Genomic DNA, 57,553 nt, shown 5'->3' with positions numbered 1-57,553 from the left:
TGGTCCGGCTGGCGCAAGGTCTCGCTGGTGCACTCGGCGCCGGTCGGCTGCCTCTACGACTCCTCCGGCGTCAGCAGGTTCGCCTTCGCGGCCGACTGCACCGTGCGGGAGACACCCCTGCGCTTCGGCGTCTCCGAGGAACTGGCCCGGTTCGGCGTCTGGCTCTCGCTCGACCTGGGCCCGTCCGCCCCGGTCCGGCTCAGGATCAGCACCGAGCCGCAGAGCGTCGCCGCCGCGCTGCGCGCGATGCGCGACTGGTACGCCGTCCGCCCCGGCTACCAGCCGCTTCCGGTACCGGAGTTCGGCCGCGAGCCGGTCTACTCGACCTGGTACTCCTTCACCCAGGACGTCACCGCCGTCGAGGTGGAGGCGGAGGCGGCGGTCGCCGCCGAACTCGGATGCGGGCAGCTGTTCCTGGACGACGGCTGGCAGCAGTTCGGCACCGGCCGGGGCTACGCGGGCTGCGGGGACTGGATCCCCGACCCCGCCAAGTTCCCCGACTTCGCCGCGCATGTCGCCCGGGTACGGGCGCTCGGGCTGCGCTACACCGCCTGGGTATCCCCGCTGCTGCTCGGCGAACGCAGCGCCGCCTACCGCGAGTTGAGGCCGTACGCGGAGCACTGCGCGACCCGGCTGCAGTGCCAGGTGCTCGACCCCCGCCACCGGGCGGTCCGCGAGCACGTGGTGGCCACCTGCGTGCGCGTAGTCCGGGACTACGGACTCGACGGCCTGAAGGTCGACTTCCTGGACGAGGCCATGGTCTACGCCGACGGCACGGACACCCCGGATGCGACGGGCGAGGGCTGGATCGCGGATGTCGGAACGGCGATGGCCGCGCTGCTCGGTGCACTGCGCGAGGCTCTGCACCGGCTGCGCGGCGACGAGTTCACCATCGAGCTGCGGCAGACCTACATCGGCCCGGCCATGACCCAGTACGGCAATCTGCTGCGGGCCGGGGACTGTCCCTCCGACGCGGTCGCCAACCGTATCCGCACCCTGGACGTCGCCCTGCTCAGCCCGGGCGGCGCAGTTCACTCCGACATGCTGCTGTGGGACCCGGACGCCGCGCCCGAGGCGCTGGCCCGCCAGTTCCACGGCGCGCTGCACAGCGTCCCGCAGATCTCGATGCGGCTGACCCGGCTGCCGGCGGAGCACCGCGAGACGCTCGCCTTCTGGCTGGCCCGCTGGCGCGAGCTGCGCCCCGCGCTGACCGGCGGACGACTGGAGCCGGGGCGTCCGGACGAGCTGTATCCGACGGTGGTCGCCTCGGCCGACGGCGAGCAGGTGGTGACCTGCTACGCCGAGCGCGTCGTCCGGCTCTCGGAGCTGCCGGGCGCGCGGCTGACACTGATCAACTCCACCTCCGCCGACCGGGTGGTGCTGGACGTGACCGCCCCGGCCCCGGCACAGGTCCCGCTCGCCCTGGAGGTCCGCGACGCCCGGGGCCGGGTGGTGCACCGGGGAGGGCTGCAACTGACCGAGGGGCTGAACGCGGTGCCCGTCCCGCCGTTCGGCCTCGGTAGCCTGAGCCGCACGGACGCGCCGTAGTCGGTGCCGGTCACGGCGCCGGTGCCGGTCATAGCGCCGGTGCCGGTCGCGGCGGGACGGGTGCGGGACCGAGTTGGAGGAGGACGGGGACACGGTGGGTGACGAGGAGAAGGTCGGCCTCGGGGAGGTCGCCCGGCTGGCGGGCGTGAGCATGGCCACGGTCAGCCGGGTGGTGAACCGCAAGGCGGGGGTCTCCCCCCGGGCCCGGGAGGCGGTCGAGCGGGCGATCCGGGAGACCGGCTTCGAGCGCCCGGCCAGCGACGGGATCGTCGCGGTCATCACGCCCAGCCTGTCCGGTGCGGTCTTCGCCGCGCTGGCCGAGCGGATCAGCGAGGCGCTGGCCCCGCACGGGCTCCGCGCGGTGACCTGCGCGGCACTGCCCGGCGGCGTGCAGGAGCGGGACTTCGTGCGCTCGCTGCTCCGGCTCGGCATCTCCGGCCTGGTGTTCCTGTCCGCCAGCAACACCCTGGAGGCCGCCGACCAGGAGACCTACCAGCTGCTGGCCAGCCACCACGTCCCCTTCGTCTGCGTCAACGGCCGCTACGACGGCCGACCGTCACCCGCGTACTCCACCGATGACGCCGTCGCCGCCGAGATCTCGGTCCAGCACCTGTACGAGCTGGGGCACCGGCGGATCGGACTGGCCGCCGGGCCGCTCGGCAACAAGCCCGCCGACCGCAGGGTCGACGGCTTCCTCCGGGCACTGGAGCGGCGCGGGATCGACGACCCGGGCGGATGGGTGCGCCGCCAGGGCTACTCCGTCGAGGGCGGCCGCTCCGCCGCCGAGTACCTGCTGGACCGGGGCGCCACCGCGGTGGTCGCGGCCAGCGACACCATGGCGCTGGGGGTGGTCCGCGCGGCGCGCGAACGGCAGTGGCCGGTCCCGGCCCGAGTCTCGGTGGTCGGGTACGACGACTCCTCGCTGATGGAGTTCACCGACCCGCCGCTGACCACGGTGCGGCAGCCGGTCGACCGGCTCGCCGCCGAGGCCGCGCGCGGGCTGGTCGCGCTGATCGCGGGCGGCGAGGTGCCGGCCGAGGAGCTGATGTTCCGCCCGGAACTGGTGGTCCGCTCGACCACCGCCCCCTGCCCGGCCGACGACCCTCTCGACTCGCGATATATGACGCGATAGAGTGCGTCTCATGTCCAACGACCTGGCACCCGCCCTGATCCGCGCCTCGCACGAGGACCGCGACCGGACCGTGGAGGCGCTTCGCGTCGCCGCCGGTGACGGCCGCCTCGACGCCGAGGAACTGGACCAACGTCTGGAGAGCGCGCTGACCGCGCGCACCTGCGGCGAACTGGACCTCCTGGTCCGGGATCTGCCCGCGCCCGGCCCGTCGGCCGCGGGCCCCGACAAGGACCTGGCCCGGCTGCGGGCGCACCGCAGCAGCATCGAACGCACCGGGCCCTGGAGCGTTCCGCGCCGCCTGGAACTGGAGGCCCGGTCCGGCACCGCCGTGCTCGACTTCACCGAGGCGGTGCTCGGCGGACCGGCCCTGGATCTGGCACTCGACCTGCGCAGCAGCACGCTGACCGTGATCGTTCCGCCCGGCGTCGCCGTCGCGGTGGACGAGGTCGCGGTGAACGCCGGCGTGGTCACGCAGCGGGTCCGGCGCGGGGCCGACGCCCCCGTCGCCCTGCTGGTGACCCTGAGCGGCACGGTGACCAGCAGCGTGGTCACCGTCCGGCGCCCCCGCCGCCACCTCTTCCGGTGGCGGCGGGCACGCGGCTGACGATGCCTCAGGCTGTGACGATGCCTCAGGCCGTGGCGATGGCCGGGTCACTGATGCTGGGACGACCGGTCTCGACATGGCCGGCCAGCCGGCGGCGGAAGCTGCCGTCCTGGTCCGAGGTCACGGTCAGGTCGTACCAGCCGTGGGTGTTGTCGAGGTGCGCCACGTGGGTGGCGGTCGCGCCAGGACGAACCGTGTAGGTGGTCGGCCGCCTGCCGTCGTAGGCGTTGCCGACGGTGATCCGCGCGGTGCTCCGGCCGTGGTTGGTCAGCGCCAGGCGCAGCTCGCAGCTGTTGCGGTCGTCGCGTGCGCTGATCTCCGTGCCGGCGGTGCCGACCCGACCGGCGTACCGGCGCAGGAATCCGTTGGGCCCGTGCACGGTGAAGTCGTAGCCGCCGTTGGCGTCGCCGCCCACGGTCCAGCTGCCGGACAGCTTCCTGCCGCCCTCGACGGTGTAGGTCCAGGGGCCGCCCGGGTGGGTGGCCGAGGTGACGTGGAAGTTGGCGCCGACCGGGCCGTGGCTCATGAAGTCGACCGTCAGCACGCCGCCGTGGACGTCGGTACGGGCGTCCGCCGACAGGTCGTACGGCAGCGGCCGGGTCGGCCGGAAGCCGCACTCCTGCTTGGGCAGCATCGGGTTGGCCGGCGGGGTCGGCACGTAGTCGGCGTGGCGCAGCCGGTCCGGCGGGAAGTAGCCGTCGGTGGACGGCAGCGCCGGCGCCTTGGCGTCCTTGCGGCCGAAGTCGAAGGCGGCGGTCAGGTCGCCGCAGACCGCGCGGCGCCACGGCGAGATGTTGGGCTCGTGCACGCCGAAGCGCTTCTCGATGAACTGCACGATCGAGGTGTGGTCGAACACCTGCGAGCAGGAGTAGCCGCCCTTGCTCCAGGGCGAGACCACCAGCATCGGCACGCGCGGCCCCAGACCGTACGGTCCGGCGGCGGCGCCGCTGCCGGCCGGCGGGTTGAGCACCTCCAGCGAGATGTCGGCGGTGGACGCGCCCTGCTGCGGCGAGGTCGGCGCGGTCGCCGGGACCACGTGGTCGAAGAAGCCGTCGTTCTCGTCGTAGGTGATGAACAGCGCCGTCCTACTCCACACCTCGGGGTTCGAGGTGAGCGCGTCCAGGACCTGGGCGATGTACCAGGCGCCGTAGTTGACCGGCCAGTTGGGGTGCTCGGTGAAGGCCTCGGGCGCGACGATCCAGGAGACCTGGGGCAGCGTGCCGGCCTTGACGTCGGCCTTCAGGATGTCGAAGTAGTCCTGGCCGGCGCTGTTGTTCGTGCCGGTGCGGGCCTTGTCGTAGAGCGGGTCGCCGGGCTTGGCGTTGCGGTAGTTGTCGAAGTACAGCAGCGAGTTGTCACCGTAGTTGCCGATGTACGCGTCGCTGGTCCAGCCCCAGGAGCCGTTGGCGTCCAGGCCGGTGCCGATGTCCTGGTAGATCTTCCAGGAGACCTTGGCCTGCTCCAGCCGCTCCGGGTAGGTGGTCCAGTTGTAGCCGGCCTCGGCGTTGCTGATGACCGGTCCGCCGCCGGTGCCGTCGTTGCCGACGTAACCGGTCCACATGTAGTAGCGGTTGGGGTCGGTGGGACCCTGCAGCGAGCAGTGGTACGCGTCGCAGACCGTGAAGGTGTCGGCGAGGGCGTAGTGGAAGGGGATGTCCTCGCGGGTGAGGTAGGCCATGGTGCCGGCGCTCTTGCTGGGCACCCAGTTGTCGTACTTGCCGTCGTTCCAGGCGTGGTGGGTGCTGTTCCAGTCGTGGGCGAGGTCCTCCAGGAACTGCAGGCCCATGTTCTTGGCGTCCGGGTGGAACGGCAGCACGTCCTTGGTACCGTCCGACTGGTACCAGACCGGCTTGCCGTTGGGCAGGGAGACCGGGCGGGGGTCGCCGAAGCCGCGCACGCCGCGCAGGGTGCCGAAGTAGTGGTCGAACGACCGGTTCTCCTGCATCAGCACCACGATGTGCTCGACGTCCCGCAGGCTGCCGGTGCGGCGGTTGGCCGGGATCTCCGCGGCCCGCGCGATGCTGGTCGACAGCGCGGACGCGGCGGCGGTACCGCCGGTCAACTGGATGAACCTGCGGCGGTTGATGCTGCTCATGTCTCTCCTTGCCCGGGAGTCCCCGCCGTCGGACGTTGCGTCTGCGGGGCCTGGGCAGCAGTGTCACGGGTGGGGCGAGAACAGCGCGGGGCCCGCAGGCGAACCTTCGGCATCGACCCGGACAACCACTGGTGTTCGAACCGGACGGAACCTGGACGAAAGAACGCTGAACGGACGTCAGCCCGGGCCCGCGTCGCCCGGGCGGTGGTTCGTGCTGGCCCCACCTCTGAAGACGGGTGGCAGCGCCCTCGTTGGGACCGTGCCCGGATCGGCAGGCTTGTGGGCATGACATCGCAGACAGCGGTACCCGCGATCGAGGCGTGCGGCCTCACCCGTAGCTACGGCGGCAGGACGGTCGTCGACCACGTCAGCTTCGCCGTCGAGCCCGGCAGGGTCACCGGATTCCTGGGGCCCAACGGGGCCGGGAAGTCCACCACCATGCGCCTGCTGCTCGGGCTGGAGCGGCCCGACAGCGGGACCGCGCTGATCAACGGCAGGCCGTACGCGGAGCTGCGGGCCCCGTTGGCGCAGGTCGGGGCGATGCTGGAGGCCAAGGCGTTCCACAAGGGCCGGTCCGCGCGCAAGCACCTGCTGTGCCTGGCGCAGTCGCAGGCGCTGCCCGCACGCCGGGTGGACGAGGTGCTCGCCATGGTCGGGCTCACGGACGTGGCCGGGCGCCGGGCCGGCGGGTTCTCGCTGGGGATGGCGCAGCGGCTCGGGATCGCCGCGGCGCTGCTCGGCGACCCCCGGATCGTGCTGCTCGACGAGCCGGTGAACGGCCTCGACCCGGAGGGGATCGTGTGGATCCGGACCCTGATGAAGCGGCTCGCGGCCGAGGGCCGGGCCGTGCTGGTCTCCTCGCACCTGATGAACGAGATGGCGGTCACCGCCGACCACCTGCTGGTGATCGGCGCCGGCCGGCTCCTCGCCGACTGCAGCACCACCGAGTTCATCCGGCGCCACACCGACCCCGAGGTGTACGCGACCACCCCTGCCGTCGCCCGCCCCGCACTGCTTGAGGAAGCGTTCATGCGCCTCACCGCCCACTCCGCGCAGTTCACCGCCGCCTGATCCACCATCACTTCGACAGCAGAAACGGACCCGCCACCAATGACGACCGCCGTGCTCGACTCCAGGACCGACGCCCGCCGGCAGGACCCCGAGCCGGGCTTCCCCGACCTGCTGCGCAGCGAGTGGACCAAGCTGACCAGTCTGCGCTCCACCTGGTGGGCGACCGGCACGATGATCGTGCTGGCACTCGGCCTCAACGTGCTCATCACCGCGCTGCTCACCTCCCACTGGAGTTCGCTCAACCCCGGCACCATCGCCGACTACCGGAACAACACCGTCGGCCTGGTGCTCACGGCCGGTGCCAGCTGGGGGCAGATCGCCGCATGCGTTCTCGGGGTGCTGCTGATGGCGTCCGAGTTCTCCACCGGAATGATCCACTCCACCGTGCTGGCCACTCCGCGCCGCACTCCGGTGCTCGCCGCCAAGGCGATCGTGTTCGGCGGACTGCTGTTCGTACTGGGCGAGTTGATCGCCGTGCCGTCGGTGCTGATCGGCTCATCGATCACCAGCGCGCACGCCCACCTCGCGCTCACCGACGCGTCCACCCTGCGCGCGGTGCTCTGCTTCGGGCTCTACCTGGCACTGCTCGGGGTGATCGCGCTCGGCCTCGGCACGGTCATCCGTCACCCTGCGGCGGCCATCAGCGCCGTCGTCGCGCTGCAGTTCGTGCTGCCGTCCGTGTTCACCATGCTGCCCGGCAGCGTCGGCCGGCACATCTCCGGGGCCATGCCCGCCTCGCTCTACCCGATGATGGGCAGCGGCCACGCTTCCAACGAGGTCTACAGCCCGCTGCAGAGCGCGCTGATCCTGGTCGGCTGGGCGGCCGCCAGCTACCTGGTGGCGCGGCTGACACTGGCGAAGCGGGACGTCTGACCGGCTCATGAGGAAGAATCATCCGGTGAGGATCATCCGACGCGCGCTGCGGGAGCCCTTCGCGGCGCGCGCCTGGAGCGAGCTCGCCTACTCCCTGCTGAGCCTCCCGCTGGCACTGATCGGTATCGTCGCCGCGCTGCTGGTGACCGTCTTCAGTCTGCTCTCCACCGGGGTGGTGGCGATCCCGCTGCTGTTCCTGTTCCTCGGCCTGGCGCGGGGCCTCGGCACTCTCTACCGGGGCCTGGCCCGGGTACTGCTGCACCTGGACATCCCCGCACCGGAGCGGTTGCGGCGCGCACCGGGCGTGCTGGGGTGGCTCCTGTACCAGGTCGCCGACCCGGTCAGCTGGCGCGTCGCCGGCTATCTGACCGTGCGCTTCCCGCTCGGGCTGCTCCAGTTCGTGCTCGGCTTCGCCTGGTGGACCTACGGCGCAATATTCGCCCTCTACCCGACGATCTGGCGGTTCGAGGCGGCCGGGACCGGCAACGGGCACTCCGGGCGGCACATCGGCCTGCAACTCGGCGACCAGTACGCCGACACCTGGCCGCGCGCGCTCGGCGTCACCGCCTTCGGCCTGCTGATCCTGCTCGCCTGGCCCTGGGTGCAGCGCCTGCCGCTGGCACTCGACCGATGGCTGATGCCGCGTCTGCTCGGCCCCAGCGAGACGTCGGTGCGCCTGGCACGCGTGACCGAGACCCGGGAGCTCGCGGTGAACGAGGCCGCCGCCGCGCTGCGCAGGATCGAACGCGATCTGCACGACGGCGCGCAGGCTCGGCTGATCGCCCTGGGGATGCGTCTCAGCCGCGCCGAGGCCCGGCTCGGCACGGGGGACACGGAGTTGGCGCTGGCGCTGGTGCGGGAGTCCCGCCGGGAGACCAGGGAGATCGTCCAGGAGCTGCGCGAGCTGGTCCGGGGCATCCACCCGCCGGCCCTGGACTCCGGTCTGGGACCCGCGCTGGCGACCCTCGCCGCCCGCTGCCCCCTGCCGACCAGCCTGCGGGTCGAGCTGCCCGAGCGGCCCGCCCCGGCGGTGGAGACCATGCTGTACTTCGCCGTCGCCGAACTGCTCACCAACGCCGCGAAGCACAGCGGCGCCGGACGGATCGCGGTCACCGTGCTGTCCGCCGGCGACAGCCTGCGGCTGCTGGTCACCGACGACGGTGTCGGCGGCGCGAGGCTGGACGGCGCCGGCAGCGGGCTGCGCGGACTGTCGGAACGGGTGGCCATCGCGGACGGGGAGCTGCGGGTGGACAGCCCGCCCGGGGGACCCACCACCATCGGCGTCGAGATCCGGCGCTGAGAGCGAAGAGAGAAGGCGGGTGATCGGCATGCGTGTCGTGGTAGCGGAGGACACGGCCATCCTGCGGGCCGGGCTGGTCCAGCTGCTGGAGGACGAGGGGCACCAGGTCGTCGCCGCCGTACCGGACGCCGCGCGGTTGCTGAGCGCCGTCGCGGAACACCGTCCCGATGTCGTGGTCGCCGACATCCGGATGCCGCCCACCCACACCGACGAGGGGCTGCGCGCCGCGATCGAGCTGCGGGCGGCGCAGCCCGGCCTGCCGGTGCTGATCTTCTCCCAGTACGTCGAGACCCAGTACGCCCGCCGCCTGCTCGCGGGCAACTCGGCGGGGGTGGGCTATCTGCTCAAGGAGCGGGTGATGGACACCCGGGACTTCGTCGACGCCCTGGAACGGGTCGCGGCCGGCGGCACCGCGCTGGACCCGGAGGTGGTCACCCAGCTGGTCGGGGCCAGCCCGAGCCGCAGCACCGTGGACGCGCTGAGCCCGCGCGAGCGCGAGGTGCTGGGCCTGATGGCCGAGGGGCGCTCCAACGGGGCGATCGCGCAGGCCCTGGTCGTGACCGAGCGGGCGGTGGAGAAGCACGTGGCCAACATCTTCGTGAAGCTGCAGCTCCCGGTCTCCGCCGCGGACCACCGCCGGGTGCTCGCGGTGCTGCGCCATCTCGGCGCGTAGCGGGGCGACTGTCCCGGGGCCCGCGGGGGGGTGTGACCGGGTCCTGCCGGGCCGTCGGCAGGACCTCTAAGCTGGGCCGATGGAGATCTGGATCAACCCGCAGTGCAGCAAGTGCCGGACCGCCGTGGGGGCCCTGGACGAGGCGGGCGCCGAGTACACGGTGCGCCGCTACCTGGAGGACCCGCCGTCGGCGCCCGAGCTGGAGGCCGTGCTGGCGCGGCTGGTGCTGGAGCCGTGGGACATCACCAGGCTGGACGAGCCGGTGGCCCGCGAGCTGGGCATGAAGGACCGCGAGGCCTGGCCCCGGGAGCCCGGGGCCAGGGCCCGCTGGATCGCGGCGCTGTCCGAGCATCCGGTGCTCATCCAGCGCCCGATCATCACCGCCGACGACGGCCACGCGGTGGTGGCCCGGACCGACGAAGCACTGCGCAGCGTGCTGTCGGAGCAGCGCGCGGAGTAGTAGCGCGCGGGGTGCGCGCGCCCCGCAACCGAGCCGACGCCTGCAACGGGGACGGCGCTACGGCTGGGCCGGCCCCTGCAGCTGGGCCAGCGCCTCGCGGTGGGCCCGGTCGAGGGCGTCGACCGCCGGCACCTCCAGGTCCGGGACGACGCCGACGCCCTCCCAGTTGGTGCCGCTGACCGGGTTGATCGCGCGGGCGACCGGGATCGTCGCCTCCAGGTGCGGGTGCACGGTCCAGCTCTCACGCGGGTGCGCGCCGCCACCGGTGCGCTCGCCGACCACCGTGGCGCGTCCCAACTGCTGCAGGTCGTAGGCGAGTTCCTCGGCGCCGGAGAAGCTGGTGCCGCTGGTGAGCACGTACACCGGCTTGCTGCCGCCGAAACGGCGGCCCGGGACGTAGGGCAGCGTCCAGGACTGCGTGTAGGTGTCGCCCTCACGCAGGTAGAGGGTGTTCAGGTGCGTCGGCTCGTCCAGCAGGTAGCTGCAGATGAAGGCGACGGTGTCCGGGCTGCCGCCACGGTTGGCACGCAGGTCCAGGATCAGCGCCTCGGCCGGGGCCACCATCGTGAGCGCCGCCTGCAGTGCCTCGCCGGAGAGCGACAGCGGGAAGAGCATCGGGCTCAGCTCCAGCAGCGCCACCCCGCCCTCCAGCAGCTGCACCAGCGGCACCCCGGACAGGGTCTGGGTCGCGAGCCGACGGAAGTCCGCCTCGTCGGCGCCCAGGTCCTCGGCGATCGCCAGCTCGTGGAACTTCAGCCGCAGGTGCAGGTCGTTGTTGACCGACTGCAGGTCCTCCGTCACCAGCGCGCCGAGTTCCTCGGCCGTGGCTGCGGCGTCATAGCGGCCGGCCGCCAGCTGCTTGTCCAGCAGCGCGGCGATCTGCTCCGCCATGTCCGGGAACACATAGTTCTCGGCGGTCAGTCTGCTGGTCTCCGCGACGATCCGGGCGGTGTCGAGCGTCATCAGGGTTCCCCTCCGTGGTGTCGCAACTTTGCGATCAAGAAGGAGTAGTACCAGGAAGGGGAACGCCCGATCAACGTCGGTCAGGTCGTGGCCAGGACGCCGACGTAGGAGATTCCGGCGATCATCGCCCAGGAGGCCAGTCCGAGCAGCAGCGCCCTGCGGCCGGTGCGCAGCAGCGCCCGCACGTCGACGGCACTGCCCAGGGCGAAGAGGGCGGCGGCCATCAGCAGGTCGTCGACCTGTCCGGCGCCGTCCACCACCGGCGCGGACAGCAGGCCGGTGCTGCGCAGGGCGACGCAGGCGAGGAAGCCGGCCAGGAACATCGGCAGCGGTGCGGGGCGCTTGCCCGCCGGTCCGGCACCACTCGCCCCGGGACCGTCGCTGCGCCTGCGGCCGCGACGGCGACTGCGGGCCAGTGCCACGCCGGTGACGATCGGGGCGAGCAGGGCGACCCGCATCAGCTTGACGACGACCGCCTGCGCCAGCGCCGCCGGGCCCGCGGTCTGCGCGACGGCCACCACCTGGCCCACGTCGTGCACGCTCGCCCCGGCCCACCGTCCGAACTGGTCGCCGCTGAGGCCCAGCGGGTGGTGCAGCAGCGGCAGTACCGCGATGGCCAGGCTGCCGCACAGGGTGACCAGGGCGACCGCGGTGACCACGTCCTCCTCCTCGCTGTCGGTGACCCCGTTCATCGCGGCGACCGCCGAGGCGCCGCAGATGGAGAAGCCGGTCGCGATCAGCAGCGGCTGGTCCCCCGGCAGGCCGAGGCGGCGTCCCAGCCACTGGGTGCCGAAGAAGGTCGCGCCGACCACGGCGACGACCACCACCAGCGTCTGCCAGCCGAGGGCGACGACGTCACCGAGGGCCAGCTTGAGCCCCAGCAGCGCGACGGCCAGCCGCATCAGCCGCTTCGCGACCAGGCCGAGGCCGGGCCTGGTCGCGGCGGGCAGCACGCCGGCGTTCCGGACCAGCACGCCCAGCACCACGGCCGCGGTCAGCGGGGCCACCGCCGGGACCGTCCGGTGCACGCACCAGGCCACCACGACCGCGCCCCCGGCCGCCGCCAGCCCGGGCGCCATCAGCCGCGTCCGCCCCGCCACCGTCCGGGGTACCAGCCCCGGCGCCGGCCCCGGCCCCGGCCCCGCTCCCGCTCCCGCTCCCGCTCCCGGTATCGGCGGTGGGAATCCTGCTGCTCGCGGCGGGGAGAGGGTCATGGTGTCCACCCTGGGCCGGAGCCGGGCGACCCGGTAGCCGCGACTTCCGTCCCACGCCATAGGGTTTCCCTATGAGCAATGTCCCCGATGCCACCCAGCCGGTCCCCGCCTCCCGCCGTCTGCCCGACCTGCACACGCTGGAGCTGCTGGTGGCGATCGCCGAGACCGGGAGCATCGGGCGGGCCGCCGCGCGCCTGTCGATCACCCAGCCGTCCGCCAGCGCCCGGATGCGCACCCTTGAGCGGCGGCTGCGGCTGGACCTGCTGGACCGCTCGACCCGCGGGTCCCGGCTGACCCCTGCCGGGCTGCTGCTCACCGACTGGGCCCGGGAGGTCCTCGCGCAGGCGCACCGGCTCGCCGAGAGCCTGGCCGTGCTGCAGTCCCAGCAGCAGGGTCAGCTCAGGATCGCCGCCAGCCTGACCCTGGCCGAACACCTGCTGCCAGCATGGCTGATGACGCTGCGTCGGCAGATCCCGGGGGTGCACGCGGTGATGCGGGTGAGCAACAGCCAGCAGGTCATCGCGGCGGTCCGGCACGGCGAGGCCGACCTGGGCTTCATCGAGGGCCCCTACGTCCCGCAGGACGTCCGCGCGCTGCCGGTCGGACACGACCGGCTGATCGTGGTCACCGCCCCGCACCACGGCTGGACCCGCCGGTCCGTCCCGCTCTCCGGGGCCGAGCTCGCGGACACTCCGCTGCTGCTGCGGGAGGCCGGATCCGGCACCCGGGAGACCCTGGAACACGCGCTGCGCCCGTGGGACGGCCCCTCCGTACCGGTGCTGGAGCTGGGCTCCACCGCGCCGCTGCGGAGCGCGGCGGCTCAGGGCGCGGCCCCCGCGGTGCTGTCGCGCCTCGCGGTGGCGGAGGACCTGGCCGCCGGCCGGCTGGTGGAGATCCCGGTCGCCGAGGACGTCCGGCTGGCCCGCACTCTGCACGCCGTCTGGCCGCACGACACCGAACTGCCGGAATCGGCCAGGACGCTGCTCCAGCTCGCCCGCGCCCAGGGGGCCGGCTCCGAACGGTGATCCCGGTGAACCCGCTCCGACAGTGGCGCGTACTGAGAACCAGGCCCCGCAGCCAGCGGGTACGGGGGTTCCAGCGGAAGAAGACGGTCATGAAGCGGGTCATCGTCATTGCCCTCGGTGCGGCCTCGGTCGCCGCCCTCGCCGCCGGTTGCAGCAGCTCCGGCACCACCGCCTCGTCCCCGCCGGCCAGCAGCAGCGCGCCGGCGCCCGCGAGCAGCGCCCCGGCATCCTCACCCGCCACCAGCGGTGGAGGCGGTGCGAGCGCAGCGGGAGCGACGGTGAAGGCGCAGAACTCCAGCCTCGGCCAGATCCTGGTCGACGGATCCGGCCGGACGCTCTACCTGTTCACCGCGGACACCGGGAGCACCTCGAACTGCAACGGCACCTGCGCACTGGCCTGGCCGCCGGACACCACCACCGGGCAGCCGACCGCGAACGGGCTGACGGCCTCCATGGTCGGCACCACCATGCGCACCGACCACCGGACCGAGGTCACCTACAACGGCCACCCGCTGTACTACTTCGAGCACGACTCCAGGCCCGGTGACGTCAACGGCGAGGGCGTGAACGCGTTCGGCGGCTCCTGGTACGCGGTCTCCCCCAGCGGTACGGCCGTCACCGGCTCCGCACCCGCCGCGCCGGCCCCCGCGCCGAGCACGCCCACGCCGTCGCCCAGCAGCGGCGGCGGCTACGGAGGCTACTGAGCGGCTGGTGCGGGCGGTGGGGCTCCGCCGGTCGGCAGAGCCCCACGCCCCGCGAGGTGTCGCGGATCAGTGCAGCAGGTCCAGCTGGTTGGTCACGTCGTCGACGAACCAGACGGCGTGCTGACCCGGCCGGACCGCCAGGCCGAACAGGGCACCGGCGCCCGGAAGCGTCGTGGTGGGGGAGGTGTCCAGCGCCCGCACCGCGACCTGGTCGCCGCCCGGGGTGGTCTCCACCAGGTTCCCGTCCAGCCCGTTCACCGTGAGGATGTCGCCGCCCGGCGCGACAACCAGGCCGAGCGGGCCGTTCAGGCTGCCGCACTCGCTGACGGTACGGCCGGTGCCGCCGGAGGTCTCCCGGAACGGCGCGTCGGGGATGGCCGCGATCCGGCTGTTGACGGTGTCCGCGACGTAGAGGGTGCCGTCCCTGGAAAGGCCGACGCCGGTCGGGCCGACGACCAGCGCGTTGGGGTCGGTGCGCTCGGCGAAGCCGGAGCCGACCACCTTGGTCGCCACCAGCCGCGGCGGGTCACCGTGCGTCCCGCCGACCAGGGTGAGCCGCAGTACGGTGCCCCGGTGCACGATCGCGCCGTTGGCCGCCACGGTCCCGTTCAGGACGTTGGTGACGAAGAGCTCGCTGACCCCGCCCCTGCTCACCGCGGCCATGTCCCACGGGCCGTTGATCCCGTGGCCGGAGAACGTCTCGCGGACCGTGCCGCCGCTGTCCAGTACCAGCAGGCAGCCGGCCTTCGCGGTGGCCGCGGTACCGTCCGAGGTCGGCAGGCTGCCCACGACCACCCAGCCGCCGGGCAGGATCGACAGCGCGGTGGTCAGCCCCACCCCGCCCGGACAGGCGCCCGGCAGCCCGGCCGGGTCGATCACGGCGAACTGGGTGACGGTGCCGCCGGGCGACACCTCGACCAGCGTGGTGCCGGTGCCCTGCAGATTGCCGCTGTTGTTGAAGTTGCTGACCAGGACGTCGCCCCGGTGCAGCTTCCCGTGGTCGGCCGGGACGACGGCGACGCCGTACGGGTTCATGTCGCCGTTGGCGGGAACCGTGGACGCGACGGTGGTGACGGTGTGTGCGGGGCCGACGAAGGGTTCGTCGGCGACGGCGCCGCCCACCGGGGCCGCGAACGCCGCGCCCCCCAGTGCGAGCGCCGTCAGTACGGCCAGGACCGTGCCGGCACGTGATCTCATGTGCCCCCTCCTTGAGGTCGGGTGTGCACCCCGTCCCTACGCGGCGGGGGCCCAGCGGGGTTCATGCCGCCGATCAGTAACCCCGAAAGCCGGGACCGAAACCCCAGTGCTCCGAACGGCCCACCCGCTCCCCGTCACTGAACAACCCTCACCCGAGCATCCGTCAGCTCACTTCCCGCGCCGACGCCCTGCCCCGCAGCGGGACGCGGCGCCGCCCACGCCCACGCCCACCACCAGGCCGGGGGACGGCGCCACGTCACCGCATCGAGCGTCACCACATCACGGGCAGGCGCTCCGGCACTCGCTTGATGAAACCGGTGCGCCAGACCAGGCGCTCCTGCGGAACCGCCAGCCGCAGCGCGGGCAGCCGCTCCAGCAGGGCCGACAGTGCCACCTCCGCGTGCAGCCGTCCCAGCGCGGTCGCCGGGCAGTAGTGGCGGCCGGCCCCGAAGGACAGGTGCGGGCCGGGCTCACGGTCCAGGTCGATCCGCTCCGGGTCGGCGAAGACCGCCGGGTCGTAGTTGGCGCCCTCGACGCAGACCAGCACCAGCTCCCCGGACCGCACCGCGACACCGCCCAGCTCCACGTCCGTGGTGGCCAGCCGGGGCAGCCCGTCGCCGATGGAGAGGTTCACCCGGAGCAGTTCCTCGACCGCGCGTCCGATCTTCTCCGGGTGCTCGCGCAACTGCTCCGCCAGCTCGGGGCGGGTCAGCAGCGCCAGCACGGCGTGCACCAGGAACGCGGAGGTGCTGACCGCGCCGGCACCGAAGAGCGAGACCGCGACCGTGGCCAGGTTCTCGTCGGTCAGCCCCTCCCCCGGATCCGCGCCGGCGCGCACCGCGGCGAAGCGCCCCAGCAGCCCGGGGTCGTCCGGCGTCGCGGCCTTCACCCGCTCGATCAGGTAGGAGTGCGCCTTGTTCCAGTTCGCGGTGAAGCCGTCGTGCGGCACCGGGCTCTGGATGAAGGCGATGTCGAGGCCGGACATCAGCTCGCGCCAGTCGTCCGCCGGGATGCCGATGATCCTGCAGTGCAGCTCCGCCGAGTACGGATCGGCGAAGCCGGCCCGCAGGTCGACCGGGGCGCCCTCGGCCAGCAGCGCGTCGATCAGCGTGTGGGCACGGCCGCGCAGCCACTCGGCGAGGTCCCGTCCGGCCTTGGGCGAGAGCGACTTCATCACGGCGTCGCGCAGGCCGGCGCTGTTGATGTTGCCCATGTTGTTGACGATCTCCGGCGGGATCGTCAGCGCGTACTGGCGCGGCACGCCGGGCGAGGCGGTGGCGGGCAGGCTGAAGCGGTCGTCCTCCAGCACCTGCTGGGCCAGCGCGTGCGACGTGACCAGCCAGGCCACGTCCCCGGTCATGGTGCGGACCCGGGCCACCGGCGACTGCTCGCGCAACGCGGTCAGCTCGGCGGGCAGGCGGTCCCCGAAGGGGCAGAGCGGGACGGTCAACTGCGGTGTGGCGGCGCTGCTCTGATCAATAGCCATGATCATGCCAATCGGTACGAGTGGGTCGGACAGTGAGGTCGGGACGGTGGGGTCGGACAGTGATGTCAGGACACGGCGGGGGTCCGTGGATCAGGCGGCGGAGAGCGCCTCGACCGCGCGCGGGCGGACCACGGCGTAGGCCTGGCCGTCGGCGGCCCGCAGGCCCTCCTGCCGGGTGTAGAGGACGTTCACCAGCGGCAGCGTCTTGTGGTAGCAGCCGACCGAGGTCGGCACGCCCAGGATGGCCGGGGTGTCCAGGAAGAACGGCAGCTCGGCGGCCAGGTAGTCCAGGCCGGCCTGACGCTGGGCCGCGCTCATGGCCTCGTCGTCCGGGGTCCGGCCGCCCACGACCTGGCGCACCATGTCCTCCGCGGCCAGCTGGAACTCCCGGTCCACGGCGAGCGCGTGCAGCACCTCGGCGTGCAGTTCCCGGTACTCGGCGGAGCCGGCGAACTCCGACAGGGCGTGCACGCGCACCCGCTCGGACGGTGCCTCGGCCTCGTCCAGGCCCTTGGCGATCCTCCGCCGGACCGCCTTGACCTCCTTGGCCGCCCGCTTGGCGGCGTGTTCGGCGGTGTAGCCGGTGGCCTCGAACATCGCGTCCACATGCAGGTCGGCGTAGACGAAGTCGACGGCCTCGAAGTGCCCGAGCGACCAGCGGGCCAGCTCGGCGAGCCGGTCGCTGGTGAAGTAGCTGTTGCCGGGACTCACGCCGATGAGCACATGGTCGGCCCTGGCGTAGATCCTGGCGCAGTCACCGGTGTGCGGGACGACCTCGAACGAGTGCTCCTGGAGGCTGTTCTGATGGCGCGTCGGAAACAGAAGTGTGGGTATCACCGTGTCGATTCTCCGAACTGCGGGCATGGCGGAGCCATCTGCCCGGAAACCGAGGGAAAGGGGACGAGCGCGGTTATGACGCAGTGTCATGAATAGGAGTGAGTGCGCACACTGGCGCACGACCCCGCCCGGGTCCCGAAGGGGACGACGGGGTCGGTGTGAACGGGGTGATCACCCCGCGGCTGTCCTGGGCTCAGCGCGTCCGGGCTGAGTGCGGGGTCCGCTCGGGGCTCGGACAGTCGCCCGGAAGCCCCGCCGAAGGGATGGCAGCAGCGACCGCAGGGAAGCCGGTACGCACGGTGGTGCCCCCTTGCGCCGCGAGTCCCTGGGAACCGTGTGCTCCTGGTGTGGCGGCAGCACGGTCACGCTACCTTCTGTTGAAGGTCAGCGACTCACCGTGCAAAGCTGTTGGCGTGAACTGTTCGTTTGCCGACCGGATCTGATCGTCATTCGCCGCGTCGGCCCGCTGTGATCCCCTGGCTCAGGGGCCGGTGAAGGCGGTCGGTGGGGTGTTGGCCAGGGCGCCTTCGATGGCGTCGCGCCAGATGGGGCCGGCCAGGGTGCCGCCGAAGGCGAGGCCGACGACGGTGCCGCCGATGCTCTGGCCGTCCAGGTCCTGCGGGGTCCTGGTGTCGCTGACCACGGTCGCCCCGGACAGCTGGGGCGTGTAGCCGACGAACCACACCTGCTTGCTGCCGTCGGTGGTGCCGGTCTTGCCGGCGCTCGCGCGGTCGGTCAGCCCGGCGGGCCGGCCGGTGCCGTCCTCGACCACGCCCTTCAGCATCGTGGTGATCTCGTCGGCGGTCGTGGTCGACATCACCCGGTTGCACTGCGGCTTCGGCTCCGCGAGCGGGGTTCCGGCCAGATCGGTGACCGAGGTGACCGCCAGCGGCAGGCAGTAGCTGCCGTGCGCGGCGAAGGTGGCGTACACGTTCGCCATCTGCAGCGGGGTCAGGTCGTTGGTGCCCAGCGTCATCGACGGCACCACGCTGATCGGTTCGCCGCCGGCCTGGGTGGTGACGCCCAGACGAGCCGCCATCGTCGCCGCGTTGCACAGCCCGGCGTCCGCCTCCAGTTGCGCGAAGTAGGTGTTCACCGACAGCGCCATCGCGTCCGGCATCGCGAACGGGCCCACCAGCGAGTGGCTGTCATTGTGCACGTTCCCGCCCAGCCCCTGGCCGAAGTAGTTCCCGTTGCAGTCCACCATCGCCGGCCAGGGCATGCTGTACGGGGCGGGGTACTGCTGCGTGGGCAGGATCCCGTTCTCCAGGGCGGCCGCGGCCACGATCGGCTTGAAGGTCGAGCCGGTGGGGAAGCCCAGGCCGCCACCCATCCGCACGCCGACGCTCAGGTTGATCTCGGTCTCGTCCGGCCGGGTGCCGTACAGCCGGCTCTGACCCATCGCCAGGATCCGGCCGGTGCCCGGCTGGACCAGGGTCATCGCGGTGGCCGCCTGGTCGGAGCTGTAGACATGACCGGTGACCGACTGCTGCAGGGCCCGCTGCGCGGTGGGGTCCAGGGTGGTGTGGATCTGCAGCCCGCCACGCAGCCACAGCTTCTGCCGGTCGGCCACCGACCGTCCGAAGGCGGGGTCGCTGAGGATCACCTGGTGCACGTAGTCGCAGAAGAAGCCCTCGCCCTCCCGGGCGGTGATGCAGCCCTCGTGCGGCGTGCTCGGCTTCAGCCCCAGCGGCGACGCCGTCGCCTGCACCGACTGAGCCTCGGTCACCGTGCCGTACTCGGCCATCTTGGCCAGCACGGTGTCTCTCCGCTGCCTGGCCTCCACCGGATGCAGGATCGGATCGTAGCCGGACGGCGACTGCACCAGCCCGGCCAGCAACGCGGCCTGGGGCAGCGTCAGATCGGCGGCGTGGACGCTGAAGTAGCGCTCCGAGGCGGACTCGACGCCGTAGGCCTGCTCGCCGAAGTAGACGATGTTGAGGTAGTCGGTGAGGATCTGGTCCTTGGTCAGGGTGTGTTCCAGGGTGATCGCGTAACGGATGTCCTGGACCTTGCGGGCGAGGGTCTGCTGCTGCGCCTGAAGAACCGCCGACAGATTGTCACCGGCCTCCTCCACCATCACGTTCTTGACGTACTGCTGGGTCAGCGTGGAGGCGCCCTGGGAGATGCTGCCGCTGGAGGTGTTCTTGGCGAGGGCGCGCAGCACGCCCTTGGGATCGACCGCGCCGTGCTGGTAGAAGCGGTAGTCCTCGATGTCCACCACGGCCTGCCGGACCAGCGGCGCCATCCGGCTCTGCGGGACCACGGTCCGGTTCCGGTCGAACACGGTGGCGATCAACCCGCCGTCGGCGTCGTAGATCTGCGAACCATGCGACAGCGGGGGCGCGGTGAAGTCGCTCGGGACGCTGCCGAAATCCACCGCCACCTGCCGCGCGCCGAGGCCCAGCGCGGCGACGCCCGGCAGGGCCAGTCCCGCCACCAGGCTCCCGGCCGCGACGGCGAGTATCAACAGCCGCAGGGTCAGGCCGAGTCGGTGGAACCGGGAGCGGGGGCGCGCTGCTGCCATCCCTCGAATCTAGACCCAGCCGGCAGCTGCCGTCCCCTGGCATGTCCAGATCGGTTATGGCAATCTCGCATCCGGCTGAGCGTCACTCCTTGTCTATACAAGTGGGGCAGCATTCTCCGGGCTGGCTCGCCCGGGCCGCCACCTACGGAAAGGGCACCCACCATGCACCCACATCCCCAACTCCGGTTGCACCTGCGCAAACGGTCCTACGCGGCGGCAGTGTCGCTGATCTGTCTGATCAGCCTGCTGTACGCGTTCTCGACGGCCCCGTCGTACGCAGCAGCCACCGCCGCCACCACTGCCACCGGTGAGATCACCGGCCTGGCCGGCAAGTGCCTGGACGACTCGGGCGCCGGAACCGCCGACGGCAACCCCGTCATCCTGTGGCACTGCACCGGCAGCGGCAACCAGACCTGGACCCTTCCGGGTGACGGCACCGTGCGCACCCTGGGCAAGTGCCTGGACCTGAGCAACGGCGGGACCACCGCGGGCACCTACGCCGACCTGGACACCTGCGACGGCCTGGCCCGGCAGCAGTGGACGGCCGACGCCAACGGCACCCTGGTCAACCCCGGCTCCGGCCTGTGCCTGGACGTCTGGGGCGGCAACTCCGCCGACGGCACCAGGACCGACGGCTGGACCTGCGGCAACCAGCAGGCCAACCAGCTGTGGACGGTGCCCGGCACGCCGGCCGGCAGCAGCGGCAACCTGCTGGTCGACCCGGACGCGGAGTCCGCGGCGATCTGCTCGCCCACCGGCGAGGACGGCATGACCGTCCCCGGCTGGACCATCACCAGCGGTGAGCCGAACGTGGTCTGCTACGGCGCGGCCGGCGGCTTCCCGACCGACAGCACCCCCGGCCCGGCCAACCGCGGCACCGGCTTCTTCACCGGCGGCGCCACCGGCAACTCCGGCCTGAGCCAGAACGTCGACGTCTCGGCGGCGGCCACCGCGATCGACGGCGGCGGCGTCGGCTACGACCTGTCCGGCTGGCTCGGCGGCTACGCCGCACAGGACGACCGGGTCAGCATGACCGCGACCTTCCAGAACGCCTCGGGCGCCTCGCTGGGCAGCACCACGATCGGCCCGGTCACCAGCACCGACCGCGGGCTCACCACCGAGCTGCTGCAGCGCACCAGCACCGGCAAGCTGCCGGCCGGCACCCGCACGATCAAGGTCGACCTGGCCTTCACCTGGACCGCGGGCAACACCACCGACGGCTACGCCGACAACCTGTCGCTGACCCTGACCACGCCGCTGCCGACGCCGGTGCTCACCGCCCCGGCCTCCTCGGTGCCCGGCTACGACCACGTGTTCGTGGTCTACATGGAGAACCAGGACTACTCCGGCATCATCGGCAACACCTCGCAGGCCCCGTACATCAACAGCCTGGCGAAGGCCAACACGGTGCTGTCGCAGTCCTACGCCACCACCCACCCGAGCGACCCCAACTACGTCGCCCTGGCGGCCGGCGGCCTCTACGGCCTGACCGGCAACAGCGTCAGCACCACCACCATCGACGCCCCGCACATCGGCAACCGGGTCGAGGACGCCGGCAAGACCTGGAAGTCCTACGCCCAGAACGCCAACGGCAACTGCGACACCACCACGCACGGCAACTACTACCCCGACGACGTGCCCTTCTACTACTTCAAGGACATGAAGACGGACGCGGCCTACTGCCAGGCCCACTGGCAGCCGCTCACCCAGATGACCACCGACCTGCAGTCCACCGCCACCACGCCGAACTTCGTCTGGTTCGCCGCGGACGACTGCTACGACATGGAGGGCTGCGGCGTCGCCTCCGGTGACACCTGGCTGAGCCAGACCCTGCCCACCCTCTTCAACTCCCCGGCCTGGACCCAGCAGCGCTCGCTGCTGATCCTGACCTGGGACGAGGGCGCGGTGAAGGCCTTCGGCCCCGGCTACCCCAACCGCGTGCCGACCATCCTGATCGGCTCGCAGAACTCGGTGAAGACCGGCTACACCAGCAGCCAGCGCACCGACCAGTACGGCCTGCTGCGCACCGTCGACCAGGCCCTGGGCCTGCAGCCGCTGACCAACAACGACCGCTACGCGGCCACGGTCAACGACGTCTGGCAGTAGCCCGCAGGAGCGGTGACCCCTGGCACGACCGTGGGCGGGCCCCAGGAGGGGCCCGCCCACGGCGTACTGTCACACGGCGTCGGTCAGTTCAGCTGTGGTCAGCCGGACATCGCGCAGCCGCCCGCGTTGTTGCTCCAGGTGGGCTGCATGGCGAAGGAGCCGGTCGGCAGGTTGATGGTGCCCAGGTTCTGCCAGGCGCACAGGTCGCCGTTCTCCGAGCCGTCCGAGGCCACCCAGCCGCTGGACGGCTGCGGGTCGGTCGCCGACTCGGCGTACTCGTGGCCACCCACGATGCTGAACCCGTCGAGCTGGTTCTGCACCGAGCCCGCGCCGCAGCCGGAGCCGGCGTCGAGGACGTAGGGCATGTTGGTGTAGGAGACATTGCCGTCGTAGTCGTGCCAGGCGCAGAAGCCCGAGTTGGGGAAGCCGTCGGGCTGGGTGCCGCTGGGGCTCATGACCACGATCTGGACGTCCGGCCCGGAGACGCCGAAGTGCGCGGCGGCCGCGTCGGCCTCGGCGGCGATGTCGGCCTGGGCCGCGGCGGCCGGGGCGGGCGAGCTGTCGTCCACCCAACTGCCGCCGAGCACCGAGCCGTTGAAGGTCGGTCCCTGGCCGCTGCTGTCGGTGTACTGGGAAGTGACGGTGGACCAGCTGTCCTGCGAGGTGCCCAGGCCGCTGAAGAGGTTCTGCTGGTACTGCTCGACGCCGTTGCTGTCGCTGTCCCACTGGTTGCCCCAGAAGACCAGGTAGACCTGGACGTTGTGCTGCACCGGGCCGCCGTTGTACTGCAGCGTGCCGCTCGCGGCGGCCGGGCGGACGTGGCCGGCCTGGGTGGTGAAGGCGCCGGCCTTGCCGCGCATGGGTATCACGCCGTGACGGCCGTGGGTCTCCACCCGCACGACCTTGCCGTGCGAGCGGACGTAGTGGACTCCGTCGGACTGCGCCGCCGAGGCCGTGCCGGACGCGGTGGCGCCCAGGACGGCGGTGAGGGCGACGCCGCAGACGGCGACGGTGGAACGAAGGCGCCGCCAGTGGTGACCGGAGGACGAGGTACCGCGCGGGGTTCGGGTGAACATTCCCGGGCTCCTTCTGCCGTGGGGGACAAGGGAACTGCGGAACTGCGGTCGCGCCATAGCATCCGAACGGGGCAGCGACCGGCGGCACGCGGCATCAGGGGTATGCGGCGCCGAGGGGGTCAGTCACTGCTTGACAGTGCGCCATCAAACACCACGATCGAGGGTGGCAACAAGGAGTACGTACAGAATTCTCACAGGAACCGCCCGCCTGCTTCACCGGGGACGGGCGGTTCCCATGAGTCTCCTGATGTGCCGTCAGCCCGCGTAGGCGGCGAACATCTTGGAGAACTCGTACGGGGTCTGCGGGATGTTGGTGCACTGCGAGAGCCCGCCCTGGCAGGCGTTGCCGTCCCGGGTGACCTCCCAGAAGGCCAGCTCACCGAGGTGGTTCCGGCCGGCGAAGGTGATCAGCTGCTGGGCGTCGGCCAGGCCGAACACCTCGTCCGACTGGTCGTTCTGGCCCAGCATCGGGGTGACCCCGACCATGGCCCAGGCCTGGGCGGCGCTCAGCCCGGTCCACACCTGACTGATCTGCGCCTCGGTCGAGGTCGCCGACTGGATCGCGTAGGTGCCCATCTTCCCGGCCGGACTGGGGGCCTCGGAGTCGCCGAAGTCCATGGTCATCACATTGACCCCGGAGATCGCCGCGCCCGCGTTCTTCGCCGACTGCAGCACGTGGACGCCGTCCGCGGTCAGCCCGCTGGGCAGCACCGGCAGGGTCAGCGACACCGACAGCGCCCGGCCCTTGGCCCGTTGGGTGGCCTCCACCTGGGCGATGGCCGCCGAACGGCGGTCGACCGAGGCGTGGTCGGCGACCGCCGCGCCCTCGATGTCGAAGTCGATCCGGTCCAGACCGTAGGTGTCGACGACCTTCTGGTACTGCGCCGCGAGCGCGGACACGGAGGTGCAGGACTGCGCCAGCTCGGTGCCGTTGGCCCCGCCGAAGGAGGGCCGGATGTCGCCGCCGGCGGCCCGGATCGCGTCGAAGTCCGCCTTGTCCCAGCCGGTGGCCGGGTCGTAGGCGCCGAACCAGCTCGCGGTGCAGGGGCTGGCGCCGTTGATGATGAAGGCCGGCGAGAACTGCTTGAGCCCGGTCGCGGCCGCGATCTGCGGCAGGCTGGGGGTGGGCCAGGCCCCGAGATCGACGTACGGGGCGGCGGTTCCGGCCGTCGTGCCGCTGCCCGCGGTGGCCGTCACCGTACCGGAGACGGGGGACTCGTTTCCGGCCGCGTCGAAGGCGCTGACGCCGAAGGTGTGACTGCTTCCGGCCAGCAGCCCGGTGAGGGTCGCCGTGGTCCCGGTGACCGTCGCCACCACCGCCGAGCCCTCGTGCACGTGGTAGCCGGCCACCGCGACGTTGTCGGTGGACGCGGTCCAGCTCAGCACGATGCTGCCGGGCCCGGTACCGCTGACGGCCAGGCCGGTCGGCGTGGTCGGCGGGGTGGTGTCGGGCGGAACACCCAGGCAGGACTGGCCGTTGATCAGGCAGTTCGCGGGCTGGGTCCGGGTGGCGCCGGTGGAGATGTCCATCCCGACCACGTCGGCGCTCGCCCCCGGCGCCAGCGGTCCGGCCCAGCTGGGCTGGGTCAGCGTGTAGTGCGTGCCGCTGTGCGTGAGCACGGTGTTCCAGGAGCTGGTGACCGCCTCGCCGGCCGGCAGGTCGAAGCTCAGCGACCAGGAGTTGACGGTGGCGTTGGTGTCGTTGGTGATCGTGTAGTCGCCCTCGAAGCCGCTGGACCAACTCTGGGTGACCGCGAAGTCGGCGATCAGGCCGGTGAGTCCACCGGCCGCGTGGGCACTGGCGACCGTGCCCAGCAGGGGTGCCGCGACCAGCGCCGCGGCAGCGGTGACGTGCGAGATGACGCGCCTCATGGGCGGGTCCTCCATGACGTGGGGGCAGCACGGAGCGCGCGCTGCTGGAGGATGTGGGGGTGTCGGCCGCGGCTCCCCCACAGTGGTCCAGACCAATACCGGGCGTCAAGAGCTGCGCATGCCAACAAGGCGGTGCACACCGGCCATAGTTGCCGGGTTCCGCTTCGCCACCGGGACTACCGGGTACGGGCACGCCATGTTCACCATCGGCGTCGAGGAGGAGTACCTGCTGCTGGACTTGGGCAGCGGACTCCCGGTAGCACGCAGTGAGCAGCTGCTCGACATCCTGCGCCTACGGTCCGCGGTGGCCGAGGAGCAGGTGCACCCGGAGCTGCTGCAGGCACAGGTGGAGGTGTCGACCCCGGTCTGCGAGAGCCTGGACCAGGTCCGCAGCAGCCTGGCAGGGCTCAGATCGGCCGTCAGCACCGCTGCCGCGCAGGTCGGTTGCGGAGTCGCCGCGAGCGGGGCGGCACCGGTGCGGGGCCAGGTGCCGATACCGGTCACCGCGCAGGCGCGGTATCTGGCGATCTTCGCCGACGCCCCCAGGCTGGTCGACGAACAGCTGATCAACGGCATGCACGTGCACGTCGCGGTGCCCGACCGGGACAGCGGGGTGGCGGTGCTGAACCGGATCCGGCCCTGGTTACCGGTGCTGGTGGCGATGGGCGCCAACTCACCGCTGTGGGACGGCCATGACACCGGCTTCGCCAGCTGGCGGACGGTGGTCTTCGGCCGCTGGCCGGTCAGCGGCGCACCCCCGGCCTTCGCCGACGCGGCCGACTACGGCCGGCGCACCCAGGCGCTGCTGGACACCGACGCCATCCGGGACCGGGGCCAGGTGCACTGGCAGGCCCGGCTGTCCGAGCGGTTCCCCACCGTCGAGGTCCGCGCGCTGGACGTACAGCTGCGGGTGGAGGACGCGGTGCTCTTCACCGGCCTGATCCGGGCCCTGGTGGTGCGCGCACTGGAGCTGGAGCGGTCCGGCGCGCCGGCCGCCGACGGCCATCCGGAGCTGATCGCCGCCGCCAACTGGAAGGCGGCCCGGCACGGCCTCGACGCCGATCTCGCCGACCCGGGGAGCCCGCCGGGCCGGCCCAACCGGCACCGCCCGGCCGCGGAGGTGGTCGGCGCGCTGCTGGACGAGCTCGGACCGAGCCTGGAGCAGTCCGGCGACTACCAGGAGGTGGCGGCGGGTGTGCACCGGCTGCTGCGCGACGGCACCGGCGCGACCCGGCAGCGCCGGGCCTTCGCCGACGGCGGCCTGGACGCCCTGATCGACGAGCTGCTGCTGGTCCCGGGGCCGGTTAGCACGCTTGGCCGTATCTGAGGAACGCCCGGCGGGCCTGACGGAACGTCCGTGGATATGGTCCCCCTATGTCCTTGAAACGGCCGGGCGCAGTCTTGAAACGGCCGCGCACGACATCGGCACGGCCCGGCACGGCACCGACGCGGCCGGGCCGCCGGCTTCGCCGGAAGGCCGTCCTCGGGGTGCGGCTGCTGGGCGCCAGCGTGCTGGGCGGCGTCCTGGCGGCGGCGCTGGCGCTGCCCGCCGTGAGCGTGCTGGGGCTGGGCGCGAAGAGCGCCGTGGGCAGCTACAACAGCATCCCCGACGACTTCACCACCCCGGTCCTGGCCCAGTCCTCGACCGTCTACGACTCCGCCGGCGGCGTGCTCGCCCGGGTCTACACCCGTGACCGCACGGTGGTGCCGCTGGCGCAGATCGCCCCGGCGATGCGCAGCGCCCTGATCGACATCGAGGACAACCGCTTCTACCAGCACGGCGCCATCGACCTGAAGGGCGCGTTGCGGGCGCTGACCAAGAACGCCGGCTCCGGTGCGGTCTCCCAGGGCGGCTCCACGCTGACCCAGCAGTACGTCAAGAACGTGTTCGTCGAGGAGGCCGGGGACGACCAGACCAAGGTGCTGCAGGCGCAGCGGCAGACCGTCGGCCGCAAGATCCAGGAGATGAAGTACGCGATCAAGCTGGAGGAGACGCTGTCCAAGGACCAGATCCTGGCGGACTACCTCAACATCACCTTCTTCGGCGAGCAGGCCTACGGGGTCGAGGCGGCGGCCCAGCGGTACTTCGGCGTGCACGCCTCCGAGCTGACGCTGGCGCAGGCGGCGGTGCTGGCCGGCCTGGTCCAGTCACCCTCCCAGTACGACCCGATCGCCTACCCGGGCAACGCCAAGGACCGCCGCGACGAGGTGCTGGACGCGATGGCCCGCTACGGCTCGATCACCGTCGCGCAGGCGGCGGCCGCCAAGGCCGCGCCGCTCGGCCTGCGGGTGAGCCGTCCCCAGCAGGGCTGCATCACCGCCGGCACCGGCGCGGCCTTCTTCTGCGACTACGTCGAGCACGTGTTCCTGGCCAGCCCCGCCTTCGGGGCCACCCGGCAGGACCGGCAGGACCTGTGGGACCGCGGCGGCCTGCAGATCCACACCACCCTGGACCCGGCCGCGCAGGCCGCCGCCCAGAACGCGGTGACCCGGCGGGTCTACGCCACCGACCAGGCCGCCGGGGCGATCACCCTGGTCCAGCCGGGCACCGGCAGGATCATGGCGATGGCGCAGAGCCGCCCGTACGGTCCGGGCGACAACCAGACCGAGCTGAACTACAACGTGGACCGGCTGATGGGCGGCGGCAACGGCTTCCAGACCGGGTCGACCTTCAAGCCGATCACCGCCGCGGCGGCGCTGGAGCGGAAGATCGGGATGGACACCGTCTTCCCGGCCCCCTACAAGGACGACTACCCCGCGATGACCCGCTGCGACGGGCAGGTGCTGCCGCAGACCCCGGGCGACCAGAACGACTCGCCCACCCTGGTCGGCCCGTTCACCATGCCCACCGCCATGGCCCAGTCGGTGAACACCTACTTCGTCCCGCTGGAGGCGAAGGCCGGGCTGTGCCCGGTGGTGCAGATGGCGCAGAAGCTCGGGCTGGGCTCGCAGGCGCTGACCGACAACCCCGGCCACCTCAAGCCGATCGACCAGGTGCAGTCGCTCACCCTGGGCACCAACAACTTCACGCCGCTGCAGATGGCGAACGTCTACGCCACCTTCGCGGCCCGGGGCCAGTACTGCGTCCCGGTCGCGATCGTCTCGGTCACCACCGCGGACCAGCAGAACCTGCCGGTCCCCGCAGGCGGCTGCAGCCAGGTGATGCAGCCGTCGACCTCGGACGCGGTCACCACGATGCTGCACGGCGTGGTCGCCGACGGCACCGGCGCCCCGGCCGGCCTGGACAACCGCGACGACGCCGGCAAGACCGGCACCACCGACAAGCACTGGCAGGTCTGGTTCAGCGGCTTCACCGCCCAGCTGGCCGGCGCGGCCGTGGTCAGCGACACCAGGGCGCCGCTGCAGAGCCTGAACGACCGCTCCTACGGCGGCGTCTTCGTCGGCAACGCCTTCGGTGGCACGCTGGCGGGACCGATCTGGAAGGACGCGATGACCGGAGCGCTGGCCGGACAGCCGAACATCGGACTGCCCTCGGTCAAGCTGCCCGATCCCGCCGCGACCGATCCGAACGCGGACCCCAACGCGAGCCCCACGGCCGACCCCAACGCGACCCCGTCCGACCCGAACGCGACCCCCACCGACCCCAACGCGGTCCCGTCCGACACCACGGCCGCGGCGGCGGACCGGCAGCACCGTCCCAAGGTCGCCAAGCTGCCCAAGCACAAGCAGCACTGACGGCGTCGCCGGGCAGCGCGATCCGGCCGCCGATCCTCACCGTGTCCCGGAGCGGTTCCCGCGCGGGCCGGCCCATCGACGCGTGAGCCTCGGCGACCAGCCTCGGCTGACCGGGCACGTCACCGACACCGCACCGACGCGGGTGTGTGGCCCAGGCGGCCGGTACGGCATTCGCCTGTCGGCCGCCTCCTCGCGGGTGAACCTCGGCGCCATGCCGTGCCGGTGGCGGCCACTTTCGGCGAGCGGTGCTCAGAATTACCCGGGTCACCCACCCTCTTTCGACCGCCGAACGCAAGGACGTGGCCCATGGGCAGAGGTATCACGCCGTCAGAACGCATCCGCAGGCCCCGCCCCGGGCGGGCGATGGCGGCGGCACTGGTGCTGCTCGGCTCCGTCGCCGCCGCGGCCTCGCTGGCCACCGCGACGCCGGTGCGGGCCGACGTCTCCACCGTCTCGGTGACCATCGGCAGGACCGGCTGGGACTCGCACGAGCCGGGCCTCGCCCCGGCCACGGTGTCCGGGTCCTCCTTCGGCCAGCTCTACTCGACCCCGGTGAACGGCCAGGTCTTCGCGCAGCCGCTGGTCGCCGGACCGACGGTGGTCGTGGCGACCGAGACCAACCACGTCTACGGCATCAACGCCGCCACCGGCGCGATCATCTGGACCCGGGCGCTGGGCACCCCCTGGCCCTCGTCCGCCGACAACTGCCCGAACCCCGGTCCGAACATCGGCACCACCTCGACCCCGGTCTACGACAGCACCACCGGCACCGTCTACCTCACCTCCAAGGTCAACGACGGGGCGGACGTCCAGCACCCGCACTACTACCTGCACGCGCTGAACGCGAGCAGCGGCGCCGAGCGCACCGGCTGGCCGGTCACCCTGCAGGGGACGCCGACCAACAGCCCCGGCCACCCCTTCAACGCCTTCACCTCGCTGCAACGGCCCGGCCTGCTGCTGATGGGCGGCTCGGTCTACTTCGGCTTCGCCTCGCTCTGCGACAACGGCCCCTACGTCGGCACGGTCATGGGGGTGAACACCACCAGCCGGAAGCTGACCATGTGGTCCTCCGAGGCGGGGTCCAGCACCGGCGAGGCCGGGATCTGGATGAGCGGCGGCGGACTGGTCTCCGACGGCGCCGGGCGGATCTTCGTCGCCACCGGCAACGGCGCCGGCACCGGCGCCTCCCCGGTCAAGGGCCCCGGCTCGCGCCCGCCGGCCGGGCTGGGCGAGTCGGTGGTGCGGCTGGGAGTGAACACCGACGGCAGCCTCTCGGCGAAGGACTTCTTCAGCCCCACCAACAACACCACGATGGACGTCAACGACACCGACCTCGGCTCCGGCGGCCCGGCGTCACTCCCCTCCTCCCTGTTCGGCACCCCGGCGCACCCGCACCTGATGGTCGAGGTGGGCAAGGACGGCCGGATCCTCATGCTGAACCGGGACAACCTCGGCGGCCAGGGGCAGGGCCCCGGCGGCACCGACAACGTGCTCAGCGTGGCCGGGCCGTTCAAGGGCGTCTGGGGCCACCCCGGGGTCTGGGGCGGTAACGGCGGCTACGTCTACACGGTCGAGACCTACGGCCAGCTGCGGGCCCTGAAGTACTCGGTGACCAGCAGCGGGGTGCCGACGCTGACCAGCGTGGCCACCAGTGCCGAGGGCTTCGGCTACGGCTCCGGCTCACCGGTGGTCACCTCCAACAACAACTCGGGATCGGCCCTGGTCTGGTCGATCTGGTCCGGCAGCGGGGCCGACGGCCAGGGCGCCGAGCTCCGGGTCTACAACGCGGTGCCGGTCAACGGCAGCATGCAGCTGCTGCGCTCCTTCCCGATCGTCACCGCGACCAGGTTCTCCGTTCCGGCCACCGACAGCGGCCGCGTCTACGTCGGCACCAAGGACGGCCACCTGATCGCCTTCGGCGTCCAGGCCACGACCGGCGCCACCGTCCCCAACCCGGCGCCGGCTGCTCCGGTCGCCACGAGTCCGAGCCCGTCCGCCCCGGCCGGTACCGACCCGTGTCCCCCGACCGTGCGCCTGCCCGGCTTCCGCAGGTAACCGGGCCGCCTCACTCCTCCGGCCCGGCGACGGTCCCGCCCCACGGCGGGCCCGTCGCCGGGCCGACGCACGTCACATCCGGCCCCAGCGCCGCTGCTCCAGCTCGCGGCGGCGGATGACGACCAGGTCGACCGCCGCGACCAGCACGAAGCCCGCGCAGATCCCGGCGTAGACGACGAAGAATGTCCGGCCCGGGGAGCTGTGCGGTTCGGCCATCGCGGCCAGCAGCGAGAACCCGGCCGTGGCCAGCAGGAATGCCGCCCCGAAGAGCCGGGCGAGCAGTCTGCGGGCCGGCAGGTCGCTGCGGGCGGTGACCGGTTCGGACCCGGTGTGGGCGAAGCGGCGGCGCTCGCCACGGGTGACCGGCAGCGGGATCGAACGGAGCACAGGAAGGCCCGGCCTGATGACCCGGCCCTCCAGCGGGCGGGGGTCTCGGGAGCGACGGTGCATGGGCACCTCCCGGGTTCGTACCGGCGTCGGCCCTCCACAGGGCGATGCGCTGCACCCAGCATGGCCCTCCAACCGGGCCTGCATACCCGCCTCCAAGCGAGCAAAACCGACATATGCGCCAGCTAAAGGTGACGGTCGCCACACGCCTTTCCGAGACAACGACCGTCGATAGTTGATCGTCCGAGCCGCCCGGCCGGCCGGATCGCACTCCGCCGCCGTGGCCGGGGACCGTTGCGGGGGCCGCGCGAGCACGGCGGATCCAAGATCCGCCACGGGCCGGGGCGCGGGCGTTACAGCCGCCGTGCAAAACGGGCCCACTACGACCCCGCCTCGTATCAGCGCCCCTTGGCAGCTCGGGGAACCGACGGTTAGACATGGTCCGTCGCAACCCGCCTCGGTGCCTTCCCACCGAGGCGGATCCGTCCGGCTCCGGCGTGCTGTCACACGTCCGGTGCCCGGTGCTCCGCTGCTGTCCGTCCAGGCCCCTGTCCGGCCGACGGAACTCCCCGCAGCGGGATCACCACCCACCGATTGAGGTCGTACTTCCCCCATGCCCACGTTCTCCGCACCTCTGCGTGCCTCCGCCGTCCTCGTCGCCGCCGCCGCGGGTCTTGCCACCCTCGGAGCGGTCGCCCCGGCGAACGCCGCCACCCACGCCGTGGCCCCGAGCCACACGGCGACCGTCGCGCATGCTGTCTCCGCCCCCAAGGTGGCCGCCCACGGCGCGACCGCCCTCTCCGTGCACCTCGCCAAGGCCGCGTCGCAGAGCCAGACGGCCGCCGCCCACCTGGCCGCGCTGAACGCCGCTGCCGCCGCCGACGCCCGCGAGGCCTACTACGCGGCCGTCAACGGCAACACCGCCGCGCCCGCCGCCGCCCCGGCGCCGGCCGACAACAGCGCTGCCGACGCCGCCGCGCAGAACGCCTACAACCAGGCGAACACCCAGGCCGCGCCGGCCCCCGCCGGCAACTCGGCCGGCGGCTCCAGCGCCCCCAGCGCCCCCGCGCCGAGCAGCACCACGGCCTCCACCGCCGCCGTCGTCTCCGGTGACCCGCAGTCCATCGCGGCCCAGATCGTCCCGGCCGACCAGCTCGCCTCGTTCGACGAGATCATCTCCCACGAGAGCGGCTGGGACGTCAGCGCCACCAACCCGTCCTCCGGCGCCTACGGCCTGGCCCAGGCCCTGCCCGGCGACAAGATGGCCTCGGCCGGTGCCGACTGGCAGACCAACCCGGCGACCCAGATCCGCTGGGCCCTGGACTACATGAACACGACCTACGGCAGCCCGAACGCCGCCTGGAGCTTCTGGCAGGCGCACAACTGGTACTGATCCCAGACCCGAGACCACACCTGCGGCGCCCCGGCGCCGGACAGGGGTAACCGGGGCGGGACACCGTGAAGGGGCTGGGCGCGAACTGCGCCCAGCCCCTTCACGCGCGTGCCCGCACGGTGTGTGCCCTCGGTCGGTCAGGAGATGTTGAGGGCGGTGTCGTCGAGGACGAAGTTCGTGGTGCCGCCGTTGGCATCGGTCTCGGTGCCGGTGAACCTGAGGGTGACGGTCTGGCCGGCGTAGGGGGCGAGGCTGGAGGTGTGCTGGGTGTAGCCGGTGTTCTTGTTGAGGTTGGAGTAGCTGGCGAGGGTGGTCAGGACGGTGCCGCTGGTGTTGAGGACCTGGACCTTGAGGGTGTCGGGGGTGGCGGTGCTGGTGCTCTCGGTGGTGTCGATGTGCAGCCAGTAGGAGAACGCGGCGGTGGTGCAGCCGGCCGGGATGGTGACGGTCTGGGCGACGGTGTCGGTGTCGGCCTTGCCGTCGCCGTTCAGCCAGGCGGTCCAGCTGCCGGAGTGGGAGGGCTCGTCAGCGGTGTCGTTGTTGATCGGCGACTGGCCGAGCGTGGACGTCTGGACCCACGGCGCCGTGCTGGTGCCGTTCTCGAAGCCCGGGTTGCCCAGCAGTTGTGCGGCGGTGCAGCCGGTCGTCCCGGAGGACACCGTCAGCGTGTAGCCGGTGCTGTGCGAGCCGGAGGCCGCCGTACCGGTGATGGTGATCGGATAGCTGCCGGCCGGGGTGGTGGACGAGGTCGCCACCGTGACCGCGCTACTGCCGCCGGAGTTCACCGACGACGGGGTGAAGGTCACCGTCGCGCCCGCCGGGGCGCCCGAGGCCGACAGGGCGACCGGCTCCGCGTTCCCGGAGGTCACCGCGGTGGCGACGGTCGCGGTGGCGGACGATCCCGCGGTCACCGACCCCGATGCCGGGGCGGCCGAGAGCGAGAAGTCGTCGGTCGCGGTCCCGGTCCCCGCCACCACGTCGATCCTGGCGGCGTTCCAGCCGGAGACGCTGACCACGGGGGTCGCGCCGTTCAGGTCGGCCGAGTTGTAGCTGGCGCTGAGCGTCTCGGACTCGCCGGGCCACAGCGTGACGTCGTTGTCGCTCCAGATCGAGGACTGCAGCTCGTTGTCGCCCGGCAGCTCACCCCCGGTCGCGGTCCCCCTGCGGATGTCCGCGCGAAGGAAGAAGCCCACGGCGGGAGTTGACGAGTTGTTGGTGACGTTCACGGTGACCAGCCGGTCCGAACCGTTGGGGCCGGCCTGGTCGGTGCTGTTCGCGGTGGCGGTGACGGTCGCCTGCGGCAGGCTCTGCAGCGCCTTGAGGTTGGCGTACTGGGTCATCGTCGCCTGCGGCTGGCCGATGGTCTTGGTCCAGTTGGGGACGTCCCCGGTGGCCGACTCCCAGTAGGTGTTGCGGTCCACCAGGGTGCCGTTCTGACGGAGCAGCAGTTCGACGAAGTAGACCGTTCCCGCCGCCGTCGGCGGCTTCGGCTTGAGGACCGAGTTGGTCACCTGCTGCGAGGCCAGGGTGAGGCTTCCCGAGGTCTGGTCGTCCAGGACCGCGCCGGCGGTGCTGTAGACCCTGGCCTCGGCGGTCACACCGGACTGGCTCGCGCCGCCGAGGTTGTCGACCGTCACCGTGCCGTTGTCCAGCGCGTACAGGGCGTGCAGCGGGCGGTTGGCCTTCTGCGCGCCGAAGTAGGCGCCGGCCTGGTCGCCGTCGTTGTTGTAGAGCGACCAGAGCAGGGTGGGCCAGCCCTTGTTCATCTGCCAGTAGACCGTGCCGGTGGACGGCGCGGAGGAGTTGGTCGAGTGGTCGATGAACGCCTCGAACTGGGCGCGGGTGTCCTCGTAGTTCTGGACCTGCGCCTCCTCGACGTACTGCGACAGGCTGGTCCAGGCGCCGTAGCGGGCCGTGATCGCGGTGTCGAGGTTGTCCAGCGTGCCGAAGTGGTAGCCGGTGTGGCTCGTCCCCTCGTAGTTGTTGTGGTACTGGTTCGCGGTGGGGGACTTCCACAGGGCGGTCTGGTCGGCGCTCGACAGGAAGCGGTTGATCGAGTCCAGGGTGGGGACGGTGTTGCCCGAGCTCTGCTCGCTGTCGTAGCCCCAGGAGCCACCCGCGTTGGTCAGCGTGGAATCACCGCTGTCGTAGTGCGAGGTGTCGTACCAGTAGTTCGGCGGGACCCAGTCGTAGGGGCCCTCCTTCTCGCCGGAGGCACCGAGCTGCGGGCTGGAGTTGTACTCGGCCGAGGAGATGAACGGGCCGGAGTAGTCGGCCGCGGCGAAGCCGTTGAGGGCGAGGGTCTCCTGGGTGGCGGTGGGGGCGTTGTCGCTCCACTGGAAGCTGAAGACCGAGGGGTGGTCACGCAGGATCTGTCCGACCGACTCCGCGGTGAGCTGGTAGTTCGCCTGCTGGGCGGCGGTGTAGCTGGTGTTCTCCCAGAAGTCGCAGCACTGGTAGCCGGCGTTGACCAGGATCCCGGCGGCGTCCATCTGCTGGAACCAGTCCGCGGGCATCAAGTGCCCTTCCAGGCGTACGGTGTTGACGCCCATGGCCTTCATCAGGCCGATCTGCTTGGCGGTGTCGGCAGGGTCGTAGCGCAGGAACAGGTCCGGATCCCAGCCGCCCCCGCGTACCACCAGCGGCACGTTGTTGATGGCGAACTGCCGTACCCCGCTGGGCGCCATGGCCGAGGCGCCGACCAGCCGCGAGGTGACGGTGCGGATGCCGAAGGTCTGGGTGGTGGTGTTGAGCACCGTGCCGCTCTGGGCGACCGAGGTGGCCAGGGTGTAGAGGGGCTGCGCACCGAGCTGGTAGGGCCACCAGATCTGCGGGCTCGCGAGGGTCAGCGCCGGATAGGCGGACGGCGCGAACGTGACCGTCTGGGTGGAGTTCGCCGCGACCGTCACCGACTGGCTGACGGTGACCGGGGCCCCGCCGTTCGGCGGGGTCACCGTGGCGCTGACCGTGCCGGTCTGCGAGCCCGACGTGGTGTTGGTGACGTCGGATTTGACGGTCAGTGCCGAACTGCCGAGGTCGGCCGCGGTGTTCTGCACCACATGGGCGTTGCCGTCGACCAGCGGTGAACCGGTCTGCAGCTGGACCGGGAACTGGATGCCGGTGTTGTTGTCCGGCGGGATCTGGGACCAGTCGACGTTGTCCACGGTGAGCATCGTGGTGGGGTTGTTGGGGTGCATCTCGATCGCGACCGAGTTGGTTCCCGGGGTCAGCAGACCGGTGACGTCGTAGACGTTCCTGGCGTAGTCACCGGTCACCGCCGCGGAGGTGGCCACCTCGTGGCCGTCGACCCAGACGTCCGCCGCGCCGACGACGCCGTTCAGGACGAGTTTCGCGTCCTGCCCGGCCGGCGGGGCGGTGAAGTCGGTGCGGTACCACCAGGGCACCGAGAACTGCGCGATGGTGTCCGCACCGATCTTCGTCATCTGCCCGAAGCAGGACTTCATCGTCGTGGAGACGAACACGTTCGGGCAACTGCCGTTCTGCAGCAGCGCGTTCATCTCGGTCCCCGGCGCGCCACCACCGTCATCGGCGACGCTGAGCCAGCCCGAGGTGGAGAAGCCGGGCGCGGTGATCTGCGCACCGCCCTGCGTCGCCGTCGCGCTGGTCAGCACCTTCCAGCCGGTGCCGGCCCCGAGGTCCGCCACCGCACTCGACCCGGTCGCCGGATCTGCGAACGCGGCCGCCGAGGCCGGGAGCTGGGCGGCGGTGCGGACCTGCGCGGGCCGCGTGACACCGGGGCTCTGGAGGGTGAGGCCGACAACCGCCAGCGCGACGGCCGCGGTTGCCGTCGCCCTCCCGTATGCCGTCCCTCTTCGCAGTGTTCTGCTTGACCGTGACCTTCTTGGCAATGCCATCAACGCTCCTTGGACGAGAACGGGGAGAACTCGCCGGATGGGCGTGGCAGTCGAGCATCCGGCGGGCCGGAGCAATTCAAGTTAGGAAACCTAACTTACTTTGCTGACGGTAGTGGCTCCGCCCACGCCGGTCAACGGGTGACACACGCACGTCGGCCGCGACCCCACTGAAGGGGTCGCGGCCGACGTGCCGCTCGTTGCCTGCGGTCTTCGCTAGCTCCCGCCGTGGGACCCGCGGCGCCGCATCCGCAGCGCGACGCCGGTCCCGGCCAGGGCGAGCAGCGCCAGGCCACCGGCCATCTCGGCCGGGTTGTCGGTGATGCTTCCGCCGTCACCGGTCTTCACCGCGCCGGCCGGAGCGGTGGCCGCACTGCCGGCGCTCGCGCTCGCGCTGGGGGTCGGCGTCGCGGTGCTGCCGGAGCTCGCGATCATCAGCGGGGTGGTCCCGCTCTCCGTACCGCAGGTGAAGGTCAGCTGGTAGGTGGCACCGCGGTTGACGCCGGTGCCCACCGTGGTGGTCCCGGTCATCTTGGTGCTGTTGCCGGTGAGGTTCACCGTGTTGAACAGGGCCGGCGCGGAGACGCTGCCGGTGCTGCTGCAGCCGGTGATGGCGAACGCCACGGTGCCGCCCGGCTGCACCGTGGTCGGGAAGGCGCTGAAGCCGAACGAGGTGATGTTCGACCCGGACCCCCCCTGGGCCCACGCGCCCGGAGCGGAGAGACCGACGGCTGCCGCCGCGAGAACCAGAGCGGCTATGGAAGATCGACGCACAATCACACGTCCTTTCACAACTCACGCGGCGGCAGGTGGCAGGTCGTCACCCGGATCGACGCCGCGTTCGCTCTTCGGACGCTAGGCCCGGGTGATCCGGACGGCGACCGCTCCAGGTCCGAATGGATGACATCGCAGCGTGACCCCGGCTCCGGGGGCGGACTCCCGGACCGGGTGTCTACCGCGCGTACACGGCGACGAAGTCCCGGCTCGACTGGTCGTAGTAACGGGTGGGCGCCCGAACGAAGTTGACCAGGTTGTGCGGCACCGGGTCGTGCGGCTGGGCGGTCGAGTCGTAGGAGATGAACGAGGGCCAGCTCAGGTTGATGTCGAGCATCATCGCCGTCACCGCGCCCGCGCGTTGCAGCGTGGTCGCCAGGCTCGACACCGACATCAGCCGGCCGCCCACGTAGAGGATGTCGCCGTTGCGGTCCACGCCCACCCCGGAGCGGGCGACGAAGGAGTTGCCGCCGTCGGTGAGGCCCCAGACGCCCACGCCCCCGTTGTAGACGTCACCGGTGAGCCTGCCGCCGCTGACCAGCGGCACCAGGCACTGCCGCACGCCGACCACGTCCGGGGCCATCCCCACGTCGCGGTTCCACACCCCGATGCTCAGTGAGCCGTCCCGGTGGAAGACCTCCGAGGCGGCGCCGTCGCGCAGTTGGCCCACCGTCCGGCCGTCCAGGTAGAAGCCGCCGTGCGAGTCGCCGTTGGAGACCTTGAAGCCGCCGTTGTAGGTGGCCACCAGACCGGTCCGCAGCCCCGGCGCGATGGTCGGCGGCACCGGCCAGTAGCCGCCCGGCTCGCTCGCGCCCGGGTGCAGCTCGAACCGCAGCGCGGTGCGCCGCATCCACACCACACCCACCGGGAAGTCGGCGTCGCCGAGCCCCTGGTCCGGTCGCATGATCGCCTTCTGCACCACCGGCTGGCCCTTGACGGTGACCAGCGGGGTGAACACGCCCTCGCCGCTCTGGGCGGGCGCGACCAGCGGCAGCACCGGTGCGTGCAGGGGCAGCACCGGAACCCGCGCCGGGACCGGCCGGGCCGGCAGGTGCCGGGGGGCGGCGGTCAGCAGCGCGCCCCGCCGGACGCAGTCGGCGCTGCCGTGCTTGCGCTGGCTTCCCATCAGGTCGGTGACCGGACCCAGCGCGTGGCACCGGCTCCAGCTCGCGAGCTTGACCACGGCGCCGTCCCGTCCCGGCGCGGACAGCGCCTCGTGGGCGCAGTAGCCGGTGAGGCCGAGGACGGCGGCGACGACCGGCACGGTCCAGCGCAGTACGCGACGCAGCCGCCCGGTCCCGCTCTTCTTCATCAACGCATGGTTCTCTCTCGTCGGCCGTCCGGCTCCGGGCACCGGCCTGCGCCGTGCCCGGAGCGGCGCGGGGCTACGGGTGGATGGCCAGTCCCACCACGAACAGCAGCAGCCAGGTCAGTTCCAGGCAGAGCATGGGCACGTCGCGGATCAGCAGGTCCTCGATGTGCCCGGTACCGCCGGCCGCGGTGAGCCGGTCGAACCGGACCAGCGCGGCGACCAGCGGCAGCAGGGTGGCCAGGTGCCACTGTGCGGTCCAGGTGTCCGGCTCGGTCGCCGCCCAGGCGCAGTACGCGGCGACCATGGTGGCCGCGGTCAGTCTCTGCGCGAGGCGCAGGCCGCGCGGGGTGTAGTGGGACAGCGAGGGACGGTGCGCCGCCGAGGCGCCGCCGAGCGAGGTGATCTCGGTGTAGCGCTTGGCGATCACCACCAGCAGCGCGCCCAGGCTGCAGACCAGGACGAACCAGCCGGACGGTGGTACCTGCGCCGCCGCGGCCCCGCCCAGCGCCCGGAGCACGAAGCCCGAGGCGACCAGCAGCAGCTCCACCACCGCCAGGTGCTTGAGCCTGCCGCAGTAGAGGAAGGACAGCACCAGGTACGCCGCGACCGCCCAGGACAGCCCGAGCCCCGGGCTGAACACCACCGCCGTGGCGGCCCCGGCCACACAGAGTGCGGCGACGGCCAGCGCGTGGTTCTCCCTCAGGTCCCCGCTGGCGATCGGACGCAGGCACTTGCGCGGATGCCGCCGGTCGCGTTCGGCGTCCAGCACGTCGTTGACGAAGTACACCGCGCAGGAGGCCAGGGTGAAGGCGATGAACGCCACGGTCACCCCGCCCAGCGCCCGGCTGCCGCGTCCCAGTGCGGATCCGGTCAGCGGCGCGGCGAAGACCAGCAGGTTCTTCGGCCACTGCCGTGGCCGGGCGGTGAGCACCACCGCAACCGGCAGCCGTACCCAGGAGGGGCGGTCCGGAGCCGCGATCAGCGGGGCGCTGATCGCCGTCGGTGCCGGCCGGGCCGGCTGCTGGATGCTCATTTGGCGTACACCGCCGTGAAGTCACGGCTGGTCGGCTCGTAGTAGCGGCCGGCCGGCCGCTCCTGGTCCGGGAGCAGCTTGACCGGGACCGGGTTCTTCGGGTCCGGCAGCGGCTTGTAGTACTGGTACGACATCCAGGCCGGGTTGATGTCCAGCTGCATCGCCTCGGTGCAGCCGGCCCGCTGCAGCAGGTCGGCCAGGGTGCGCACGGACAGCGCCGGGCCGTAGACGTAGACCAGCCGGTGATCTGCGGTGATGCCGACGCCGGAGCGCCAGACGAAGTACTTGCCGGCGATGGTGAGACCCCATCCGCTCTCGACGTTGGTGTCGACGCTGTCCGGCACCCGGCCGTGGTCGACGATGAGTTTGAGGTTCTGGCGGACCCCGACCACGTCGGACGTCATCCCGACCTCGCTGCCCCAGGCCCCGACGGTCGTGTGCCCGTCGCGGAAGAACACCAGCGAGGCGGCGTCCTGGGTGAGCGTGCCGTGGGTGACGCCGTTGAGGTAGAAACCGCCCCTGGCCTCGTTGTTTCCGACCTTGAAGCCGCCGTTGAAGGTGGCCAGCAGGCCCTCCCGGGAGCCGGGCGGGATGTACGGCGGTACGCCCCAGCTGCCCGCGCCGGGGTCCGACTCGCCGGGGTGCAGACCGAAGCGCACCAACCGCTGATCCATCGATACCGCCGCTGCTACGTAGGAGGTGTGTTCGTTGTCCGGGCGGACGAAGGCGCCCATCAGCGCGGGGGTCCCGCGCACGTCGGCGAGCACCTGCCAGTTGCCCTCGCCGGCCAGCGGGGTGCCGGCCGGGGTGATCAGGCGGGGCGGCGTGATCGGCGGCAGCGCGGGCGAAGCGGCCGCGACCGCGCCGGCCGAGGGCTTCAGCGCCATGTCCGGCTGTCCGCCGACCTTGGGCGGGTGCGCCTTGTACTCCGCGCTCTCCAGCAGGGTCACCACCGGACCGAGATGGTGGTCCCGCCCCCACTCGGCCACCCGCGCCGCCACGCTGTCGTTGCCGGGCGCGGTCAGCGCGCCGCCCAGCGACCAGGCCAGCCAGGCCAGACAGACCGCCAGCACTCCGAGGACCACCTTGACGCTGCGGTGCGCGAGCAGCCGGCGTATTCGGCCCGGCCGCCGCCCCGGCGCATCCGTGTCCGGCACGGCCTCGTCCGGCCTTTCGGCATCCAGCACGGCCGCGTCCGCCTTTTCGGCGTCCGGGGATTCGAGACGGTCATCCGCTTCGGGCTCGGGCGCTGATGGCGTTCGCATACAAACCTGCTTCCTGCGGAGCGGCCTGAAAACGGGCGCGGCACAGCAGCGGGCTCGGATACCGGTATCGAGCGCACTGGGTTATCGGAGAGCAGGCTTCCCGGAGAACTGGATTCTCCGAGGAAATGCCCTCGTACAGCGCCGCTCGACTCACGCTAAGCAGAGGGTGGCGGTCCCGCCCGTTCGACTAGGCGGTTCGGGGGACGGCGACGGTCTGCGGGAAGCAGCGGACGACAGGGGGCCCGCCGACGGGGCCCGGACGACGCAGAGGTGCCCTGCGGCAGCCGGGCTGCCGCAGGGCACCTCTGTCGTACGGGGTGGTGCTGGATGACGCCGGGGTGGCGCCGGGTCCTGCCGGAGGGTCAGTGCACGGCGCTGTTCAGCGTCTGCGCCCTGCCCCCGAAGAGCGTGCAGGGGTTGGTGGGGAGCACCTGCCGGAAGTCGTTGATCAGGAACCTCGGCTGGTTGCCGGCTCCCGGGTAGACGTTGGTCAGCAGGCTGCCGAACTCGGTCGTCGAGCTGCCGCCGAACGTGTTGTCGGTGCCCGGGATCTTGGCCCCGCCCTCCTGCCAGATGCACGCCCCGCCCACGTGGGTGGTGGTGAACATCGGGTAGAAGCCGGCCCCCGGCGGCGGGTTCACGCAGTTCGCGCCGGTGGTCCGGTTACAGGGGTTCGCCAGGGTGTCGTTGTCCTCGATCCGGGGCAGGTCGGTCTCGAACGCGACCCGCTGGAACTGGGTGGTCCCCTTGATCAGCGGGCTGGTGAAGAGGATCGGCTGCGGCTTGGTCGCCCGGTCCACGGACGGCGTACCGGTGCCGGGCCAGGTGTTCTGGTAGGGCACCCCGTCGTAGTCGTCGTCCGTCGGCGACTCGCCGACACAGCCGCCGATCTTCACCAGCGAGGAGTCGGTGGGGTTGAAGCAGAAGTTGTCGTCCGAGTCCAGCGGTTCGGTACCGGCCGACTGGGTGCAGTTGCCGGTGCTCGGGTCGGCCGCCGCGCAGTACTCGAAGTGGCCGGTCTCGTCGGAGTAGGCGGTGTTGTACGAGTGGGCGGCCCAGGGGACCCGGGTCTGCTCGCTGGAGGTCGAGTACATCGGGTGGTACGCCGACGGGATGGTGGTGCAGGTGGTCGCCGTCGGGTCGAACTTCACCTGGGCGAAGCCGTTCGGGACGGACGCCGTCATCGAGCCGTGCGAGCCCGCCGTCGCGTCGTTGATGTCGACCTTGAATCCGGCCTTGGTGTCGAACATGTGGACGCTCAGGACGTCGCCGGAACCCATGAACAGGTCCTTGGTCGGGTCCAGGTTGAAGCGGTTGTTGTTGCTCGGGTCGGCCGGGGACGTCGCCTGGCCGCTCTTGGTGATGAAGGCGAAGTTGACCGGTTCGAGGCCCACGGTGTTCTGGCAGGCCGTGTTGTTCGGCAGGCCCTGGTTGTAGTCCTCCGACAGGCTGTCGATGTTGAGGGCGGCGCACCACTTGGTCGGGTCGCAGCTGTTCCCGGCCGGCTGGGTGACCCAGCCCGGCGGGTAGAACTGCATCTCCATGAACGCCGAGCCCGGGTGCTTGCCGATGTAGTGCGGGGAGGCCGGGTCGGAGTCGTTGTAGATGTTGCTGTCCGAGTCCGCCTTGCAGGCGGCGTTTCCGCTGGCGGGGCCGGGCGCCGACTGGTCGTCGCACATGGCCATCCCGAACCAGAACGCCGGGTGCAGCTGGAAGTTCCAGGTGGTCCCGGAACCGTCCTGCTTCGGCTGGGCCGGCGGGTCCTTGGGCAGCCGCACGAGGTAGGTGTTGTCGTTCCCCGCCCCGGGCTTGTTGCTGTAGTAGAGGAGTGACGGTTCGTCATGCCCCACGTAGTGGCCCTCACCGAAGATCTGCTCGCCGTCGGCGACCTCGGTGCACCAGTTGGAACTCTTGGAGCAGTCGCCCCGGTTGACCTGCGTGGTGGTACCGGCGGCGGATGATGTGGCGCCGGTGCGGTTGGCAGTCGTGCTGCCGGTCGAGGCGGCCGCCAGCGGCGTGGCAGCGAACGTCGCAAGCGCCGCCAGGACGACGACCAGCCTGCTGTTGATCTTACGTAAACCCACGAGCCCCTCCGATCCGTTTGCGGCGCGCGGTCCGCGCGCCGACGCGGCGACTCTGCCGCGAGACGGTGCTGTGGAACGAGCACGCCATCGGGCCCCCACCCGGAGTGGTGGCAGGGGCCTGACGGACTATGCGCATGAGAACGTACGCAACACGGGGGCCGGAGTCGATAGCGGGAGCAGGAATCCTTCACACAGATCTCACAACACCGGCCCCGGGGGCGACAGTCGGCGCCGCCGGCAGGCCGGAGCGGCGTGCCTCCGCCGGGTGCCGCGGCGTCCGGACTACGGGCGGAGGTCGCGCAGCCGGCGGATCTTGCCGACCGACCGCTCCAGCGTCTCCGGATCCACGATCCGCACCTCGACGCTGACGCCGATGCCGTCTTTGACCCCCTGGGCGATCAACCCGACCGCCGCGTCCCGCAGTTCGGCACCGGCGTCGGGCCGCGCCTCGGCCCGTACGGTCATCCGGTCCATCCGGCCCTGCCGGGTCAGCTCGATCTGGAAGTGCGGTGCCACCCCGGGCGTACGCAGCACGATCTCCTCGATCTGGCTCGGGAAGATGTTGACGCCCCGCAGGATGATCATGTCGTCGCAGCGGCCGGTGACCTTCTCCATCCGCCGGAACGCGGGGCGCGCGGTACCGGGCAGCAGCCGGGTGAGGTCGCGGGTACGGTAACGGATCACCGGCAGCGCCTCCTTGGTGAGCGAGGTGAAGACCAGTTCGCCGCGCTCCCCCTCGGGCAGGACCACGTCGGTGAGCGGGTCGACCACCTCGGGGTAGAAGTGGTCCTCCCAGATGTGCAGGCCGTCCTTGGTCTCCACGCACTCCTGCGCCACACCCGGGCCGATCACCTCGGAGAGCCCGTAGATGTCGACCGCGTCGATACCCAGCCGGTCCTCGATCTCCCGGCGCATCTCCTCGGTCCACGGCTCGGCCCCGAAGATCCCCACCTTGAGCGAGGTGCTGCGCGGGTCGATCCCCTGACGCTCGAACTCGTCCAGCAGGGTGAGCATGTAGGAGGGGGTGACCATGATGATCTCGGGCCGGAAGTCCTGGATGATCTGCACCTGACGGGCTGTCATCCCGCCGGACGCGGGGATCACCGTGCAGCCCGCCCGCTCGGCGCCGTAGTGCGCGCCCAGCCCCCCGGTGAACAGCCCGTAGCCGTAGGAGACATGGACCTTGTGCCCGGGACGGCCGCCGGCCGCGCGGATCGACCGGGCCACCACGTCGGCCCACATCGACAGGTCGTTCTCGGTGTAACCGACCACGGTGGGACGGCCGGTGGTGCCGCTGGAGGCGTGGATCCGCCGCACCTGGTCCATCGGCACGGCGAACATCCCGAACGGGTAGCTGTCGCGCAGGTCGGCCTTGGTGGTGAACGGGAAGCGGGCCAGGTCGGCCAGGCTGCGGCAGTCCGCGGGGGTGACCCCGGCGGCGTCGAAGGAGCGCCGGTAGTGCTCGACGTCGGCGTACGCGTGCCGCAGGGTGGCCCGCAGCCGCGTCAGCTGCAGCTCCGCGAGCTCGGCCGCGGTCATCCGCTCGGCGTCGTCGCGGAGGTCGGCCGGATCGGCGACCGGCGCATCCGCCGGTACCCGGGCGCTGCTGCTCATGCTCTCTCCTCCAGGCCGCGGACGCTGCGGCTGCGGCCCCGGAACTCCGCGACCACCGTGTCGCCGCGCGCGATGCGTACGTCGTAGATGCCGCTGCGCCCGAAGCGGGTCCGCTCCTCGGCGGTGGCCAGCAGCAGGTCGCCCTCGCGGACCGGGGCGATGAAGGTGATCTCCGCCCCCGCCGCGACGGTCACCGGCCCGTGGCTGTTGCAGGCACAGGCGAAGGCGGTGTCGGCGAACAGGAAGATGTACCCGCCGTGCGCGATGCCGTGGCCGTTCACCATGGCCGGGGTCACCAGCATGCTCAGCCGGGCGCTTCCGTCGCCGACCGCCAGCAGCTCGATGCCCAGACTGCGGGACGCCTCGTCGGCAGCGAACATCGCTTCCGCAGATGTCATGTCACCCATGGTATGTCTTCACCCGACCGAACATTCGGTTAGCAGCTGGCAGGGCCAAGAAATCAGCATCCGCGGCGCGTGTCAAGGGTGTGCGCGGGTGACCCGGTCGACCGTGCGGTCGCACCGCGCGCGCTCGACCCGGTCACCGGACGGCGAGGCCCTACGGTCAGGCAACGGCCAGGGACACCTCGGTGGACTTGATCAGCGCGACCACCGGAGTCCCGGCCGCCAGGCCGAGGTCCGCGACCGCGTCCTTGGTGATCGCCGCAGTGAGCTCACCACCGCTGATGGAGACCTTGACCGTGGCCATCGCGCCCCCGGTGGCGACGTCGGCGACCGTGCCCGCGATCTGGTTGCGGATGCTCAGTCCGGAGACGGGGCCGGTGGCCAGGGAGACCTCGGTGGACTTCACCATGGCCCGCACCGCGGTGCCCTCGGCGATGCCCAGCTCCTTGACGGCCTCCAGCGTGATCGCCGCGGTGATGTCCTGGCCGCCGTCCAGGCGGGTCCTGACCGTGGCCATGACCTCCCCGGGAGTGACCGCGGTGACGATTCCGGGAATCTGGTTGCGAATGCTCAGGCTCATGGGGTCCAACCTCACGTGGCGCGGAATTCAGGATTCTCCTGACCGGGTGTCACCACGCTAGCCACTTCCCGGATCGTCCGCCGATGACACATCGCAGCTGCCCGGCACATCATGCCTTTTCACTCGCAAAGCAGAGCGTGAATACTCCGGGGCACGGAACGAATGCGCCGCACCGCCGCGAGAATGCGGATGCGGATAGCGAAAACCCCCGATCCGGCGGCGCACCGGGGCCCCGGCCGACCGCCGGCGCCGAGTTCCCGGACGGACGCCCGCGGACCGGGCCCGGCCCCACCGGCACCGCGACGCGGCACCCGGCGGTAGGGTCCAGCAATCGCACAGCACCTATCCACGGGGGATCGAATGAGCGAGGACGGAGCCGCCGGACAGCGGCTGGAATTCAGTGAGGTCCAGATCGGGATCGGGCTCAGGCCGCTGGCCCAGCACGGGTTCGTGGTGCTGGACGCCGGCACGCTGACCCTGCTGGGAACCCAGCGTCAGGAGATCGCGAGCGCTCCGATCGCCGAGGTCACCGCCAGGCGCGTCCGGATGACCATGGGACGGACCCTGTCGATGACCGTCGCCGGGACCAAGTACAACGTCTCACCGAACTGGGGCACGCACCTGGGCAGTGGCACCTCCCCGCTGCTCACCCGCGACGTCAAGTCCGCGGCCGACCTCCTGCTCTCGCTGGTCGAGCAGGCCCACTGAGCCCCGGACCCGGCACCGGACCCGCTGAGGCACCGGACCGGCTGAGGCCGCAGGCCCACTGGCCACGACGCCCGGGGGCCGGGGGCCGGAGCCGGACCGCTGCCGCTCAGAGGTTGAGCGGCAGCGTCATGCTGGGCTGGACCGGAGTGGTGTCCGGACGGATCCGGCTGACGGCGGTGCCGAGCGCCAGGAACTCGATGGCGTGCTCGCCCCAGAACCGGAAGTCGTCGACGGTGCTGCCCACGATGCCGTCCGCGCCGATCTGCTGGCCCTCGTACTGCATCCGCGACATGGCCAACTCGCGGGCGTCGTACAGCGCCTGGGTGAAGACGGGCAGCTCCGCGTTCATGCCGACCTGGGACAGGGTCTGCCGCAGGCTCTGGTGCGCCACGTGGTAGACGCAGGTCCCCAGCACCAGCCGGCGCGGCAGCCAGCCGTGCTGCCACAGGGTCCAGAAGTCCTGTCCGGACAGCGAGGTGGTGAACGGCTTGCCGTCCGGGCTGCGGTAGTTGCCGCCGTCGGTCGCCCGTACCGCCGTGCCGACCGCGACGAACTCGATGACGTCGCCGAAGAACTGGTAGTTCATCGGCCGCAGCACGACGCCCACCACCCCGTCCGCGCCGAGCTGCGCCGCCTCGGCCTCCATCCGGGACATCGCCAGCTCCCGCGCGGTGTACATGGCCTGGCTCAGCACGCCGAGCTCCTGGCTCACCTTCCACCCGACCGTCTGAATGCCCACGTGGTACACGCTGCTGCCCATCACCATGCCGACCGGCTCGAATCCGGCCTGGGTGACCAGCACGAACTCGTTCACCGACAGGTCGGAGGTGAAGCAGGGCCTGCCCTTGCGCGAGTTCTCCAGCCGGCCCATGGCGGTGGCGGGCAGCGGTGCGTATCCGGGTGTCGTCATGCCGTGATCCTAGGGGGCGGCGATCTCGGGGAACGCGGTCACCCGGTCCTGAAGTCGCCCCTGTTCGGCTGGTTCCCTACACCCGGACAATCGGTGCAATGGGCACCGAGTCAGCCAACGGCGAACATGACCCGATCCGGGCATGCCCCGAGCCCGACAGGCGTTCGATCACTGGGGTACACAGAGCTTCGGTACGGCGGACCGCTCCGGTCCGGCGTACCGACGGTACGGGGGGGGACGTTCATGGTAATCCGGACTGCATCACCAGGGCCCTCAACTAGGCTTCGGCCAGCCCCGGTTATTCGACTATCACCGAAGGCCATGAGACACTGTCGCCCGTCTCACAGCTGTGACCAGGCATTTGAGACGCACCAGTGGGACATGTGCGAGGCCCATCCCGGGACGGCACGCCCTGCGGCATGACGCCGTCCACCGACCGCGTGGACCGTGCGGAGCCCAGCGGCCGACCGCCTCACCCGGGGTGCCACCCTGCCCGCGACGATCGTTCCGAATGACATCTGACAACGAGGTTCGCCCGATGAATTCCGCCTGGAAACCGCTGCCTGAGAACCTCTCGGGCGCCGCACGGCGTCTGACCGAGCAGCTGCGCGCGGTCAAGGACGCCCACGGACTGAGCCTGGCCGACCTGGCGAGCCGTACGCACTTCAGCAAGGCCTCCTGGGAGCGCTGGCTCAACGGCAAGCGGCTGATCACCGAACAGGCGCTGGCGGGTCTGGTCTCCACCGTGGACTGCGACGCCGTGCTGCTCAACGCGCTGCTGGCACAGGCGCAGGCCGAGCAGAACGAGCAGTCCGAGGCCCGACCGGCCGACGCCCGGCAGAACGGGACGGCGGAGCCCGCGGCTCCGCCGGAGCCGGAGTCCCGATCGGGGATCTCCCTCGTCGACGCGGGCTCGCCGGACCACGTCCCCGCCCCGCGCGCGCTCCCGCGCGTGCCCCGCCCGGCCCTGTGGGGGTCGGCCGCCGCCGTGCTGGCGCTGGCGCTCTGCGGCGTCTGGCTGGTCGTCAGCGGCCATCCGGCCGGCTCGGCCGCCCGTACGGCGTCCGGGCCGACGACCGTCGCCACGCCCACCCCGTTCTGCCAGGGCATCGGCTGCGCGGGGAAGGACCCCCAGTCCACCGGCTGCGGCTCGGACGTCACCACGCTGACGACCTCCAACGTCGGCAAGGTCATCATCTACGTCCACTACAGCGCCCGCTGCAAGGCGGCGTGGGCCGCGATCACCACCGGCGCGAAGGGTGACACCGCCACCATCACCAGCAGCACCGGCGACACCGAGACCGCGCTGATCCACTGGGGCTACGACAACTACTCGGCCATGGTGGACGCCAGCAACCCGTCGACGACCTTCCGGGTCTGCGGGGTCCAGCCGGCCGGTCACGGCTGCACGGATGTGGTGACCGTCCCCGCGAAGGCGGCGACCGCCCCTCCCCCGGCGGCGCACAGCTGAGGTTCCGCGTCAGCGCTCACCGCGCCGGGTCCAGGGCCACCAGCCCCGGGCCCGGCGCGGGGGACGCGGCGCGGCCGGGTCGGACGGCGCGGTACGGCGGAAGATCTCCACTCCGCCGCCGTCGGCCAGGATGGTCCTCCAGCCCTGGTCGGCGGTGAGGAACAGCAGGGACCGCGCGTCCGCGCAGCGGTAGCCGGAGCCGTCGACGATGGTGCGCATGGCGCGGCGGTGCCCCGGATCCAGCGGCGCGGCGTGGAACTCGACCGCGACGGCGGTCTCCGTGGGCGCGTCCCCCTGCCTCATCACGAAGAGCCACGCCACCTCCGCGCTGGCCTCCGCCTGGAGCACCTCGGTGACCGCGGCCATCACCTCGGCCGACGGCATCGTCTCCGGCAGGCCGATCTGCACCTCGGCGTCCTCGGCGGCCACCTCGCTGCCGTCGGTGAGCGGCAGCCGCCCCTGGGCCAGCGACCGGATCTCCCGGCTGGTGACATAGCCCCAGGTCGGCGAGCCGGGGTTGATCACGATCTTCGCGGTGCCGTGGGCGGCGGCCATCTGCACGATGTCCCGGGCCGGCAGCGTCACCACCCCGCCCCGGCTGGGACGCCAGGCCAGGACGGCCTCGGCGTTGCTGAAGACCGGGAGTACCTCGCCGTCCTCGTCGGTGACGGTCAGCAGCGCGATGGACTCCCCCGGGTGCAGCACCCGCTCGACCGGCAGCTCCTCCGGCTCGTCGGGGATCGCCACCACCACCATGGCGTCCAGGAACAGCTGGTAGAGCAGCGCCCGGGACTGCGGGGAGTCATGGCGGGAGACCCCGAGCATGGCCTCCTCCAGTGCCGAGTTGCGCAGCACCTCCCCGTCCCGGTCGCGGGGCAGGGCACCGGGAGGAGGACTCTGGTACTCGTCCATGAAGCCATCGTCCCAGCCCTCGCGCCGAGTGGCACGAGGAGCGTCGTCAGCCGTGCCCGGCGGCGATTCCGCGGGCCTCGCGGACGGCGTAGCCGACCAGCACGTAGCCGGCGAGCGGGTCGGCCCACCACCAGCCCAGGGCGGTGTTCAGGGTCAGTCCGAGCAGGACGGCGGCGGCCAGGACGCCGTCGACCAGGGTCACCCGGCCCTCGGTCATCAGCACCGGGTTGTCCAGCGCGGCGCCGGTGCGGAGCTTGCCGTAGGCGAGGAGTCCCATCACGACGGCGGTGGCCGCGGTCCATCCGATGCCCAGCGGGGAGTGCCCCGCGTGGTGCCCGGAGGCGAGCACCAGCGAGGACTGCACCGCGAGGTAGAGCGCGAGCAGCGCGAACGCCGCGCCGATCAGCCGCAGGGCGCGGTGGCGGCGCGCCTCCCCGGTACCGGACAGTTCCCAGATCACCACGGCCGAGGCGCCGATCTCGATCAGCGAGTCCAGCCCGAATCCGGCCAGCGCCACCGACCGTGCCCGCAGCGCGGCCACCGTGAGGACGCCGATCCCGACCACGTTCCAGCCCAGGGTGACGTACTCCAGCGCCAGGCCTCGGCGCGACAGCGCGGCCCTGGGAACCTCATGCACCATGCCCATGATCCGATTCTCCCAGGCCGCCCCGGGCTCAGGCCCCGGCGGCGGTGACGATGGCGTCGGTGGCGAAGCCCATGAACAGGCCGAGCAGGATCATCCAGCTGGTCAGTTCCTTGAGGTTGGCGCGGCGGGCGACCGCGAGCAGCTCGATGACGACGTAGAGGATGGATCCGGCCGCGAGGCCCAGGAACGCGATGGACAGGTAGTCGTTGACGACGTGCTGTCCGACCAGGGTGCCGGCGAAGGTGGGGCCGCCGCCGATCAGGCCGAGCAGGCCGAGGGAGGCCCAGCTGGGCCGCTCCCCCTCGGCGGCCATCGGGGCGACGATGCCGAAGCCCTCGGTGGCGTTGTGCAGGCCGAAACCGACGATCAGCAGGATCGCCAGCGAGATCTGGCCCTTGGCCGCGGAGTTGCCGATGGCCAGGCCCTCGGCGAAGTTGTGCAGCCCGATGCCGACCGCGATCATCATCGCCAGCGACGCGGCACGCGAACGGCCCGTCGTGCCGCCCTCGGCGGCCAGGGCCGCCGCCTCGGCGTTGCGGCGGCCGATCCAGCGGTCGTAGTAGACCAGGCTCATCAGGCCCGTCGACACCCCCACCGCCAGCACCAGTCCGCCGCTGAGCGCGGTGCCCCAGTGGTGGGCGCCGAGGGCGCTGTCGGTGGGCTCCCAGGCGGCCTTGAGCACGTCCCAGATCAGGAAGATCAGGATGCCGATCGCCACCGCGTTGAGCGCCGCGCGCAGCCGGGGCGCCGGACGGCTCAGCCGGCCTATGGGCAGGCCGAGGTAGATGGTGAGACCGGCGATCGCGCCGAGGAGGACGATCTGCGATGAGGACACGGGTGCTCCTGGCAGGACGAATGGGAGGTGCCAAGCGCAGACCATAGAGCAGGCAAGGCTTACCTAACAACCTCCCGCTGTGCCGAGCCCGGCGCCCAACCGCCCGCAACCGGCGGCAGCTGGCGACACAACCCCCTCCCGGGCGATGAGTTCCTACCCGAACCGACCGTGCCGGGATGCACCCGAGGCCGGAATCGAGCAGGATCGACCCGTGGCTCCGGCCGTCGCCGGCCCGGGAATTCCCCATCGCCGACCCGGCAGTCGCCCACCACCTCCCGCGTACCACAACCGTCGTCGCCGGCGCCGTCCCTCTCCAGGGTGACCGGGAGGCCGACTTCCCGTCCGTGGAGGGATGCCGGGCCGGCACTCGTGCCCATAGGTTCGTGCAGTGACCATGCGGGCCGCTCGATGACGGGAGACGAAGGCGCGGTGAGCATCCTGACGTCGTTGCACACGCGGAGGACCCCACCGGGATCCTTCTCGCGCGCGACGGCGACGCGGGAGCGGGGCCGCCTGCGCCGGACCCGTCCGGTGTGGGCCGCCGCACTGACCGCCCTGGTGCTGCAGCTGCTGTGGGCGCGGTACCTGGCCGGAGTCGGCGGGGACCTCGCCGCGCAGTGGGCGTGGGCGGACTTCTCCGCGCGACACCCCGACTCCGCCTACGACCTCGCCTGGTACGGCGGCATCCACCCCGCGTCCTACAGCGTCGTCGCGCCCTGGCTGATGGCGGTGCTCGGCGTGCGCGCGGTCGCGGTCGCCGCGGGGACCGGCGGCGCCGCGCTGCTCGGACTACTGGTGGTACGGGCGCGGCTGCACCGGCCGCTACCGGTGGCGCTGTGGGGGGCTTTCGCGCTCACCTGCAACCTGGCCGCCGGGCGGGTCACCTTCGCCCTGGGGCTGGCCTTCGGCCTGGCGGCGGTGGTGCCGGCACTCGCGCCCCCGGCGGCCGCGGCGCCCCGCGGCGCGCCGGTCGGCGCAGCACGCGCAGCCACCGCACCCACCTCCGGACCGGCCGGCGCCGGTACGGCCGCGGTCGGGACCTCAGGGGTCGGCGCGTCAGCGGTAGGGGCCTCAGCGGTCGGGGCTTCAGCGGTCGGGGCCTCAGCGGCCGGCGCGTCAGCGGTCGGGGCGTCGGGGATGGTGCCGGGGCGGGCCATCGGCTGGGGGCGGGTCGCCGCGGTGGCCGGGTGCGCGCTGCTGGCGACCCTGAGCAGCCCGGTGGCCGGGCTCTTCGTCGACGTGGTGGCCGCCGCCCTGCTGCTCACCCGACGGCCCGGGGCCGGCTGGGCGCTGGGACTGCCGCCGCTGCTGGCGGTGGGCGGCACCACCCTGCTGTTCCCGTACCAGGGGGTGGACCCGATCACGATGCCCACGATGCTGGTCAGCGCCGGGTGCGCGGCGCTGGTGGGCGTGCTCAGCCCCGTTCACTGGCGCACGGTCAGGGCCGGCGCCCTGGTGTACGGCGCCGGCGCGGTGCTGACCTGGCTCGTCAGCACGCCGATAGGCAGCAATGTGCAGCGGCTGGCGCTGCTGTTCGGCAGCGTGGTGCTGCTGGCCGTGCTCTGCGCCCGGCCGTTCCCCGGCTTCCACCGCCGGTCCACGGCGCTGCTCGGCGCGTTCGCCGCTGCCGCCTACTGGCTGGTCGCGGCGGACATCGTCGGCATACCCGCGCCCTCCCCGCCCCGGCTGGCCGTCCCGCTGCTCGCCGAACTGCGGCAGCTGGACGCCGGAGCCGGCCGGGTCGAGGCCGTCCCGATGCTCAACCACTGGGAGTCCTGGGGACTGGTGCCCGCGGTGGAGCTGGCCCGGGGCTGGAACCGCCAGTTGGACGTGCAGCGCAACCCGCTGTTCTACGGGGGCGAGCTGACCTCCACCGCGTACCACGACTGGCTGCGGCGCTGGGCGGTCGGCTACGTGGCCGTTCCGGCCGCCCCGTTGGACAGTGCCGCGACCGCCGAGGCGGCCGTGATCCGCACCGGCCCGTCCTGGCTGCACGAGGTCTGGCACGACCCGGACTGGACGCTGTACCGGGTCGCCGACGCCGTCCCGCTCGCCGCCGCACCTGCCACGGTCCAACGGGCCGACGACAGCCAGGTGGTGATCGGCGTCCCGGTCGCGGGGAGGGTACCGGTGCGCATCGCCTGGTCGCCCTGGCTCTCGGCACACGGCCCGGCCGGCGCCTGCCTGACCCGGGACGGTGACTGGACGGTGCTGCACGCGCCCGCGCCGGGGACCTACCGGATCGACGCCCGCTACAGCTGGTCCCCCGGCACGCCCTGCTGACCGTCCGGCGTCTGAGGCAGGGTCAGGCCCGGTGCTGCAGCGTAATCGGGGACGGCTGGGGCAGCATGGTCGGGGCGGTGCCGGCGACCGGCACTCCGGAGGCCGGGAGTGTGTTGGTGACCAGTACCGTTCCGCAGATCCTGCAGCGCGCGGCGATCGCAGACCGGGTCGAGCGGCAGCTGTCGGCCTTCCTCGCGGCGCGGCTGCCGCCGCCCGGCGCGCACGCGCCCGAACGGGTGATACTGCAGCCCACCGTCGACCTGCTGCTGCGCGGCGGCAAGCGGCTGCGGCCCGCGCTGTGCTTCTGGGGCTGGCGCGGGGCCGGCGGCGCGGACTGCGAGGAGGTGGTCGCCGCCGCCACCGCGCTGGAACTGCTGCAGGGCTGTGCGCTGATCCATGACGATGTGATGGACGCCTCCGACCTGCGTCGCGGCGGCCCCTCGGTGCACCGCGCCCTGGCCGGGACGCATGCCGAGCGGCGCTGGAACGGCCCGGCGGAGCGGTTCGGGGTCGGCGGCGCGGTGGCGGCCGGGGATCTGTGCCTGGTCTGGGCGGACCAGATACTGCGTCAGAGCGGCCTGCCCGCAGAGAGCCTGGCCAGGGCGGGCGCGGTCTACGACGCCCTGCGCGAGGAGACCGTGCTCGGCCAGTGGCTGGACCTGGTCACCCGCGCCGAGGGCGCGCTGCGGGTGGAGGACGCGGTCGCCGTGGCTCGCTCCAAGACGGCCGCCAACACCACCGCCGGACCACTGCGGCTCGGCGGCGCACTGGCCGGGGCCTCCCCGGAACTGCAGGACGCCTACCGCGAGTTCGGAGTGCCGCTGGGGATCGCCTTCCAGCTGCGGGACGACATCGTCGGCGCCTTCGGCGACCCCGCCGTCACCGGCAAGCCCTCCGGCGACGACCTGCGCGACGGGAGCTGCACCCTGCTGCTGGCCGAGGCCCGCCGCCGCAGCTCCCCGAGCGGACGGCAGGCCATCGACGCCCTGCTGCGCGAGCCCTCCGACCGCACGGTGCCGGAGCTGCGCTCGGCCATCGAGCAGACCGGAGCCCGCACCCATGTCGAGGAGCTGATCGCGGAGTTGGGCACGCAGGCGCTGGAGGTCCTGGACACCGCCCCGCTGGCGGACGACGGCGTCCGGGAGATCCTGCGCGACTTCGCCGTGGCCGTCACCGCCGCCTGACGGCCGGGCGGGGTCCTCTCGACTGACGGCCGGGACCGGGGCCCCGGCGCGTCCGGTCAGCGCGGGGCGCGGGCCAGCAGGGCGGCGAGGGCGAGCAGCGGGACGGCCCTGGACAGCGCGCGCAGGGTGCGCTCCAGCGGGGCCAGCAGGGTGTCCCGGTCAAGGACCTGCCGGCTGCCGTCGTCGAAGGTCAGCGCCCCCTCGATGCGCGCGGTGCGGCGCCGCAGGGTGCGGGCCGGGGTGCTCAGGCAGCGCTGGGCGTAGGAGAGCGCCGTCGCCGCGAGGACGGCCGCTGCGGCGCTTCCCGACGTCGCCGCCGTCAGCGGCGGGGCCTGCGCCACGAAACCGACCGCGACCGGGAAGCCACCCCACGCCGCCGCGAAGGAGAGGTCGGTGTGCAGCCTGCCGCCGAACAGCTCCAGGTTGTAGCCGAGGACCAGTACCACGCCGAGGACCATGAACGGGATCAGCACCAGGCCGCTGTGCGGAAGCACCGCGATGCCCAGCCCCAGCGCAGCGGCCAGTCCCAGTCCGGCGGCGGCGGTGAGCGTCCGGTCCGGAATCGCGGTGCGCAGCGGGCGGTCGTTCAGCTCGTCCAGGGCATGCGCGGCGACGCCGACCGCAAGGAAGAACGCCAGTGCGGTGGCACCGAGCACCCACCCGTCCACCCGTGGTGCCAGGCAGGCACCCAGCACCGGGTAGGAGAGGTGCCACAGGGTGTAGGGCGGATGGAGCAGGGTCCACCAGTCGGCCCGCCGTCCGCCCACGCGGGCGTAGAAGGCGGGCGGTGGTGCCTCAGTCATCGGCCCTGCGTCCCCACATCACCAGCCCGGCGCCCAGGCTCATCGGACGGACCGTCACATCGACGATGCCGGCCGCCCGCCAGGCGTCCACCGTCCAGCCGACCGGGTAGCGGCGGTAGTGCCCGGAGATGGACGGACCGAGGAACCGGCCGACGGCGGCCCACTCCCGGCCCCCGGTGACCAGGCCGCCGAGCGGCAGCAGCGTGCGGGTGTAGCCGTACCAGCCGAGGCGCCAGAGGGGGTTCTCCGGAACCAGGAACTCCAGGTTGGCGATCATCCCGCCCGGCCGGACCACCCGGGCGAGTTCGCGCAGCGTCGCGGCCGGGTCCGCGACATAGCGGAGCAGGTAGGTGAAGGTCAGCGCGTCGAAGGTGGCGTCCGGGAACGGCAGTTGCTCGGCACGGGCCAGCGCCAGCCGGATCCGCTGCGTGCGACCGCTCCGGGCCACCCGCTCCTGACCCCGCCTCAGCATCTGCTCCGTCAGATCCACCCCGGTGACGGTGGCGCCGCAGCGGTCGGCCAGCTGCAGCGCGACCCCGGCCGTCCCGGTCGCCACGTCCAGCACCCGGCCCGGCCCGGCATCCCCGGACAGCAGTGCATCGACCATCGCCCGTCGCCAGCGCCGGTTCTGACCGAACGACAGAACTTCGGCGAGCAGGTCGTAACGGGCCGGCAGCCCGTCGAACAGCGCCCTGGCACTCGCATTGGGATCGCCGCGCCGCGCCCCCGGCTCCGCCATGGTGCCCTCCCTCGCAGTCGGGATGTTCCTTCCACTATGCGCGCTGCGGCACTCCTCCGGACCACGACGCGAGCGCCCGGCCCGCGCGGCACTCGGATGAGCCGTTCGGCCGCCGCGCTCCGGCGCCACGCCGCGGCGCCGCGCTCGGGCTCAGGCTCAGCCAGACGTGGCTCAGGCGATGCGGTAGTCGAGGTCCCTGGCGTCGGTGACGAACATCCGTCCCGGCACGTGGGTGACGGCGTACGGCGGGGCCGCCCGGGTCAGCGCGGCCTGGGTGGTGACGCCGCAGGCCCAGAACACCGGCACGTCGCCCGGGTGGAACTCCACCGGGTCCCCGAAGTCGGGGCGGGACAGGTCCCGGATGCCCAGCGCCTCCGGCGCGCCGACGTGCACCGGGGCCCCGTGCACGGCCGGCATCAGCCCGGTGATCTGCACGGCGGTGGCGACCAGCCCCGCCGGAACAGGACGCATCGACACGACCAGCGGCCCCGACAGTCGACCGGCAGGGGCACACTCCCGGTCGGTCACGAACATCGGGACGGTGGCACCCTGCTCGACGTGCCGCAACGGCACACCGGCCTGCCGCAGCAGGGTCTCGAAGCTGCAGCCGATCAGGAAGGCCACCAGATCCTCGCGCCAGGCCTGGACGGCGTCGGCCACCTCGTCGACCACCTCGCCGTTCCGCCAGACCCGGTAGCCGGGCAGATCGGTGCGCAGGTCCGCGTCCGGCGCGAGCCGGGAGCGCCAGGAGCCGGGCTCGGTCACCTCCAGCACCGGGCACGGCCGGGGGTTGCGCTGGGCGAAGAGCAGCAGGTCGTACGCGAGGTCGCGGGGCACCGCGATCAGGTTGGCCTGGGTGTGACCGGGTGCCACGCCCGAGGTGGGCGCCGCCGCCCCGGCCCGGAAGGCGGCCCTGGCCTCGGCCGGCGTGCAGTCGCTGAGGTCGGCGGCCGTCGGCGGCGGACTCATGGCACGGCTCCTGATGTCGACGGACGGGAGCGAACGATCACCGTGCGGCGGCGCGGGGTGCGGCGCTGCCGCATTCCACTGTACGGGCGGGTGCGCGCTCAGCCCGTGAGAACGCCGGCCGTGGGGGGGGGGGGGGGGGGGGGCCCCCCCCCCCCCGCCCCGGGGGGGGGGGCCGGGGGGGGGGCCCCCCGGGCCCACGACGGTCCGTCACCCGCGGGCGACGGCGAGGGCGGCGCCGAGCGCCTCCTTGATGCGCGGACCGAGCCGACTGAACCCGAGCTCCTTCATCGCGGCACGGAGCAGCTCGTCGTCACTGCGGGCGACACCGTCGCTGTCGACCCACCGCACCATCGCCACCAGCTCGTCAGCCGAGTAGGCGGTAACCGCCCGCCCCTCCACGACCTCCGGCCGCACCGGCCGCCCTGCCCCGGCGGGAACCTCCACCGCAACCTCCGGCGCGGCCTCCGCAGCAACCTCGGCCCCAGCCTCGGCAGGCACGTCCGCCTCGACCGACGCCTCCGCCTCAGCCAGCACCTCCGCCTCGAGCTCAGCCGGAACCGCCTCAGCCAGCACCTCGGCTTCGGCCTCGGGCACGACCTCAGCGAGCACCTCAGGCAACGCCTCCAGAGCCCCCGCCGCCTCGACAGACACCTCGGGCGGCTCCTCAACGGACGCCTCGGGCCCAACCTCGGCGAACTCCTCGACCGCCGCCACCGGCTCGACCTCGACCGAGACCGCCTCGGGCAGCTCCTCCGCGGAGGCCTCAGGCCCAACCTCGGCGAACTCCTCGACCGCCGCCACCGGCTCGACCTCGACCGAGACCGCCTCGGGCAGCTCCTCCGCGGAGGCCTCAGGCCCAAC

45 protein-coding genes and 1 pseudogene (1 of these 46 cut by a window edge) are annotated in these 57,553 nt (G+C 72.2%); 19 read left to right on the top strand and 27 right to left on the bottom strand.

Translation table 11 applies throughout. The features are described 5' to 3' along the window. The 3 genes from ABH925_RS31780 to ABH925_RS31770 all read left to right on the top strand — a co-directional run. A protein-coding gene (locus ABH925_RS31780; RefSeq protein WP_370153626.1) for a glycoside hydrolase family 36 protein crosses the window boundary here: on the top strand, positions 1 to 1,548 show its 3' portion. It extends 261 nt beyond the left edge of the window; 1,548 of the gene's 1,809 nt are visible here — the last part of the coding sequence; its start codon lies beyond the left edge, outside the window; it ends in the stop codon at positions 1,546 to 1,548. Positions 1,549 to 1,642: 94 nt separating this feature from the next. Then, the gene (locus ABH925_RS31775) at positions 1,643 to 2,680 is read left to right on the top strand and encodes a LacI family DNA-binding transcriptional regulator (protein WP_370153625.1); all 1,038 of its coding nucleotides are present in this window, start codon (positions 1,643 to 1,645) and stop codon (positions 2,678 to 2,680) included. A 10-nt stretch (positions 2,681 to 2,690) separates the two neighbouring features. Next, a complete protein-coding gene (locus ABH925_RS31770; protein ID WP_370153623.1) occupies positions 2,691 to 3,284 on the top strand; it encodes a DUF1707 domain-containing protein in 594 nt (197 codons plus the stop codon). A 25-nt stretch (positions 3,285 to 3,309) separates the two neighbouring features. Here ABH925_RS31770 and ABH925_RS31765 read toward each other — a convergent pair whose 3' ends face one another. Continuing rightward, positions 3,310 to 5,379 carry a phosphocholine-specific phospholipase C gene (locus ABH925_RS31765; RefSeq protein WP_370153622.1) on the bottom strand — a complete coding sequence of 690 codons (2,070 nt, stop codon included), beginning with the start codon at positions 5,377 to 5,379 and terminating at the stop codon, positions 3,310 to 3,312. A 285-nt stretch (positions 5,380 to 5,664) separates the two neighbouring features. Here ABH925_RS31765 and ABH925_RS31760 point away from each other — a divergent pair, with 285 nt between their 5' ends. The 5 genes from ABH925_RS31760 (at position 5,665) to ABH925_RS31740 (ending at position 9,756) form a co-directional block, all read left to right on the top strand. Then, positions 5,665 to 6,450, top strand: a complete 786-nt coding sequence (locus ABH925_RS31760) for an ABC transporter ATP-binding protein (RefSeq protein WP_370153619.1) — start codon at positions 5,665 to 5,667, stop codon at positions 6,448 to 6,450. A 39-nt stretch (positions 6,451 to 6,489) separates the two neighbouring features. Further along, positions 6,490 to 7,323, top strand: coding sequence for an ABC transporter permease (locus ABH925_RS31755; protein ID WP_370153618.1), 834 nt, complete (start codon positions 6,490 to 6,492; stop codon positions 7,321 to 7,323). Between the two features lie 25 nt (positions 7,324 to 7,348). Beyond that, the gene (locus ABH925_RS31750; protein WP_370153616.1) at positions 7,349 to 8,623 is read left to right on the top strand and encodes a sensor histidine kinase; all 1,275 of its coding nucleotides are present in this window, start codon (positions 7,349 to 7,351) and stop codon (positions 8,621 to 8,623) included. A gap of 28 nt (positions 8,624 to 8,651) precedes the next feature. Beyond that, on the top strand, positions 8,652 to 9,296 hold the full coding sequence (locus ABH925_RS31745) for a response regulator (protein ID WP_370153614.1): 645 nt from the start codon (positions 8,652 to 8,654) through the stop codon (positions 9,294 to 9,296). A 79-nt stretch (positions 9,297 to 9,375) separates the two neighbouring features. Next, positions 9,376 to 9,756, top strand: coding sequence for an ArsC/Spx/MgsR family protein (locus ABH925_RS31740; protein WP_370153612.1), 381 nt, complete (start codon positions 9,376 to 9,378; stop codon positions 9,754 to 9,756). 57 nt (positions 9,757 to 9,813) lie between these two features. On the opposite strand, the gene ABH925_RS31735 is transcribed toward ABH925_RS31740, so the two are convergent. Both ABH925_RS31735 and ABH925_RS31730 read right to left on the bottom strand, forming a co-directional pair. Further along, positions 9,814 to 10,719 (bottom strand): S41 family peptidase, encoded by a 906-nt coding sequence (locus ABH925_RS31735; RefSeq protein WP_370153610.1) that lies wholly within the window; start codon positions 10,717 to 10,719, stop codon positions 9,814 to 9,816. Between the two features lie 80 nt (positions 10,720 to 10,799). Then, complete coding sequence (locus tag ABH925_RS31730; RefSeq protein ID WP_370153608.1) at positions 10,800 to 11,798, bottom strand: YeiH family protein; 999 nt, start codon at positions 11,796 to 11,798, stop codon at positions 10,800 to 10,802. A 206-nt stretch (positions 11,799 to 12,004) separates the two neighbouring features. Between ABH925_RS31730 and ABH925_RS31725 the strand changes: the two genes are divergently transcribed. Both ABH925_RS31725 and ABH925_RS31720 read left to right on the top strand, forming a co-directional pair. After that, positions 12,005 to 12,958: a LysR substrate-binding domain-containing protein gene (locus ABH925_RS31725; protein ID WP_370153606.1), complete on the top strand. Its 954-nt coding sequence runs from the start codon at positions 12,005 to 12,007 to the stop codon at positions 12,956 to 12,958. Positions 12,959 to 13,047: 89 nt separating this feature from the next. Then, positions 13,048 to 13,662 carry a hypothetical protein gene (locus tag ABH925_RS31720; RefSeq protein WP_370153604.1) on the top strand — a complete coding sequence of 205 codons (615 nt, stop codon included), beginning with the start codon at positions 13,048 to 13,050 and terminating at the stop codon, positions 13,660 to 13,662. Between the two features lie 66 nt (positions 13,663 to 13,728). Here the strand turns inward: ABH925_RS31720 and ABH925_RS31715 are convergent, their stop codons facing one another. From ABH925_RS31715 to ABH925_RS31700, 4 genes are all read right to left on the bottom strand, one after another. Beyond that, positions 13,729 to 14,859 (bottom strand): hypothetical protein, encoded by a 1,131-nt coding sequence (locus tag ABH925_RS31715; protein WP_370153602.1) that lies wholly within the window; start codon positions 14,857 to 14,859, stop codon positions 13,729 to 13,731. Positions 14,860 to 15,130: 271 nt separating this feature from the next. Next, positions 15,131 to 16,345: a cytochrome P450 gene (locus ABH925_RS31710; RefSeq protein WP_370153600.1), complete on the bottom strand. Its 1,215-nt coding sequence runs from the start codon at positions 16,343 to 16,345 to the stop codon at positions 15,131 to 15,133. Between the two features lie 90 nt (positions 16,346 to 16,435). After that, positions 16,436 to 17,182 carry a tRNA-dependent cyclodipeptide synthase gene (locus ABH925_RS31705; RefSeq protein ID WP_370153598.1) on the bottom strand — a complete coding sequence of 249 codons (747 nt, stop codon included), beginning with the start codon at positions 17,180 to 17,182 and terminating at the stop codon, positions 16,436 to 16,438. Positions 17,183 to 17,663: 481 nt separating this feature from the next. Next, the gene (locus ABH925_RS31700; RefSeq protein ID WP_370153596.1) at positions 17,664 to 19,709 is read right to left on the bottom strand and encodes a transglycosylase domain-containing protein; all 2,046 of its coding nucleotides are present in this window, start codon (positions 19,707 to 19,709) and stop codon (positions 17,664 to 17,666) included. Between the two features lie 162 nt (positions 19,710 to 19,871). On the opposite strand from ABH925_RS31700, the gene ABH925_RS31695 reads away from it, so the two are divergent. After that, complete coding sequence (locus tag ABH925_RS31695) at positions 19,872 to 21,815, top strand: ricin-type beta-trefoil lectin domain protein (RefSeq protein WP_370153594.1); 1,944 nt, start codon at positions 19,872 to 19,874, stop codon at positions 21,813 to 21,815. Positions 21,816 to 21,913: 98 nt separating this feature from the next. On the opposite strand, the gene ABH925_RS31690 is transcribed toward ABH925_RS31695, so the two are convergent. Together ABH925_RS31690 and ABH925_RS31685 are read right to left on the bottom strand one after the other, a co-directional pair. Continuing rightward, complete coding sequence (locus ABH925_RS31690; protein WP_370153592.1) at positions 21,914 to 22,891, bottom strand: hypothetical protein; 978 nt, start codon at positions 22,889 to 22,891, stop codon at positions 21,914 to 21,916. A gap of 255 nt (positions 22,892 to 23,146) precedes the next feature. Continuing rightward, positions 23,147 to 24,763 carry a cellulose binding domain-containing protein gene (locus ABH925_RS31685; protein ID WP_370153590.1) on the bottom strand — a complete coding sequence of 539 codons (1,617 nt, stop codon included), beginning with the start codon at positions 24,761 to 24,763 and terminating at the stop codon, positions 23,147 to 23,149. A 196-nt stretch (positions 24,764 to 24,959) separates the two neighbouring features. Here ABH925_RS31685 and ABH925_RS31680 point away from each other — a divergent pair, with 196 nt between their 5' ends. The 3 genes from ABH925_RS31680 (at position 24,960) to ABH925_RS31670 (ending at position 30,514) form a co-directional block, all read left to right on the top strand. Then, positions 24,960 to 26,090 carry a glutamate--cysteine ligase gene (locus ABH925_RS31680; protein ID WP_370153588.1) on the top strand — a complete coding sequence of 377 codons (1,131 nt, stop codon included), beginning with the start codon at positions 24,960 to 24,962 and terminating at the stop codon, positions 26,088 to 26,090. 161 nt (positions 26,091 to 26,251) lie between these two features. After that, complete coding sequence (locus ABH925_RS31675; RefSeq protein WP_370153586.1) at positions 26,252 to 28,459, top strand: transglycosylase domain-containing protein; 2,208 nt, start codon at positions 26,252 to 26,254, stop codon at positions 28,457 to 28,459. Between the two features lie 306 nt (positions 28,460 to 28,765). Continuing rightward, complete coding sequence (locus ABH925_RS31670; RefSeq protein WP_370153584.1) at positions 28,766 to 30,514, top strand: PQQ-binding-like beta-propeller repeat protein; 1,749 nt, start codon at positions 28,766 to 28,768, stop codon at positions 30,512 to 30,514. Between the two features lie 72 nt (positions 30,515 to 30,586). On the opposite strand, the gene ABH925_RS31665 is transcribed toward ABH925_RS31670, so the two are convergent. After that, the gene (locus ABH925_RS31665; RefSeq protein ID WP_370153582.1) at positions 30,587 to 30,964 is read right to left on the bottom strand and encodes a hypothetical protein; all 378 of its coding nucleotides are present in this window, start codon (positions 30,962 to 30,964) and stop codon (positions 30,587 to 30,589) included. A 550-nt stretch (positions 30,965 to 31,514) separates the two neighbouring features. Here ABH925_RS31665 and ABH925_RS31660 point away from each other — a divergent pair. Next, positions 31,515 to 32,294 (top strand): lytic transglycosylase domain-containing protein, encoded by a 780-nt coding sequence (locus ABH925_RS31660; RefSeq protein WP_370153580.1) that lies wholly within the window; start codon positions 31,515 to 31,517, stop codon positions 32,292 to 32,294. 137 nt (positions 32,295 to 32,431) lie between these two features. Here ABH925_RS31660 and ABH925_RS31655 read toward each other — a convergent pair whose 3' ends face one another. The 9 genes from ABH925_RS31655 to ABH925_RS31615 form a co-directional block, all read right to left on the bottom strand. Then, positions 32,432 to 35,959: a beta-mannosidase gene (locus ABH925_RS31655; protein ID WP_370153579.1), complete on the bottom strand. Its 3,528-nt coding sequence runs from the start codon at positions 35,957 to 35,959 to the stop codon at positions 32,432 to 32,434. A 423-nt stretch (positions 35,960 to 36,382) separates the two neighbouring features. Next, positions 36,383 to 36,940, bottom strand: coding sequence for a hypothetical protein (locus tag ABH925_RS31650; RefSeq protein ID WP_370153577.1), 558 nt, complete (start codon positions 36,938 to 36,940; stop codon positions 36,383 to 36,385). 178 nt (positions 36,941 to 37,118) lie between these two features. Beyond that, positions 37,119 to 38,252: a phosphodiester glycosidase family protein gene (locus ABH925_RS31645; protein WP_370153575.1), complete on the bottom strand. Its 1,134-nt coding sequence runs from the start codon at positions 38,250 to 38,252 to the stop codon at positions 37,119 to 37,121. A 73-nt stretch (positions 38,253 to 38,325) separates the two neighbouring features. Next, a complete protein-coding gene (locus tag ABH925_RS31640; protein ID WP_370153573.1) occupies positions 38,326 to 39,285 on the bottom strand; it encodes a decaprenyl-phosphate phosphoribosyltransferase in 960 nt (319 codons plus the stop codon). Beyond that, positions 39,282 to 40,550 carry a phosphodiester glycosidase family protein gene (locus ABH925_RS31635; protein ID WP_370153571.1) on the bottom strand — a complete coding sequence of 423 codons (1,269 nt, stop codon included), beginning with the start codon at positions 40,548 to 40,550 and terminating at the stop codon, positions 39,282 to 39,284. The genes ABH925_RS31640 and ABH925_RS31635 overlap by 4 nt, the downstream gene beginning before the upstream one ends. 362 nt (positions 40,551 to 40,912) lie before the next feature. Next, positions 40,913 to 42,634 (bottom strand): hypothetical protein, encoded by a 1,722-nt coding sequence (locus ABH925_RS31630; protein ID WP_370153569.1) that lies wholly within the window; start codon positions 42,632 to 42,634, stop codon positions 40,913 to 40,915. Between the two features lie 282 nt (positions 42,635 to 42,916). Next, positions 42,917 to 44,248, bottom strand: coding sequence for a phenylacetate--CoA ligase PaaK (gene paaK, locus ABH925_RS31625; protein WP_370153567.1), 1,332 nt, complete (start codon positions 44,246 to 44,248; stop codon positions 42,917 to 42,919). Next, a complete protein-coding gene (gene paaI, locus ABH925_RS31620) occupies positions 44,245 to 44,655 on the bottom strand; it encodes a hydroxyphenylacetyl-CoA thioesterase PaaI (RefSeq protein ID WP_370153565.1) in 411 nt (136 codons plus the stop codon). The genes paaK and paaI overlap by 4 nt, the downstream gene beginning before the upstream one ends. A gap of 157 nt (positions 44,656 to 44,812) precedes the next feature. Further along, positions 44,813 to 45,232 carry a molybdopterin-binding protein gene (locus ABH925_RS31615; RefSeq protein WP_370153563.1) on the bottom strand — a complete coding sequence of 140 codons (420 nt, stop codon included), beginning with the start codon at positions 45,230 to 45,232 and terminating at the stop codon, positions 44,813 to 44,815. A 360-nt stretch (positions 45,233 to 45,592) separates the two neighbouring features. On the opposite strand from ABH925_RS31615, the gene ABH925_RS31610 reads away from it, so the two are divergent. After that, positions 45,593 to 45,940: a hypothetical protein gene (locus tag ABH925_RS31610; protein ID WP_370153561.1), complete on the top strand. Its 348-nt coding sequence runs from the start codon at positions 45,593 to 45,595 to the stop codon at positions 45,938 to 45,940. A gap of 106 nt (positions 45,941 to 46,046) precedes the next feature. Here ABH925_RS31610 and ABH925_RS31605 read toward each other — a convergent pair whose 3' ends face one another. Next, on the bottom strand, positions 46,047 to 46,850 hold the full coding sequence (locus ABH925_RS31605; protein ID WP_370153559.1) for a heavy metal-binding domain-containing protein: 804 nt from the start codon (positions 46,848 to 46,850) through the stop codon (positions 46,047 to 46,049). Positions 46,851 to 47,388: 538 nt separating this feature from the next. Here ABH925_RS31605 and ABH925_RS31600 point away from each other — a divergent pair. Then, positions 47,389 to 48,321 carry a DUF2690 domain-containing protein gene (locus tag ABH925_RS31600; RefSeq protein WP_370153557.1) on the top strand — a complete coding sequence of 311 codons (933 nt, stop codon included), beginning with the start codon at positions 47,389 to 47,391 and terminating at the stop codon, positions 48,319 to 48,321. Between the two features lie 9 nt (positions 48,322 to 48,330). Here ABH925_RS31600 and ABH925_RS31595 read toward each other — a convergent pair whose 3' ends face one another. The 3 genes from ABH925_RS31595 to ABH925_RS31585 are packed head-to-tail and all read right to left on the bottom strand — an operon-like array spanning position 48,331 to position 50,714. Next, a complete protein-coding gene (locus tag ABH925_RS31595; RefSeq protein ID WP_370153555.1) occupies positions 48,331 to 49,233 on the bottom strand; it encodes an SseB family protein in 903 nt (300 codons plus the stop codon). 46 nt (positions 49,234 to 49,279) lie between these two features. Then, positions 49,280 to 49,879, bottom strand: coding sequence for a cation transporter (locus ABH925_RS31590; RefSeq protein ID WP_370153553.1), 600 nt, complete (start codon positions 49,877 to 49,879; stop codon positions 49,280 to 49,282). Positions 49,880 to 49,907: 28 nt separating this feature from the next. Further along, complete coding sequence (locus ABH925_RS31585) at positions 49,908 to 50,714, bottom strand: ZIP family metal transporter (protein ID WP_370153551.1); 807 nt, start codon at positions 50,712 to 50,714, stop codon at positions 49,908 to 49,910. Between the two features lie 408 nt (positions 50,715 to 51,122). Between ABH925_RS31585 and ABH925_RS31580 the strand changes: the two genes are divergently transcribed. Next, positions 51,123 to 52,997, top strand: a complete 1,875-nt coding sequence (locus ABH925_RS31580) for an MFS transporter (RefSeq protein WP_370153549.1) — start codon at positions 51,123 to 51,125, stop codon at positions 52,995 to 52,997. Positions 52,998 to 53,113: 116 nt separating this feature from the next. Further along, positions 53,114 to 54,181: a polyprenyl synthetase family protein gene (locus ABH925_RS31575; protein WP_370153547.1), complete on the top strand. Its 1,068-nt coding sequence runs from the start codon at positions 53,114 to 53,116 to the stop codon at positions 54,179 to 54,181. 56 nt (positions 54,182 to 54,237) lie between these two features. Here ABH925_RS31575 and ABH925_RS31570 read toward each other — a convergent pair whose 3' ends face one another. The 4 genes and pseudogenes from ABH925_RS31570 to ABH925_RS31555 all read right to left on the bottom strand — a co-directional run. Continuing rightward, a complete protein-coding gene (locus tag ABH925_RS31570; protein WP_370153545.1) occupies positions 54,238 to 54,984 on the bottom strand; it encodes a hypothetical protein in 747 nt (248 codons plus the stop codon). Further along, positions 54,977 to 55,723 carry a class I SAM-dependent methyltransferase gene (locus ABH925_RS31565; protein ID WP_370153544.1) on the bottom strand — a complete coding sequence of 249 codons (747 nt, stop codon included), beginning with the start codon at positions 55,721 to 55,723 and terminating at the stop codon, positions 54,977 to 54,979. The genes ABH925_RS31570 and ABH925_RS31565 overlap by 8 nt, the downstream gene beginning before the upstream one ends. A 171-nt stretch (positions 55,724 to 55,894) precedes the next feature. Next, positions 55,895 to 56,692, bottom strand: a complete 798-nt coding sequence (locus ABH925_RS31560; RefSeq protein WP_370153542.1) for a putative hydro-lyase — start codon at positions 56,690 to 56,692, stop codon at positions 55,895 to 55,897. Positions 56,693 to 56,899: 207 nt separating this feature from the next. After that, positions 56,900 to 57,553: pseudogene (locus tag ABH925_RS31555) on the bottom strand (hypothetical protein); the annotation flags it as partial.

It is taken from the genome of Streptacidiphilus sp. EB129 (assembly GCF_041262645.1).
GTDB lineage: Bacteria > Actinomycetota > Actinomycetes > Streptomycetales > Streptomycetaceae > Streptacidiphilus.
The sequence above is the reverse complement of the archived record's forward strand: the minus strand, read 5'-3'. Positions and strand labels throughout refer to the sequence as shown.

Bases quoted from the DNA above. Each gene is read 5' to 3' on its own strand.
- ABH925_RS31770 (WP_370153623.1), top strand. From the start codon at position 2,691: ATGTCCAACGACCTGGCACCCGCCCTGATCCGCGCCTCGCACGAGGAC.
- ABH925_RS31765 (WP_370153622.1), bottom strand. From the start codon at position 5,379: ATGAGCAGCATCAACCGCCGCAGGTTCATCCAGTTGACCGGCGGTACC.
- ABH925_RS31760 (WP_370153619.1), top strand. From the start codon at position 5,665: ATGACATCGCAGACAGCGGTACCCGCGATCGAGGCGTGCGGCCTCACC.
- ABH925_RS31755 (WP_370153618.1), top strand. From the start codon at position 6,490: ATGACGACCGCCGTGCTCGACTCCAGGACCGACGCCCGCCGGCAGGAC.
- ABH925_RS31745 (WP_370153614.1), top strand. From the start codon at position 8,652: ATGCGTGTCGTGGTAGCGGAGGACACGGCCATCCTGCGGGCCGGGCTG.
- ABH925_RS31740 (WP_370153612.1), top strand. From the start codon at position 9,376: ATGGAGATCTGGATCAACCCGCAGTGCAGCAAGTGCCGGACCGCCGTG.
- ABH925_RS31735 (WP_370153610.1), bottom strand. From the start codon at position 10,719: ATGACGCTCGACACCGCCCGGATCGTCGCGGAGACCAGCAGACTGACC.
- ABH925_RS31730 (WP_370153608.1), bottom strand. From the start codon at position 11,798: ATGGCGCCCGGGCTGGCGGCGGCCGGGGGCGCGGTCGTGGTGGCCTGG.
- ABH925_RS31725 (WP_370153606.1), top strand. From the start codon at position 12,005: ATGAGCAATGTCCCCGATGCCACCCAGCCGGTCCCCGCCTCCCGCCGT.
- ABH925_RS31720 (WP_370153604.1), top strand. From the start codon at position 13,048: ATGAAGCGGGTCATCGTCATTGCCCTCGGTGCGGCCTCGGTCGCCGCC.
- ABH925_RS31715 (WP_370153602.1), bottom strand. From the start codon at position 14,859: ATGAGATCACGTGCCGGCACGGTCCTGGCCGTACTGACGGCGCTCGCA.
- ABH925_RS31710 (WP_370153600.1), bottom strand. From the start codon at position 16,345: ATGGCTATTGATCAGAGCAGCGCCGCCACACCGCAGTTGACCGTCCCG.
- ABH925_RS31700 (WP_370153596.1), bottom strand. From the start codon at position 19,709: ATGGCAGCAGCGCGCCCCCGCTCCCGGTTCCACCGACTCGGCCTGACC.
- ABH925_RS31695 (WP_370153594.1), top strand. From the start codon at position 19,872: ATGCACCCACATCCCCAACTCCGGTTGCACCTGCGCAAACGGTCCTAC.
- ABH925_RS31690 (WP_370153592.1), bottom strand. From the start codon at position 22,891: ATGTTCACCCGAACCCCGCGCGGTACCTCGTCCTCCGGTCACCACTGG.
- ABH925_RS31685 (WP_370153590.1), bottom strand. From the start codon at position 24,763: ATGAGGCGCGTCATCTCGCACGTCACCGCTGCCGCGGCGCTGGTCGCG.
- ABH925_RS31680 (WP_370153588.1), top strand. From the start codon at position 24,960: ATGTTCACCATCGGCGTCGAGGAGGAGTACCTGCTGCTGGACTTGGGC.
- ABH925_RS31670 (WP_370153584.1), top strand. From the start codon at position 28,766: ATGGGCAGAGGTATCACGCCGTCAGAACGCATCCGCAGGCCCCGCCCC.
- ABH925_RS31665 (WP_370153582.1), bottom strand. From the start codon at position 30,964: ATGCACCGTCGCTCCCGAGACCCCCGCCCGCTGGAGGGCCGGGTCATC.
- ABH925_RS31660 (WP_370153580.1), top strand. From the start codon at position 31,515: ATGCCCACGTTCTCCGCACCTCTGCGTGCCTCCGCCGTCCTCGTCGCC.
- ABH925_RS31645 (WP_370153575.1), bottom strand. From the start codon at position 38,252: ATGAAGAAGAGCGGGACCGGGCGGCTGCGTCGCGTACTGCGCTGGACC.
- ABH925_RS31640 (WP_370153573.1), bottom strand. From the start codon at position 39,285: ATGAGCATCCAGCAGCCGGCCCGGCCGGCACCGACGGCGATCAGCGCC.
- ABH925_RS31635 (WP_370153571.1), bottom strand. From the start codon at position 40,550: ATGCGAACGCCATCAGCGCCCGAGCCCGAAGCGGATGACCGTCTCGAA.
- paaK (WP_370153567.1), bottom strand. From the start codon at position 44,248: ATGAGCAGCAGCGCCCGGGTACCGGCGGATGCGCCGGTCGCCGATCCG.
- paaI (WP_370153565.1), bottom strand. From the start codon at position 44,655: ATGGGTGACATGACATCTGCGGAAGCGATGTTCGCTGCCGACGAGGCG.
- ABH925_RS31615 (WP_370153563.1), bottom strand. From the start codon at position 45,232: ATGAGCCTGAGCATTCGCAACCAGATTCCCGGAATCGTCACCGCGGTC.
- ABH925_RS31610 (WP_370153561.1), top strand. From the start codon at position 45,593: ATGAGCGAGGACGGAGCCGCCGGACAGCGGCTGGAATTCAGTGAGGTC.
- ABH925_RS31605 (WP_370153559.1), bottom strand. From the start codon at position 46,850: ATGACGACACCCGGATACGCACCGCTGCCCGCCACCGCCATGGGCCGG.
- ABH925_RS31600 (WP_370153557.1), top strand. From the start codon at position 47,389: ATGAATTCCGCCTGGAAACCGCTGCCTGAGAACCTCTCGGGCGCCGCA.
- ABH925_RS31595 (WP_370153555.1), bottom strand. From the start codon at position 49,233: ATGGACGAGTACCAGAGTCCTCCTCCCGGTGCCCTGCCCCGCGACCGG.
- ABH925_RS31590 (WP_370153553.1), bottom strand. From the start codon at position 49,879: ATGGGCATGGTGCATGAGGTTCCCAGGGCCGCGCTGTCGCGCCGAGGC.
- ABH925_RS31580 (WP_370153549.1), top strand. From the start codon at position 51,123: ATGACGGGAGACGAAGGCGCGGTGAGCATCCTGACGTCGTTGCACACG.
- ABH925_RS31570 (WP_370153545.1), bottom strand. From the start codon at position 54,984: ATGACTGAGGCACCACCGCCCGCCTTCTACGCCCGCGTGGGCGGACGG.
- ABH925_RS31565 (WP_370153544.1), bottom strand. From the start codon at position 55,723: ATGGCGGAGCCGGGGGCGCGGCGCGGCGATCCCAATGCGAGTGCCAGG.
- ABH925_RS31560 (WP_370153542.1), bottom strand. From the start codon at position 56,692: ATGAGTCCGCCGCCGACGGCCGCCGACCTCAGCGACTGCACGCCGGCC.